The sequence below is a fragment of the Mycobacterium sp. IDUB_39 genome, assembly GCF_055419205.1.
In genome coordinates, this window is the sequence record NZ_JBVAXF010000008.1 from 57672 (window position 1) to 115342 (window position 57671).

A 57671-nucleotide genomic window follows, 5' to 3' on the forward strand; every position below is an offset into this window, starting at 1 on the left:
CATGGCCTCTTTCTGGGGGCCCTGCGGACCCCAGAAAAGTACGAGCGGCCGTTGCCTTGGACTTCCTCGCACATTAACTTACGACTTGACTGAGAATCCCGCATCGATGGTGAATGTGGAGGCGGTGACATAACGGCCGGACTCAGCCACCAAGTACAGAATTGCCCGGCTCACGTCGACCGAATCTATCCACGGGACCGGCAACAGGTGGGTACGGGCGAAACTGCTTGCCACGGAATGCTTTGTTGGTTGGGGGTTGTCGGGATCGAAGAGCCCCCACACGTGAGGATTCTGGATCATCTCGGTATCAACGCAGGTCGGATTCACCGAGTTGACCCTGATGCTGTGCTGGCCAAGCTCGCGCGCGAGAGAGGTCATCAAGCCGGTGATGGCGTGTTTCGAGGCGGAGTAAGAAGACATGTTCTCCTCACCCTTCAACGCTGCGGTCGAACCGATGAACACCACGGAGCCGCCATCGCCCTGTTCGATCATGGTGGGCACCGCGGCTTTGACGGTGTGCCATGCACCGTTGAGGTTTGTGTCGATCGTTTCCTGCCACGCGTCGGGTGTGATCTCCCAGGTCCGGCCGCCGGCGCAGATACCCGCATTGGGGATGACGATGTCGACACGCCCGAACTCAGCGAAGCCGCGGTCGAAAGCGCGTTTCACCTGGTCGAACTCGCGGACATCTGCCTGGGTCAGTACGGCCCTGGCGCCTGCTGCGGCGATCAACTTCGCTGTCTCATCGAGATCGGCCTCGCTGGGACCGGGGTAGCTCGTCGAGGCTGCGCCGGTACAGACGTCCAAGCCAATGATGTCGGCGCCCTCCGCCGCCAATGCCACGGCGTGGGAGCGCCCTTGCCCGCGAGCAACGCCAGTGATGAAGGCTACCCGTCCATTCAGCAATCCCATTTCAACCTCCTTACACCGGAGAGGTGGAGCGCGGCTGCGATGCGGTGATCGCTTCGCAGCAGTGCATTGTCATCGCAGATGCGCTTCATCCACCGCCAGGAATACCGTTTCGCCTGTCGAGGGGCCCATGAAGTTCACCTCATCGTCGAGCAACGCTGAGTACTCCTGCGATGCGAAAGCACTCCGCATCGACTCGACGTCCTCGTAGTAGACCTCGGCGATTCCGTCGTATCCCGTAGTGAAGCCGGGCTCATCGACCGGCCGGCATTGGACGTAGTGGCGCACCCCAGGAATCGCAAGCACTAAAGGACCATGTGTCTCGCGCCAGTGCTGCTCGAACTCCGCTGGAGTCAGGTCTGCTCGACGCTTCAACAACGTGACGGTCTTGATCATCGGAGCTCCTGTTAGCGCGCCTACGATGTACGCCGTGAACGCTACCCTAGTTCTGTCAGCGACATGCAGACGTTCACCTGTTCGCCACGCCGTCGCAGCCGTAACTCCTCTCGATTCCTCTGGGACAGGGGTTTTTTGGTCCCATCCGGTGCCCGACACTCGACCGCTGCCTCATGACGCACTACGATAAGTCGACACCAGGTATCGCTGACCGATCCCCGAAGCGAGGCGTCATCCGTGTCAGATCAGCTCCATCCCGACTCCGTCGATCACAATCGCGCAGCCCTACGGTCAAACACCCTGCTGGCTCGGCGATTCCATGGCCACGTCGCACTGGCCCACATGGGCACCAGCTGGCCTAGCCCGACGTATTGGGACCGATCCCATTGAACGGCCGTCACCTCACCCCTCGGATGGAGTCCCCATGAGCACACCCACGATCAGCACCATCTTGCCCAACAGCGGACCGCACGCTCAGAACTTGGGCATTGCCGCGATGGCCCGCGCCCTGGTCGAGGCCGGTACCAAGGGACTGTGGGTGAACGACCACGTGGTGATACAGGAGGAACCGATCACGGGCTACCCCTACAGCGCCGATGGCCGGATCACCTGGAATCCCGGGGACGACTACTTCGAGGCATTGAACACCTGCGCCTACCTTGCCGGTGCGATCGACGGCGACGTGACAATCGGCACCGCCGTACTCGTCTTGCCTCAGCGTCACGTGTTGCAGACCGCCAAAGAACTCGCCACCATAGACCAGCTCTCAGGCGGCCGGCTTCGGGTCGGGATCGGCGCAGGCTGGAACGCTCCCGAAATGGAGGCCCTCGGCCACCCCTTTGACACCCGAGGCGCACGCCTCGACGAGATGCTCACTGTCCTGCGCGATGCATGGTCGGGCCGCACGTCGGGGTTCGATGGGAAGACTATGACTATCCCCCCCGGTCTCTTGCTCTCCCCGCGGCCAACGGATCCGGCAGGGCCGCCACTCATCGTCGGCGGAATGACTGCGCCCGCCCTACGCCGCGCCGCGGTTGCCGGCGACGGATGGATGGGACTCGCGTTCGTCGACAAGTGGGACCACGGAGAGCTGGAAACACGACTGCGCCGGTACCGCGATACCTTCGCCGCCGCAGGGCGCGACGGGCGGCCTCTCGCAATCCTCAAACTGCATTGCACGGAGGCCGCTGTGGCTGAGCTGGCAGGATGCGTCGACCAAGCCGCCGAGCTGGGATTCGATGAGGTGATCGTCGAACTCCCCTGGGGGCACGGTGTTGACGAGGTCCAACACCTGCTCAGCTCGTTGGTCTCCCGCTAGCAGTAAACCCCCGGACCGCCCGCAGCGCAGGTGGTCCGGGGGTTTACTCGTACCGGCTACAGGTACTTGACGAACCAGTCCGCGCAAGCCTGAGCTGCCAGCTTCGTCTTCTCCGGATCGCGGTACATCTCGTGGTGATCGGTGTTGGCGACCACGTGGAGATCCTTCTTGGGCGTCGGAATGGCCTGGAACGTACGCGTTTCCAAGTCAGACCAGGTGAAGTCATCGGCGTCGGCAAGCACCATCAGGGTGGGGGTGTCGACCAGCTGCCGCACATGGGGTTCGACGGAATACTCCATCAACATCTCCGTGGACGCGACGGTGTTTCGATTCTCGTACGCGGGGGCCTCGGTCTCCTTGAGCATCTGGAACAACGGCGGGCTGCCCGGGAACGGCCAGGTGCACAGCTCCGCGTCGGGCGTCGTCGACGAGTGCTTCATGTACTCGTGCTCGCCGGTCGCGAAGCGCTTGCGCCGACTGGCCAGCACAGCAGCAGCGAGCCGTCGGAATCCCATGGTGCCGTGGGCCCGTCGCATCGTCTCCAGTCCGTCAACCACAGGGACTATCGACGCTACGGCTTTGACACGCGAATCGATGCCCCCGACGATGAGCACGTGCCCGCCGCTGTAGGAGATTCCCCACACACCGATGCGGTCCGCGTCAATCGATTCGAGCGTCTCGACGTAGCTGATGGCATTGCGATAGTCCTCGATCTGCCCCTGTGGATCAAGGTGTTGGCGCGGTTCTCCTGCGCTGCCACCGAATCCCCGATAGTCGAAGATCAACGAGGCGATCCCATGTTCGGCGAAGACTTTGGCGTAACGCGGCTGAACGAGCTCCTTGACATAACACCACCCGCCCGCCATCACGATGACGGGATGCGGCCCAGGACCTTCCGGTAGATACAGCTGGCCTTCCAGCTGAACATCTTCGCTGGTGAAATTCACGGTCTCGAACACGTACAACTCCTCGGTGTTGTGGTTGGTCATGCGGTGAGCCATCCGCCGTCCACTGGCAGGACGGCGCCGGTGATGTACGAGGCCTCATCAGAGGCGAGGAAGGCAATCGCAGCGGCTTGCTCATCCGGTTTGCCGAACCGCGCCATCGGTATCCGAGCGCGAAGTGCACCCGCGGCTGCGGGATCTTCGCGGAGCGTGCGATTCATCCCGGTTTCCGTCACGCCCGGCGCGATACCGTTGACACGAATGTGTTTGTCCGCCAGCTCTAGCGAGAAGGCACGTGTCATCATCAGGACCGCTGTCTTCGACGCGGTGTAAGCGACGTGGCGCGGCAGTGTGCTGAACGATTCGATTGAGCACACGTTGACGATCGCACCGGAGGCATTACGCCGCAGACATTGACGGACGAACAGCGCCGAAAGTCTGTACGGCGCCTCCACGTTCACGGCAAGCGTGGCTTCCCAGTCTTGGAGGCTGTGGTCTTCGACTGCCGCCCGGTGGAGCACGCCTGCGGCGTTGACCAGCACGTCGATTGGGCCCAAGTCCACCAAAGCATCGTCTGCCAGCGGTTGACTCAGGTCGTGGTGGATCGTCTGGACCGCCGGGCCCGAAGCGTCGAAGACCTCGGTGTCAATGGGTTCGCGATCGAGGGCGATTATTCGTGCTCCCTCGCTGAGCAGACGCGCACACGTCGCGGCACCAATTCCTGATCCTGCCCCCGTGACGAGCGCGGTTTTTCCGGTGAATCGACTCATGGCAGTCGGTATCCCCCATCGGCGTAGACGATTTCGCCCGTCATGTACGACGCCGCGGGACTTGCGACAAACGCGATCACCTCAGCGATCTCGGTCGGATCGGCTGGGCGACCGATCGGGATGGACTCGGGCGGGACCGACCCCGACGCCGGCGTCATCTCGGTGCGAATGATGCCCGGGGCGACTCCGTTGATCCGGATCCCGACAGGGGCCAGGTCATGCGCCATGGCGCGGGTGAGGCCGACGAGTCCGCCCTTGGTGATCGCATAACCCGCTTGCGGGGGTTCCTTCCAGGCGACTTCGGATTCGACCGAACACACATTGACGATGACGCCGGGATGTCGGCTTGGCAACCACCGCCGGACGACCTCCCGACTGAGAAGGAATGGGGCAGTGAGGTTGATGCGCAGTTGGCGGGACAATTGGCGCGGCTCCAGCTCCCAGCAGTTGCCGTAGACCAGTGCCGCGGCATTGTTGATCAGAACGTCGATGCGCCCACTACGGCGGATGACTTCGCGCACGACATGCTCACAGACACCGTCTTCGGCGATATCGAGTTCAAGCTGGGTGAAATGCTCGTCATCGATGTCGGTTGGTGTCCGGCTCACACCAACAACGGCGTAACCATGGGCCATCATCTTGATCGCCGTGGCATGTCCGAGTCCGCGGCTAGTGCCGGTGATCAGGGCAACGGGCTGATGTTCAGACACGGGCTGCTCCGTTGTCGGCCAGAGCGGTGTCGGCGAGGATCTCTGCCAGAGAATTGAGGAACCGAGCAGCGTCGGCCCCGTCGAGCGCGCGGTGGTCGGCAACAAGCACGCCCTCGGCGATGGTTCCGCCCCAGGCCGGCTGAACCTGGCCGAGCCCGAGTATCGCGACCTGTGGCGGGGTGAGCATCGGCACTACCGCGTCGCCGCCCAGTGCGCCGACGTTCGAGATCGAGAATGTTCCACCGCTCATGTCGGCAGGTAGCAGCCGCCCGTTGCGGGCGCCATCGACGACGCGGCGCCGCTCCCGGGCGAGTTCGCTCCAGCTGAGGGTGTCGCAATGGCGGATGACGGGCGCGATGACGCCGGAGGGGCTGTCGGCGGCCAGTGCGATCGCGGGCTCGCTGTAGCGGTGGCAGTCTTCATCGATGAACAGGCTGTTGATCTCTGGGTGGCGGACCAAGGCTTCCGCGGTGGCCTTGAGGATCACATCGGTCAACGTTGCGGGCACGCCGGTCGCCCGCAGCGAGGCGACGACCCGTTGAGCGGCGTCCATCGGCAGTTTCCGGTGTACGGAGAACTGTGGAATCGCCGCCGATCGCGTCATGGCCTTCGCCAACGCACGGCGGTGCCGGGACAGGGGCTCGCGCTGTGCCGCCGGGACCGCAGCGGTGCCGGCCACCTGCTGGACCGAAACGTTCTGGAGGCGTGGGCGCTTGCGGCGAGGCGGTCCGTATAGGGCGCCCGATTGCGCGAAGGTGCCGGTAGTGGTCGGGACGGGCGGGGGCGCTGCGGCTGTCTCGTCGGTTGCCGATGAGTCCTCGTCGGCGGCTGAGGGTACTTCTTGTGTCGCTAGGGCCGACTGCTCATGATTCGGGACGGGCGCGGGCGACTCCGGTGCGTCTTGTCCGTCGGCGTGGACCACGGAGCTTGCTGTCACGCGTTGAGACCGCAGCTCCTGCGAATCGAAGTGTTCGCCGACCGCGGCCAGCACTGCCAAGACGTCACCGGGCACCACCGAGTCGCCCACTGAGCGCAGTTGGGCTGCCAGCACACCGTCCTGGGGAGCTTCGACCTCCATGTTCGCCTTGGCGGTCTCCACCTCGACGATCGGGTCGCCCTCACGGAAGCTGGCGCCCTCATCGATGAGCCACTGAGCAATGATGGAGATTTCGTCGTCATCATCACCGAGCGATACCTTGGGCATCGGCATATCCAGCATGGCTCACTCCTCCCAGGAGGTCAGGCGGCGGAGAGCCTCGACAACGCCATCGGCGTCGGGGAAGACCAACTTCTCTAACGCCGGGGTGTACGGGGTCGGCACCGGGCGGCTGCCCAGGGATAAAGGCGGAGCTGCCAACACGTCATAGGCTTCGGTGTTCACCACTGCGGCCAGCGTCGAGGCGACTCCGAACAGCGGGGGGTCATCGGCCAGGCACAGAACTCGGCGGGTTCGGCGCGCTGACTCGGCGATCGCCTCGATGTCGAGCGGGCTCAGGCTGTCCAGACCGAGCACTTCGATGTCGACATTCTCATCGGCCATCCGCGATGCCGCCTCCAATGCCACCTTGACTCCGTAGCCGTAGGTCACGACGGTGGCGTCCCTTCCGCGTCGGTGCGTGGTCGACGTCATCGATCTGGGTACGGAGCCCCGCACGAGAGGTCCTGGCGCGCGGTAGAGGCGCATGTCTTCAAGGACCACCACGGTGTCTTCCTGGATCAACGCCCACCGCATCGCGTCGTAGGCACCCTGTGCGTCGGCTGGCACGAGCACCGTCAGACCCGGAACGGCCGAGAGGTAAGCATGTTGGGTCTGTGAATGCTGGGCGGCGAACGAGCCGAGGGGCCCCTGTCCAACCCGTACGACGAGGGGAACCCTGACCTGATCGCCGCTCATGTAGCGCAGTTTGGCGGCGTTGTTGATCAGTTGGTCCAGGCCGAGCAACAAGAAGCCGGAGAAGTCGACCTCGACGACGGGGCGCAATCCGCCCAACGCGGCGCCGACACCGCACCCCATGGTCCCTGCTTCCGAGATGGGCGTGTTGAGCACTCGGTCGGCCCCGAAGTGGTCGACCAATCCCTTGGTCGCGCCGAAGGGAAAGCCCGCCCGAATGTCCTGCCCGAGCAACACGATGGTGTCGTCGACGAACATCGCGTCTTCCTGCGCGGCGCATAGTGCCTCGGCGAAACTGTGCTGCGCGGTTGAGGGTTGGCCGGTGTCGGTGAGCGACTCTGCCGCTGCGGTCATCGCGCGACACCTCTCGTCAGTTCTTCTGGTCCTGGCATCGCGCTGTCACGCGCGAAATCCAGCGCTTGGTCGGCGCGACGTCGAGCATCGTTGTCGAGTTCGCTTGTGAGGTCGGCGTCGAGGCCACCTGCCCGGGCTATCAGGTCGATTGGATCGCGCTGCTTCCACTCGTTGAGTTCGTCCTTGGTCCGGTACACGCCGTGTGCCGGGTCGCCCCGGGAATGCCCCATGAACCGGTAGGTCAGGGCCTCGAGTACCGCCGGTCTGCCCTCGCGTGCTGCGGCGATCATCCGCGCGGCCGCCTCACGTACCGCTAAGACGTCCTGGCCGTCAACGGATTCGGCTGCCAGACCGAATGATTGTGCGCGTGCGACGAGGCCGGGGCCTGCGGTCGAGTCGGAATACGCAGTGGTGATGGCGAATGCGTTGTTCTCACACACATAGACCACTGGCAGCGCCCACAGCTCGGCGAGGTTCATGCTTTCGTAGAGGACACCCTGGTTGATCGCGCCGTCGCCGAAGAAGGCAACGCACACGTCTCCCCGGCCCCGGCGTCTGTGGGCGAGTGCCACGCCGGTGGCCAGCGGAATGGCGCTGCCGACGATGGCCATCGTGCCGAGAAATCCGTGCTCAATGTCGGTGGCATGCATCGAGCCGCCCTTGCCGCGTGACACTCCGTCGACTCGACCGCACAGTTCTGCCATCAGTCGGTTCGGGTCCACACCTTTGGCCAAGGCATGGGCGTGACCTCGATGATGGCTTAGAACTGTGTCCTCGGGGCGCAGCGCGCCGACGACTCCCACGGCGACGGCCTCTTGCCCGATCGACACATGCACGGTGCCGTGCACATCGCCCTGCTCGTAGCCGCGGTAGGCGGCCTGCTCGAAGCGCCGGATCAGAGACATCTCAGCGAAATACGCGGCAGCGACCTCGACGCTCACGGCGCGTTCGGCCTCCAGTGTCATTGGGCAGCACTTTCGACTCGCGGCGCTTCGCCGCGCTCAGCCCGTAGCGCTGCTGTCGCCTCGTCGTCGACCTGACCATCGTCGGACAGGGCGACGAGATAGATCTCCCGAGCCTGCCGCGGCGACACATACTCCGCGAGGACGTCCGCTGCGACATCAGCCGGAGCGCGCTTGGCTGGGTCGCCCCAGCCACCACCGCCGGCGGTGCATTGAGAGATAACCTCGCCTGCGTTGACCGCGACGTTGTAGGCCTTGCTACCGAACTCCGGTGCGGCGGGGCGTTCGTGGGATTGCCCTGGATTGATCGTGAACGCTGCGGGCGCGCCGGCAAGACCCTCGTCGAGACCCCACGGTGGTATCCGCACTCGGTTGGCCACAATCGAGACGGCGGCATCGTGGTCGAGGACGCGATGGTCTCGGCGAATGCCGAGCCCGCCGCGATGGACTCCCGGGCCCCCGCTGTCGGTGCGAAGTTCATAACATTCCACCCGAACTGGGAAGCGATCCTCGACGACCTCGACCGGTACATTCCACGTGTTGCCAACGATCGACCAGACGGCATTGAGTCCGTCACGGTTACGGTTACCGCCCCAGCCGCCTTCGGGGTATTCATAGATGACATACCGGCGCTTCGTGTGCGGATCCTTGCCGCTGATAATCATGTTGTTGGAGGAGCCGTGATCACACGCCATCACTTGTGGACCGCCGTCGTCCGACTGAGGGATGGTGGCCAGCGCCCGGAACACCGTGTTGTGGATCACGCAGGTGACCTCATTGCCACCGGTACAGGCCGCCGGGAAACGTGGATTGACGATACTTCTCTGCGGGGCAATGATTTTGATCGCACGGTAACACCCGGCATTGGGCTCGATGTCAGGGTCAGTGGCGGCCTGGAAGACCATGTAGACACCAGCGTGGGTGTAGCCCAGCACGCTGTTGAGGGGCCCGTCAACCTGTTCGGACGAGCCGGTGAAGTCGACCTCGGCTTCGTCGCCGCGGATGCGCACGGTTACGTTGATGGCGCGCGGAATATCAGTGATTCCGTCGTTGTCGATGAAGTCCTGCGCCTGGTAGTCACCGTCAGGCAATCGACTGATGGCCTCACGGGTGCGGCGCTCCGACTGGTCGAGAATCATCGTCATCGCCGCCGCCACTTGGCCGGCACCATGGCGTTCGGCTAGTTCGGTGAGCCGCCGAATGGCGGTGCGGTTAGCAGACATCTGGGCCTGCAGGTCCACTCGCAACTGCTCGGGCAGTCGGGTGTTGCCGATGATGAGGTCCAGCAGGTGCAGGTCAAGTACGCCGCCGCGGACGAGCTTGATCGGCGCTATCCGCAGCCCTTCCTGGTAGTTCTCACGCGCTTCGGAGTAAAAGCTTCCAGCAGCGGTGCCGCCGATATCCAGGTGGTGTGCCCGATTGACGGCGTAGCCGAGTAGTTCACCCTCATGAAAGATCGGGGCGACGAGGGTTACGTCGGGCAGATGAGTTCCACCCAGGTATGGGTCGTTGAGAATCACCATGTCGCCAGGATCGAGGCCCTCTTCGCCGAACGCGTCGGTCACTGCACCGGTGGCGAAAGCCATTGACCCCAGGTGGATCGGCAGAAATTCACCGTGACTGACCATCTGTCCCATGGCGTCGAAGACTGCACACGAGTAGTCGTTGCCTTCGTTGAAGATCGGTGAACAAGATGTCCTGGACAACGTGACGCCCATCTCGCGGGAGATCGAGGTCAGGCCGTGACCGATGACTTGCAGCGTGATTGGGTCGATCGCCGTCATCATGCACCTTCCTTCGTGATAATCAGACTGCCGCCCGCATCGCGCACCGCTCCCCATCCCGGCGGGACCAGAGTCGTGGCATCCTCTTGATGCAGCACTGCAGGGCCGTCCACGCGCTCGCCGATCTCGACAGCGCCACGATCGAGAACCGCTGCTTCGACGAAGTCGTCCAACGATTCGAAGTAGACCCGACGAGTGGACGCCTCGCCGCTGGACTCGACCTTGGCCCATTCCCATGACACGTCGGGATTGGTTTGCCGAGCGATACCGGTGACCCTCAGAGTGACCAATTCAACTGGTACATCGTTGAATTGATGACCGTACTGGCGTTCGTGGGTATCGCCGAAGGCGGTGATGAGCGCGCCCAGGGACTCAGCGGTGATCTCCAGTCCGTCATGGCGCACCGCCAGTTCGTGCGCTTGCCCGGCGTAGTGCAAGTTGGCCCAGAGCTCGAAATCCACCGCGTCGCGCTCGTAGTCCTCTTCTAGGAGCAGCTCGCTGACCTCATTGACAAGGTCGAGCGCGGCCGTGTGCACCGCGGAGACCTCGAGTTCGACCAGTGGCCTGTTGATGGAACGCAGCGCGTCGCGGCGGGGCTGCGCAAGGGTGGCGCCAAAGGCCGAAGTACAGCCAGGGAACGGCGGGACGATGACCGTGTTGATGTCGAGGTGGTCAGCGATGTCGAGGGCGTGGACCGGTCCGCCGCCGCCGAAGGGAACCAGCGCGTACGAGCGCGGATCACGACCACGCTGCACGGATATCGTGCGCACCGCATTGACCATCGTGGCGTTGACCAGGCGGACGATGCCGGCCGCTGCTTTCTCGATCGAAATGCTCATGGGGCCGGCGATGTGGCGGTCGATGACCTCACGCGCCGCATCGAGCCTCAGGGTGAGTTGGCCGCCCAGCGGCGTGCCCTCGCTGTAGCGGCCCAGCACGAGGTTGGCGTCGGTGACGGTCGGCTGGGTTCCACCGCGGCCGTAGCACGCTGGACCGGGAGTGCTGCCGGCTGAGGCGGGGCCCACCCGCAGGGCACCACCGGTGTCAAGCCAGGCGATCGACCCGCCGCCCGCTCCGATGGTGTGGAGGTCGAAGGTCGGGTAGGCGATGTCAAGGCCGCCGACGCTCATGTCGAGGCGCTCGTCAGGCACGCCGGCCTGTATTCCCGACACATCGCAACTTGTGCCGCCCATGTCGAGTGTCAGTACGTTGGGCTTCCCGGCTTGGACCGCGAGCCAGCGCGCGGCCGACACTCCGCCGGCTGGCCCGGACATCAGGGTGGGTACCGGTGATCCTGCAGCCGCCGTAGCGGCCAGGGCCCCGCCGGAATTCGTCATTACCGACAGCCGGCCTGGCGCGACGTCGCGCCGCTCGAGTTCTGCGCTGAGCTGGCCGACGAAATTGCGGACGACCGGCGCCACGAACGCCGCGGTCACGGTGGTCGATGTCCGCTCGTATTCGCGGATCACGGGCAGGACGTCACTGGAACAGAACACCGCCTCTGCGCCACCGTCTTCGGTGATGATCTCCAGCGCGCGTCGCTCGTGGGTGGCATTGCGGAACGAGAACAGAAACGAGATCGCGACCGCGGTGACACCCTGCGCGCGCAGGTCGCGCCAGGCGGCGCGCACACCGTCCTCATCGAGCGCCGTCACGATGTCCCCGTCAGCACCGACTCGCTCGCGGATCTCCTTGCGAAGATGCCGGGGAACCAGTGGGGTGGGGATGGTTTCGTTGAGGTCGAAGAGCTTGTCGCGGTGCGTGCGGCGAATCTCCAGGACATCGCGGAAGCCAGCCGTTGTGAGCAACCCCGTTACCGCGCCGCGCCGCGTCAGGATTGCATTGAGCCCCAGCGTGGTTCCCAGTTTGACGTGGCTGACATCCGCGCCGTTGACTCCGGCTGCGTCGAAGGCGGCCATGATCCCGTCTGCGGGCTGGTGATAGTCGGTGGCGGCTTTGAAACACCTTGCCTGACCGGTCTGTTCGTCCAACACGACAACATCAGTGAAGGTGCCGCCGACATCGATTCCGATTCTCTTCACGCTTTTCCTACCTCGAATCTTCCCCACTGTGAGGGGCAACACTACTTAGGGCTATATCGCTCGTCAACACACTAGTTCGGTCATCGATATGCCTCGAGAATCAGGGAGGCTGGGCTCATCGGCAACGTGGTGAGCGCAATGCCGGCGCCGTCCTCGATCGCGGCGGCGATCACCGCCGGCGGCAGGATGATCGGTGCTTCACCAACACCCTTGGCCCCATTCGGGCCTTCCCCGCTCGGGCGGCTCACGACCGGGTGGATGACGATCTCCTCGGGCACGTCGCCGGCCGTAGGCAGTCGGTAGTCGACGAAGTTGGCGTTGGTCGTACGTCCGGCAGCGTCGATCTGCTGCCTCTCGAGAAGTGCCTGGCCGATGCCTTGGACAATGCCACCTTCGATCTGTCCCCGAAGTCCCACCGCGTCAACGACGCAGCCGACATCGTGAGCGGCGACGTACCTCTTGACTTTGACCCGGCCGAGGTCGCGATCGATGATCACCCAGGCCCCTTGACTATGGAACGTGGGTTCGTGGAAGACCGGTATGCGCATGTCCGATGTGGTCGCTTCGTCGTAGTCGACAGCAGCGGCTTGAAACCGCCCCTTCCCTATCACCGCGCCATTCGCGGCCGCTGCCGCTGCGACCTCGCCGAGCGGCCGGCGTGATCCTTCGAGACCTCTGATTGCGACTTGACCGTTGGATAGGTCGACCACGCCCGGATTGACCCCCAGGTGTTCAGCCAGGATGGCTTTCACCTCGCCGACCGCGGCCAGCGCAGCGTTGCCAGCTCCATATAGCGTGCGGCTGCCCTCGGAGCCGAAATCTGGCGGTGCATCGGTGCTTCCACCCATGATTCGCACTCTGCCGACGGGGATTCCCAGGGCTTGCGCCACCAAGTTGCGGAGGCCGCTGACCACGGCGCCGGTCCCGATCTCGGTCGCCCCGGTGTAGACGGTCGCACCTCCGTCTTCCTCAAGACGTACGGTGACCGCGGAGGCACCGGGTGCGGTAAACCACCAGCAGACGGCCTGCCCGAAGCCGTGCGCGTAGCCCGGCGGGAGCGAGATCTTGCTGGCCTCCCTTCGCCAGCGGGCCAGGTCCTGTGCGACTCGATCCACGCACTCCTCGACAGGCGGGTCGATGATCAACTGCCCCGTCGGGCCCAGCGAACCGTGGGTCATGAAGTTTCGTCTCCGCACCTCCATCCGATCCACGCCGAGGCGGCGAGCGATATCGTCCATATGGCGCTCGATTGCGAACGACATCTGCGGACCAGACGGCGACCGAAACGAGCCCGTCGGTTGCAAGTTCGTACTGACAGCGTGGATCGCGCAGTCCACCACGGGGATGTCATAGGGGCCGCACGCCTGCATCGCGCCCATGGAGGTGATGTACGGGGTGTCAATCACGTACGCGCCGGAGTCGTAGTAGCCAACTACCCTGCGGGCGAGGATCTTGGCCTCCGCTGTGACAGCTGAGGCCATCCGCACGAAAGCGCCTTCACGGGGATTCGACGCCGTCAAGTCGTCGCCGCGAGGGCAGACCACTTGCACGGGACGTGCCGCGGCCTTGGCCAATGCCACAGCATGCGGAGCCAGTCCCTGATGCAGCTTTCCCCCGAAGCCCCCACCGAATGTGGGCACTTCTACTACCACGTCGGCCAACGGCAGCTCGAAGAGATCGGCGAGTGTGCTGCGCACCTGGAACGGCGCTTGTGAGGTCATTACCACTCGGAGTCGGCCGTCATCGTCGAATGATGCCAGCACGGCGCGCAATTCGATGTAGCCCTGGTTCACGCGCGAGGTGCGGATCTCTGTCTCGACGATCGTGACGTCATCCCGGGACCAGATCTGTTGGTCATCGCCCCGAAGCACCCGCGACGGTGGCAGTGCGTTAGGTAGTCCGCTGCGGACCTGGGGGCTGGACGGGTCCAGCGCAGCGTCGAGGGTGAGCACCGGCTCGTGGACGTCATAGTTCACCTGGACACGTTGCGCGGCCGCCTCGGCCAGTGCCCGGGTGGTCGCGGCCACGAGAGCCACCGGCTGGCCCACGTAACGGACTTCCGCGCCGGCCAGGATGGGTTCGTCGGGGTCGACATCGCCATACAGCTTCTGAGGGACGTCTGCTGGTCCCAACGCGGCCACGACCCCGGGAGCCCGGCGCGCGGCGCTCACGTCGACGTCGATCACCGTGGCTCGGGCATGTGGGGATCGGACGACGACGCCGTGCAGCATCCCCGGCGGGTAATGGTCCTGGGTGTAGCGCGCTTTCCCGCGTGCCTTGGCCATGGCGTCGCTGCGCATCAGAGTGTTCCCTTTTCGTCGCCGAGAGGCCACCGGTTGATCCTGCTTGCCGCCGCACGCACAGCAGCGAAGATCGGTAGGTACCCCGTGCAGCGGCAGAGGTTGCCGCTGAGCAATTGCGTGATCTCGGCGTGGTCGGGTGCACTGCCTAGTTCGCGGATACCTGTCGTGATCGCCACGACGAAGCCTGGTGTACAGATACCGCATTGCACCGCACCGGCTTTGCCGAGTTCTTCGATCACGATTGCACCGTCAGAGAGCTGGGACAGTCCGGTCGCGGTCTGCACGGTCGATCCTTGAGCCTCGGCGGCGAACACCAGGCAGCTGTCGATCGCCTGGCCGTCGAGCACGATCGAGCAGGCACCGCAGTCACCGGTTCCACAACCCCACTTCGGAGCTGTGACACCGCAGTCCTCACGCAGGGTGTGCAGCAGCAGCTTGTCTGCGGCGACCCCGACAGTCATCGGCTGACCGTCGACGTCGAAGTCGAGCCTCACCTCGTGGTCATGTCCTGTCATCGGCCAACTCCTGCTGCCTGCAACGCTCGCCGGGTAATGCGCGCCACGAGGACGGACACCGTGTGCCTGCGAAATTCCGCAGTTGCTCGCACGTCGTCGATGGGCGAACACCCGGTGGCCGCGGCGCGTCCAGCTTCCGCGAGCTGGGCATCGCTCGGACGGCCGAGTAACAGGTGCGCCGCCGTGTGCGCAAGCACAGGCGTGGGGGCCACCCCTCCAAGCGCGATGCGCGCTCCCGTGCACTCACCGTCGGCAACCTGAACCGCGACCGCAACACCCACCACGGCGAGATCGAGCGAATCTCGGTACGTGAATCGCTCGTAGACACTGGCACCGTTCACAGCCGCGATGTGGAATGCAGTCACGATTTGACCGCGTCCAAGAACGGTCCTTCCCGGCCCGCTGATGAACTGCGCCAGCGGCACCAACGTCGTGACCTCGCCGTCGTACATCTCCACCTGCGCGTCCAGAGCTAGCAGCGGCGGAAGGGTGTCACCGGCAGGCGATGCACGACAGACGTTGCCGCCCAGAGTGGCTCGAGCCCGGGTTTGCGGTGCACCCACGACCCCCGCGCCATCGGACAGCCCTTGCAAGTACGGTGTCCGGGCGCACTGAGCGACCCGCCGCATCGTCGCCGTCGCGCCGATGCGCGCCCGGGTGTCGGTGATGTCGATCTGGCCCAGATCCGCCGCGTGCTTGATGTCGATCGCAGTACTCACCTCAAGTCCGTTGGCGCGCATCGTGATCAGATCAGTCCCTCCCGCCAGGAGGACGGCACCGTCGGCATCCGCCATCGCGACCGCCTCAGCCGCCGACTGGGCTCGCAGGTAGCGCATGACGTTGCCCTACACCGACGCAGGAAGGACGGTGCCGGGCGCGAGCACCAACCTCTCCCGCCGAAACGGCAACGGAGTCTGCGGATCGGGTGTGTCGATCTCTCTCCCCAGCCGGTGGCCGTCCCACACGGAGTCGGCGATCCTACGCGGTATCAAACAGTCACCGGCCCGGTAGACGCCACTGATCCCAGCAGCGCTGAGCGCCTCGGGGTCTGCAGTGAGATCTCGGTACAGCTCGGCGTGAGCCATCCGTTGGGTGACCAGGACCACGCTGTCAGCGGGCAGGACGGCGCGGTCGCCGGTCATGATGTTGCTCACCGATACCGAGTCGCTGTCGACTGAGTTCAGCGTGGTGTAGGAGAGCAGAGCCACCTTCAGGTCGTGCAGGCGATGGTGCACGGCCTCGAATTCACCTGTGTTGCGCAGGAATTCGCCGAGTTCCGGGGTCGGCGAAGCCACCGTCACGCGCTTGCCGAGGGCGGCGAGCTTCTCGGCGAGTCCAAGCGCCATGTAGTAGCCGTCGCAGTCGTAGATGAACACGTCTTGGCCGCTCACCTCACGCCCGTCTCGCATGATGTCCTCGGGGGTGTAGATGCGGCCGCCGGCCTCGGCCGCGCCGGGTATGGCCGCTCTCGACAGCGGGTTGTCACCTGTCCGGCTCCAGCTGGAGCCATTGGTGCACACGATGAGATCCGCTCCGTAGTCACGGACCTGATCTGCGGTCATCCGGGTGTTGAGGATGATCTCCACGTTGGGCAGCTTGGCGAGCTGGATCTCGCGCCAGTCCAGCACCCGCCGCCATTGGCCGAGCCCTGGAAGGTTGGCGATCCAGTCGAGAGAACCGCCCATCCGATCCGCGGCGTCGACGATGTGAACGGCACTCATGCCTCGTTCACCGAGCACGCGCGCGCACTCCAAGCCGGCCGGACCGGCGCCGATCACCAACACGTTGCGGTCGGCGTTGCGAGCGCGCGAGAAGATCTCCGGATGCCAGCCTCGGCGGTACTCCTCGCCGACAGTGGCGTTCTGTGTGCAGATCAGGCGCGAATTGAGGCCCCAGACATTGCCAATACAGATGTTGCACCCGATGCACTCACGGATGTCCTCGAAGCGTCCTTCTTCGATCTTGCGGGGCAGGAACGGGTCAGCGATCGACGGGCGGGCGGCCCCGATGATGTCGAGCTCTCCGTCACGGACCGCCTCCAGCATCCTGTCTGGGCTGACGAACCGCCCAACGCCCATCACCGGCTTGGTCGTGTACGGCTTCACCTGTTTCATCCACTGCGCGTTGAATCCCTCTTCGTGGGTGCGACTTGGTGCGCTGTCGATGAACCAGTTGGTATGAGTGCCGACCTGCAGGTCCCAGAAGTCCACGAGATGGTCGAGGGCCTGAATGACCTGGACACCCTCTTCGGCGGCGGTTATGCCGGCTTCACCACGCTGGCTTTCGAAGCCGAACCGTACGCCCACGGCGCAGTCTTCGCTGACGGCTTCGCGGACCTGCTCGACGGTCTCGCGGAGAAAGCGCATCCGGTTCTCCAGCGAGCCGCCGTACTCGTCGGTGCGCTTGTTGTAGTACGGCGAAAGGAACTGGTGCGCGATGGTGTGGAAGTGTCCAGCGTAGATGTTCACCACATCGAAGCCAGCTTGGCGAGCTCGATTGGCGGCTGCGACGTAGAACGTCTGCAGCTCTCGTATCTCGGCAACCGACATCTCGTAGGCGCCCTTGGTGAAGACCTCGTCTGAGTAGTAACCCGCCGAAACGCCACGGGCGGCGGCCCGTGTCTCCAGGTTCGCCGCTTCGAAAGAGCCGTACCATAATTCGACTCCGGCCAAGGCGTCGTGCTTGTGCACTTCGTCGCACAGCACCGAGAGGTTGCGGACGTCGTCCTCGTCCCAAAGCCGCGCGAAGTTTCGCGGAAAGTCATCACTTTCGGGGCTCACGGAACAGTATTCGGTGTTGACCAGGGCCCACCCACCTTCTGCCTTAGTCGCCCGCAATGCCGCCTGGCTCAGGGGGAAGTCGGTGCCGAAGTGTGTGCAGTGTGGAACCTGGACGAACCGGTTCTTCAGCGTCTTCGGGCCGATCTTGATCGGGTCAAACAGTATGTCGTAACGACTTTCGCGCACGGTGGCTTCCTTCTTTCGCCTGGGCTCAGGCAGTTCGGGACAGAACGTTGTCGACGGCTTCGAGCACCCTGTCCACGTGGGACTGCTCATGGGCGCTCGAGGTGACGGCAGGATGGATCGGCGGCCACAGGACACCCTCGGCAACGCAACCGAGGAGGATGTCCGCTGTGCGCCCGAGATCACCTCGCAGAACGTCCCGTCGGTTGCGGACCTCGGTCACCCCCAGATGGATCTGCAGAATCGAGCCCACTCCGGTGACCACCGCCTCCAGTTCGTGGCGGAGGAAAAGTGCACGCAACCCGGTGCGCAGCGCCTCGCCAGCCGCGTCGGCACGCGCGATCGCGTCGGTTGTCTCCAGAACGGTCAGGCACGCCGCGCCGGCGGCGATGGACATGGGGTTCTCCGTGAACGTGCCGGACTGAAATATCTTGCGGTCACCTGCATCTGAACCCAGCGTCGCCTGCATGAGGTCAGCCCGTCCCCCGAACGCCGCCAGCGGCAGACCGCCACCCAATGCCTTGCCGATCGTCACCAGATCCGGCGTCACACCGAGATACGCAGGAGCACCAGGCAGGCCCAGCCGCAGCGCGCACAACACTTCGTCGAAGATCAGAACAATTCCATGTGCGCGCGTCACGTCACGAACTGCGGAGGCGAACGCCCGGCTGGCGGGCACAGCACCCCCGCTGGAGAAGCTGACCGGCTCCATGATGACAGCGGCGAGCTCGTCGGCATGCTCGGCGATGATGGCCGCCGCGTTCTCCGGGTCGTTGTACGGCAGCACAATTGTCTCGTCCAACAATCGCAGGCTCAGGCCCGCATAGTCGAGTACCGGCTCTGGCCGTGATGGGCTACCGGTGGTCGACACGGCGTGCGTCGACACGAGGAACGCATCGTCCGACCCGTGGTAGTTACCCTCGAACTTGGCGATTTTGGTGCGGCCTGTGGCGGCGCGGGCCACCCGCACCGCCGAACGCGTCGCCTCCGAACCGGTGTTGACGAAGCGCAACTGCTCCAGGTGGGGCATATGGCCCTGCAGCCGCTCTGCGTATTCGATGGAAGCAAAGTTCGGCATCATCGGGTTGAACATCCGCTCGGCCTGAGCGCGTACCGCGGCGACCACGGCGGGATGGCTATGGCCAAGCAGAAGTGGCCCCGCGCCCATCAGAAGGTCCACGTAGCTGCGGCCGTCGGCGTCAGTCACCATCGCGCCGGAGGCTTGGTCGACAAAGATCGGGTAAGGCGCGAAGAACTTGGCCTGTCCGCTGACGCCCTGCGGGAAGATCCGCTGCGCCCGCTCCCAATACTGTCGGCTGATGGGGGTGGCACTTTCGTACCGCGACGTGGTATCGCCGCTGCGCGTCTGCGCAGCTGATCGCGAATCAAGGGACATGTCGACCTCCTGGGGCGGCAGCTAGTATCGTGCGTATCGCTGAAAGAAACGGATGTTCGTTTTTCACCGCGGCGGCGATGGTGCTGTGACCTCGCTGGCGCGTTCGAGACGTGGGGTGAGAAGAGGAGTGGATGACTTATGACGCAACACGCGGGTGATCCCGATCCGCGCTACCACCTCGAAGCCGCCGCGCGGACGATGGAACTGCTGCAGGCTGTCGGCGAGAAGGGGCCGATCTCCCTCGCGGCGTTGACCGCTGAGCTCGGATGGACCAAGCCGATGGTGTACCGGCTCGTCCGCACGCTGCATTCCGTGGGAGCGTTGCGCTCGGACGACGACGGTTACAGCCTGGGCCCGATGATGATCTCTCTCGGTTATGCCGCGTTGCAGTCCGTCCGACTTATCGACGCGGCCCGATCCACCCTGGGACGCATCCACCGCCAGACCAACGAATCGGTGATCCTCACCGTCTTGGATCACACCGACATCGTGTACGTCGACTTCATCGAGGGCGATCATCTCCTGGTCTCCCGTGCGCGGTTGGGGACACGCCTGCCTGCCTCCACTACTTCCAGCGGCCACGCCCTGCTGTCGCGTCACACCGATGAGGAACTCGAAGAGCTGTTCAGCGGATACGCCTTTCCCGCAAGGGTTTCCAATGCCGTGTCCTCGCTGGCAGCGCTGCGGCGTCGGATCAGTCCGGTGCACCGCAACGGATTCGCATTGATTGACCAGGAGCTGACCGCCGGCCATCGCTCGGTGGCGGCACCGGTGATCGATCATGCGGGTCGTGTCGAGGCGGCCGTGAGCATTTCGGTCCCGTCGGCGCGTGTTTCGGTAACCGCTCTGCGCCAGATGGCCGTCGAGGTGCTGGTCCCAACGGTCAGCGCACTCAGCGGCGAACGCGGGGCAGTGCCTGCGCGCTGATGTGTCGGACACATTAATCCCTGGCCGGCTGTCGAAGCACTCCGTCATCCGAGGCTGCGCCCCAGTGCGGCGTAGACGTCGGGCTTGCGTGCCCGGTAGTACAGCGCAACGCCGACACCGAGAAGTAGGAGTCCGTAGACGACGGCGCAGAACAGGATCGATGAGGCGGGATCACCACTGGTCAACAACGTCAGATTCTTGGTGATGAGAATGAGGGTGAGGATCAGGCAAGCCGCTGCGATCGTCGGTGCGATGACACGCACCCACACCGACTCGGTGCCGGGGTTGCGGGCGAAGAACACCACAACAGCGATGCTCATCAGCGTGTACAAGACGATGAGCGCGAGCGTTCCGGCGCCCAGCATGAACGAGTACTGCTGCAGGAAGCTCAGGCTCGAGAGCGCAAAGGGAATCGCGACCACGATCGCGATGGCGGAGATGCCCATCGATGCGACAAAGGGCGACCCGTGTCGCGGGTGCACCCGTCCAAAGATGGCCGGGGCCGCATTGTCTGTCGCCAGGGAGAACAGGTACCGGGTGGCGGTGTTGTGGATGGCCAGCACCGCGGCCAACGAACTGGTGACCAGCAGAACGTTCGCGACGTCGGAGACGAAAATGCCCAGGTAGTTCTGGATCGCATCGATGGTCATGGCGCTGGTGTCGTTCGTGGCGACGTCGACGGCGTTGCTCGGACCGTATGCGGTGATCAGCATGTAGGAGGACACCGCGTACAGGGCACCCAGTAGTGCGATCGAGCCGAAGGTGGCGCGCGCGATGGTCTTGTTCGGGTCGCGCACCTCCTCCCGATAGATGGCAGTCGACTCGAATCCCGTGAAGGTCAGGATTGCGAACATGAGTGCCAGGGGTACCGAGCCCGACAGAATGCTGTCGGGTGCGAAGGGTGCGGCGCTGAAGCCCTCAGGGCCGCCTTGGGCGATGACGAACAGATCGAAGATGGCGACGACGATGACTTCGGCGCCGAGCAGGATGCCAAGAACCTTGGCAGAAAGGTCAATTCGGAAGTGTCCCAACACTGCCGCGAACAACCATATGAACAGCGCCCAGAATGCCCACGGCATGCTGGGACCGTTGAACTTGCCGTGAATCAACTGGTCAGCGGCGGCACCGCCGAGAAGGTAGGTCCCCACCAGAAGTCCGAGATATCCCAGTACCGCGACATAGGAGGCTCCGAGTCCGACGGGCTTGCCCAGACTTGCACTGATATAGGCATAGAAGCCGCCGGGCCGGGGAAGGCGTCGCACCATCGCGACGAAGCCGACCGCGAAGACCGTCAACATGATCCCTGCGATGATGAAGATCGATGGGGCTCCAATGCCGTTGCCCACCCCGATGACGACCGGGATCGTCCCGCTCATCGTGATCAGTGGCGCTGCAAATGACAGGACCGTGAGGATGAGACCGAGGGTTCCCATTTGTCCCTGTAGCTGACGGGGCGGACCGCCCGTTCCGCCCTGATCGTCGACCATCTCGCTGTTCGGTGTCAGTTCAGAACTCATGCATGGCTCCAAATATGGCTGAGAAGGGGATGTCTGGGGGCACAGAGAGTCGGCCGGAGCTACCAGGTGGCTGTGACCGAGGTCTCGCTGTCGCACCATGGAACGCCCGTATGATTCGCCTGTCAATCTGTCGTGTCGTTTACCGATACGCACGGCATGCACTGACCTCCCGCCGTACCCACTCCCCGACGGCCTGCGGCTGTATCAACAGGTGATGGAACTTCGACGTGCGTGGGGCAGCCCTATCAAGCTCCGTCGCTCACGCTCGGCCAGACCTCCCCAGACTCCAAAGAGTTCGCCGGTGCGCAACGAGAACTCGCGACACTCGCTGACCACCGGACATTGCGCACACACCGCTTTGGCCGTCGCCTCCCTTGCCGCGACAGCTGCTCCGCGCTCTCCTTCAGCGGCGAAGAACAAGGCAGGGTCTTCACCGCGGCACCGGCCGCTCCACTGCCATGACCATGCCGCCTCGCGTGGAGTCCGGGGCGTGAAACTCTCCATTGCCCACTGCCCGCCTTTCTGCCGCGGACCGGCAGGCTTCGCCCTCGGCGCATGCGGTTGTACGACAACTGATCTGACGGTGGCCTGGGAGGCACGACGGTGTGCCCGCACTCTTGCCAGAAGTGCCACATCCTGCAGTGGAAGGCGGCGGGCAGGCGGCTCATCCTCCAAGAGGTGCTCCACTCGTTCCTGAAGCTGGATAGGTTCGAGACCAAGAACAGTGAAGGCCACGTCTGCGGGCACTCCCCCGAAGGGGGCCCAGCGCAGCACCATCTCCAGGATGTCGCGGTCGAACCGATCCATACATCTACCACCTCTGCGATCGGGTGAGTGTCGTGCCAAACCGAGACGAACCAGGATCACCTCGGCCGGAGGACAACGTCACGCCAGGCGCGCACCGCCATTGCGCCCTCCACCGTCGACAGGAGCGGTGATGGGGGGTTTCATCGCGGTCCAGCCCTTCTGGCGTAGCTCCCACTGCGCGACTTATCCGCCGTCGACGACCAGCGGAGACAGACGACGTGCTCGCAATACGAGCAGATGTGCGCAGTACGACCATGCTACGACTGGCGTCGTGATTCGTCTAGTGCTCCAGAACACTCGGCAGCCCTTGGGTTGACCCGCATCACAGCCGGTTCACGGCGTGACCCCACCGGGATCTCATATCCGCCAAAATCACGCAGCGTCAGATGCCGCGACGGGTCGCAACCCCTCCTTTTCCTGTGTTAGGAGGCAGGTGGACGGCCGCACAAATATGTGCCACTATACGAGCGGATGCCCACATCGCGCACAGGATGGTGGGCTGGCCGCCTTGCTCACCTGGTCAGGACGTGCGGGGAGCTTTCTACAATAAGGGCTTTCGCCCGCCGCACCGATGGAAGAGTGAGTCTGAAAATGAGCCAGAACAACACCCGCCCGAGCCTGTTTGAGCCGTTCACCCTTCGCGGCGGCCGCACACTCGCCAATCGCGTCGTGATGGCCCCCATGACGCGCTCACGGGCCAGCGAGCCCGGTGACATTCCGTCGACTGCCGCCGACCTCTACTACAGCCAGCGCGCTACGGCGGGCCTGATCGTCACCGAGGCCACCAATATCTCCCTTGCGGGCAAGGGCTACTCCCAGACACCCGGTATCTACGACGACCGTCAGCAACAGCGCTGGTCTGAGGTCATCTCCGAAGTACACGACACGGTGGCTGGCAGCACCATCTTCATGCAGCTATGGCATGTCGGAAGACTCTCTGCGCGTGAGGTCTCCGGATTTCAGCCGGTCGCTCCGTCGCCCGTGCAGGCCCCCACGTCAGTTTGGGTGCGGCGCCCCGACGGCTGGACAGGAATGGTTCAGTGCGACGCGCCGCGAGCTCTCTCCGCGGACGAAATTGGCAGCGTTGTAGCCGATTTCACGACAGCGGCCCGCAGAGCGGTCGACGCGGGCGCCGATGGCATCGAGTTGCATGGCGCCAACGGCTATCTGATCGATCAGTTCATGCGCTCCACCACCAACCAGCGGACCGACCAGTACGGCGGATCGGTCCACAACCGGCTGCGCTTCCTACGCGAGGTGGTCGCCGCCGTTGCGGCTGAGATCGGCCCAGAGCGCCTCGGAATTCGGTTGTCGCCTGTAATCGGAATCACCGACGCCGAGGATCCCGAAATGCTGGGCACCAGCCTCGAAGCCGCCCAATGGCTCAACGAACAACAGCTTGCCTACCTGCATCTCGCCGAGTCCGACGTGTCCTGGCTGGATTCCGAGGGCCTATCTGACCAATTCCGCCAGGATCTGCGCAAGGCCTTCACCGGGCCGATCATCGTCGCAGCCGGCTACGACCGCCCGCGCGCCGAATCGATCATCGCTCAGGGCCTGGCCGACCTCGTCGCATTCGGGCGGCCTTTCATCGCCAACCCCGATCTGGTCAAACGCATGCAGGCCAACGCCGAGATCAGCGATTCCGAGCACGACACCTGGTATGGCGGTGATGAAATCGGCTATACCGACTACCCCACGCTGGCGGCCTCTTCCGCGCCATAGCGGGTAGCTGCAGAATGCAGGATGTCCTGGGCGTGACGGACACCGCCTGGCGGAGTGGCACCCCCGTTGCGGTGGCCACCGTCGTGGCGACGTTTCGTTCGGCGCCACGCTCACCAGGCGCGGCGATGTTGGTAGACCCCGACGGCACTGTGACCGGTTCGGTGTCAGGCGGTTGTGTCGAGGCGGCGGTTTACACCACCGCGCAGGAGGTACTCGCCGACGCCAAACCTCAGCTGGTCCGCTACGGCGTATCCGACGACGACGCATTGGCCGTCGGATTATCCTGTGGCGGAATGATTGACGTGTTCGTCGAGCTGATCACAGCGCGCACATTCTCCGCTTTGGACGTACTAGTTGCCGAGGTGGCCAGCGGGCGTCCTGTCGCAGTGGCCACCGTTATCGAGCACCCTGACCGGGACCGCGTCGGGCGGCACTGGCTGATCCGCGCCGATGGCACCACACCCGAGGACGGCAGCATTCCCGAAGCGGTGTTGACCGACTCCCGGCGTGCACTGGCCTCGGCCACCAACACCTGCCTGTCCTACACCGCGGCCGGGGAATGTGGCGGTACCGCCATGCGGGTGTTCACCGAAAGCTACGCTCCGCGGCCGCGGATGGTCATCTTCGGGGCGATCGACTTCGCGGCGTCGATGGCGCACCTCGGCGCCGATCTCGGGTACCGCGTGACGGTCTGTGACGCGCGACCGTTGTTCGCGACCAGGCAACGGATCCCCGATGCCGAGGACATCGTCGTCGACTGGCCGCACCGATATTTGGCGGCCGAACTCGCCTCCGGCGCCATCGACGAGCGCACCGCCCTTGTGGTTCTCACCCATGATGCCAAGTTCGATGTCCCATTGCTCGAAATCGCCTTGCGGATACCAACTCTGGGCTACGTGGGGGCGATGGGATCACGACGAACTCATCGGCAACGGGTAGCGGCGCTGCGAGAACGCGGCGTCAGCGACGAGCACCTAGGGCGTCTACGGAGCCCTATCGGCCTCGACCTCGGGGCCGGCACGCCGATGGAGACTGCGGTGAGTATCGCCGCTGAAATCATCGCGCACCGCTCCGGGCGCTCGGGAGCTAGCCTGAGCGCCACCAGCACGACCATTCACCCCTGACCGGCGCAACAACTGCGACCGGCCCTGCCTACCGATCTCTAGATCGGCGCGTCGATGAGCTTGCCACCCACATTCTGGCCACCGTCGATCGTAAGGAAATCCCCAGTGTGGAACGACGATTCATCGGACGCAAGGTACAGCACAGCAGGGGAGATATTGTGTCCCGTCGCGCGGATGGCTATCGACTGCGTCGGCAGTTCCTGACTCACGGGGTCCCAGGCGGGCCATACTTCCCGGATGTCATCCTGCATCGGCGAGAATATTAGCCCCGGACCGATGGCATTGACGCGAATCTTGTACTGGCCGTACGCCGCTGCCGCCGCTTTGGTCATCGCGACGATTGCGGCCTTGGTGGCCTGATAGCCGAAGATTCCAGGAGTAGCCGGGCCGATCACCGCCGATGAGATGTTGATGATCGAACCGCCGCCAGCGCGTCTGAGTGCCGGCACTGCGGCGCGGATCCCGAAGAACACGCCGGTCTGATTGACCGCGATCACGTCACGCCATTCCTCATCGGTGGCGTTCTCCGCATCGTTCCACGACATGATCCCCGCATTGTTGACGAGGACGTCGAGCTTGCCGTGATCCTGCTCGATCGAGGAGACCGCCTGCGCCCAGTCCTGCGAGCTTCGAACATCGAGGCGCGTGTACGTCACGGCCAAACCGCGTGCTGCCAGCGAAGCCGCTGTCTGTGCACCCACTTCGTCGCGGATATCGCTGACGATCACCGTTGCACCCTCGCGCGCCAGCCACTCGGCATGCGCTGCACCTTGGCCGGCGCTGCGCGCACCTCCCGTGATCAGCACGACCTTGCCGTCAACTCGACCCGCCATTGTCCTGCCCTTCGAGGTCACTGCTCGTGTGCTTCCAACGAAGGTGCGACACCACCTGCAATCCGGTGTCGCACCTTCGGGATTGTTCTACTCGCCGTTAGACGAGCCTCAGGCTCGGTCAGTCGTCGAAGTGTCTCCCGCTTGGCCGCCGATGCGGCTGTACACACCGGGTCGTGTACGGCGCCATCGGAGGGCTAGCACGATACCGAGCACACCGAGGCTGATGGTGCCCAACTGAAGTGCGATTCCCACAACCATGGAACCGCCGATGAGCATGTCGAAGTTGGTCCCGACGATGAAGAGGAACGTGAGGATGCCAGCAAGGCCGAGGATCGGAGCAACGGTGGTGCTCAGTACCTTCTCGGTATTCTCGTTGCGACGGAAGTACATGACCACAGCCAAACACGTCAGCGCCATCAGGATCAGCAACGCGTAGGCCCCAAGTCCGAACATCCATGAGTAGAAGGTGACGACGTCAGTGCCGACGAGCACGAACGGCACCGTCACCACGATCGCCACAATCGAGGTGATCAGCGACGCTCTCGCAGGTGACGCATGCTTCGGGTGGGCCTGCCCGACGTACTTGGGCAATACCCCGTCCACTCCGAGCGAGAAGGCATAGCGCGCAATCGGGTTATGCGACGACAACACTGAAGCGAACACGCTGGTTACCAAGAGGATGCGGGCGGCATCCTGCATGACCGTGCCTGAATAGGCTCCCAGTTGGTCGGCGAACATCACCGAGGGGTCCGCCTGCGCGACGGTCACAGCCTCAGATGGGCCAACAGCGTTGATGAGCGCCCAACTCGACAGCACGTAGAACAACGCGATGAAGAGGACTGCGAGATAGGTCGCGCGCGGCACGGTGGTGTTGGGGTCCTTGACCTCTGCGCGGTAGAGACTGGTCGCTTCGAATCCGAGGAAACACGCGCTGGCGAACAAGATGCCCATGCCCACCGACCCTGAGCTGAACGCATCCCAGGTGAACGGTTCGAGTGAGCGCCCCTCGGGACCGCCACCGATCAGTACTGGAATGTTCAGGCACATCACGATCGCGACCTCGAGCACCATCAGCACGGCGAGCACTCGACCAGAGATCTCAACGTTGAAGTTCGCCAGCGCCGTGATCAATACCCAGGCGACGAAGGTGTACACCCACCACGGAACTGACGGCAGGCCGGCCACCCCGTGTAACAGTGCATCCGTGAACTGGCCCAACATCGCATAGGCGCCCAGCATCAGCGTCATATATCCGAACATTGCGATGAATGCCGCGCCAAGACCGAGCGGTCGACCCAGCCCCACCGTGATATAGGCGTAGAACGCTCCGCCGAGGCGTGAATGCCTCGTCATCGTCGTGAACCCGACCGCGAACAGCAGCAGCACAACGCCGATCGTGGCGAAAGTCAACGGTGCACCAACACCGTTCCCACTGGCGATCACAATCGGTACGACACCGGCAACCGCACCCAGTGGTGCGGCCAGAGCCAGCACCGTCAGAATCAGCTTGGTCGTGCCCATGTTGCCGCGTAGTTCGGCACCCCCTGCGGGCACCGGTTCCGCAGCCGAGCGGGAACTCGCTGCCGTCGTCTCTGTCACGTTGCGCCTATTCGCCGAATGGGTGTGGCTCCGATTAAGCCATCACACTGCCGCCGGTCTTCACGCTAGTCGATCACCATGCAAGCAGATGCTCGTATAGTGATGCGGGACACTTTGCTTGTCAAGCCGAAACGGACCGCCATGTTTCGATGCCCCGAAACCTTCCGGCGCCAAGCGGGCCGTGCCATACTGACCGCTTTACGGACATTTGCTCGCATTGTGAATACTGTCGAGAATGTCAGCGCGCCCGCGCCAGAAATGCACGATCAGTCGATATCTGCTGTGACACCTGCGTTTTCATGTGCGTTAACCGTGTACGCGGCAGATACTCGACGGCGAGTCCACCGATGACTTCACAGCCTCGTTCGACCAATGTGGTCGGTTGGCATGAGTTCGCGGACGTTCTGCAACTCGGGTTCGAGCCCATCGATGCCGGTCCGATTTCCGAGTCGTGGCGCCAGCAGCCCGGAACACCGTTGTACGGCAAGGATTTCGATGCGGACGAGACCCGCACGGCGCTCGCGGAGGCGACGCCCGAGCGCACCTCCGAATGGACCGCGCGCACGCCGTGAGTCGGTTCCCGGCACCGCGTGGCCTGCCCACGCCGTCATCGCCGCTCTTTCGCTGCTCAGGGGACGGTCGTAGGCTGGCGGTGATGCTGGACAGATCTGAGATCCGGTTCCTTACCCTCGGCGCCCGCCGCGTGGCGTACGAGGTACGCGGGGATGGTCCACCAGTCGTCGCTCCGGCGTGGTGGGTGAGCCACCTCGAACTCGACTCGCAGAGCGCGGGCTTCCGGCGGTTCTGGCAGGGCGTCGCCGATGGGCACACATTGATCCGCTACGACCGGCTCGGCGTTGGAATGTCCGACCGCGCGGTGCAGGAGTCCGATCTGACCATCGACGGCGAGGTCGCGACGCTGCGCGCCCTCCTCGACGAGCTTGAACTCGAGCGCGTGTCACTCATCGGCGGCTCCTGCGGGAGCTGCACCGCGGTCGCGTTTGCTGCCACGTTTCCGGAGCGCGTGGACCGCCTGGTGCTCTACGGGTCCTACTCCCACGGTGCGGCGATTGCGGCGCCCAACGTGACGGACGCGATTCTCGCAGCGGTGCGCGCGCATTGGGGACTCGGATCACGCCTGCTCAGCGACCTCTTCCTGGGTGGTGCCGAGCCTGCGGAACACGAGCGCTTCGCACGATTCCAGCGCGAGGCGGCGACCGCCGAGACCGCTGCCGCGTTGTTGGAGTTCGTCTATCGCCTTGATGTCCGCGGGCACCTTCCCCTAGTCCGTCAGCCGGCTCTGGTCGTACATCGTCGTGACGACCGCGCCGTGCCCTACCGGCTGGGGCGTGAGGTCGCGGCCGCGATTCCGGGCGCGACGTTCATCCCGCTGCAGGGGAGCGCGCACTTCCCCTGGCACGGTGATGCCGACTCTGTCGTGCGCGCTTGCCGCGAAGGGCTTGCACCGGAGCTGGCGTCGCACGGGGCGATCGAACCGGAGAAGGTTCTGCTGTCCAATCGTGAGCGCGAGATTCTCGCCTGCGTCGCAAGGGGTCTCAGCGATCGTGAGATTGCAGAGCACCTGGTGTTGAGTTCGCACACCGTTCACCGCCACGTCGCGAACATCCGCCGCAAGCTCGGGCGCACCTCGCGGACGGCCGCTGTCGCCGAGGCCGCGCGTCTCGGACTTCTGTGAGGTAGCCCGAAGGGGCCATCAGCCAAAGATGGCCGTTTCGGGCGATGCGCGCACCATGCGCCCGTTCGTACGTTCGCGGTATGACCGAGATCGCAAACACACCATCGCCCCCCGCTCTCCAGGACGGTCCTCAATCCGCGGCGTGGCTGCGGATCATGGCCATCTTGTACGACCCGTTTCTCTGGTTCGGCGAGGTCGCAGGTATGCGCCGCCGACGCAGCGCCCTCGTGGGCGAGGCTTATGGACGGGTCGTCGAGATCGGAGCCGGGACCGGGCTGAACATCGCGCACTATCCCGACGGGATCGCCGAGTTGGTGCTGTGTGAGCCCGAGCCGGGGATGCGCCACAGGCTCGCACATCGCCTGAAGGGGCATACCGGTGTCGCGCGGATCGTCGATGCTCCCGCGGAGCGACTACCGATGGCCGACGCATCCGTGGACACCGTCGTCTCGACGCTTGTCCTGTGCACCGTCGACGACCCCGAACGCGCGCTTCGCGAGATCGCACGCGTCCTCCGCCTGGATGGGCAGTTGCTGTTCATCGAGCACGTGCGCGCGAGTTCGCGGTTGCTTGCGGCGTGCCAGGACAGGTTGTTCAGACCCTGGCGCGGCTTCGGAGGCGGATGCTGTTGCAACCGCCCGACCGACGACCTGATGCGCGCGTGCGGGTTTGCCATCGACGCCGACGACGACGTGTGGCGCGGGATGCCCGCGATCGTCCATCCGCTCATTGTTGGGCGGGCCACCCGCGCAGGGAAGCGTTGCGGCGCGCTTTGAGCGCTTCAGTCACCAACGGGATCTGCCAGGGGAATTGCACGATCGCAGCCACTTTCATGGCGAATGTGGACTCATCACTGCCGAACCAGTTGAGCGCGAGTTGCACCTTCGCAGGAATGACCGCGATGAAGAAGGCCGCTGCCAGGGTGGCACCTAGCCGTCTGCTCGGTGATGCTGCCAACATGCCTGCGATCGCGAGTGCGATGGCTCCTGACGCCTGCGTGTACCTGCGTGCGGTACCGGGCAGAGCAGGAGGAATGATTCGGTCGAAGAAGGTCGGCGCGACGAAGTGCATGACACCGGCTGCCGCCAACATCCCCGCCAGCCGCCACGCCGGCCACTGCGTCGCTTGTTCCGGACGGGTAGCGGTGGTGCGAACTCTTTGCTTGCTCATGGGAGAAGGGGCTCCTAACGTCGGTGGCGGACTCGTCGCGCTATCAGTAGGACGGGGCGCGGGCGATAAACGTGACAGAGCGCCGACACAGCTGGAGTGCGTCTCCCTTGAGCATGACCCGGCGAGGCTACAGTGTTCACAGCTGTCACTCTGTTAACATCGCGCCGTGCCGGACTCGCCGTGGACTGCCAGCGGGCGGCAATCTCGCCCGGTTTCCCGGCGTGACGCACTGCGCTACGCCACCGCTGTGTCGGCGTTGGCCGGGTTCGGTGCCGCCGCGGCCGGTGCCACCATGCCCACAGCCGCGGCCGCCGCTCCCACCCTGATCGACTTCGCCATGCGCCAGATTCCAGCCCAGGACATCCGAGCTGCGGGACACTCCGGGGTGATCAACTACGTCTCGACGTCGCGGCCCGGCTCGTCCTTCGGCGCCAAGCCGATCACACTGCCCTACGCCCAATCACTGACTTCCGCCGGCTTGGTGATCGTCAGCAACTTCCAGTACGGAAAGCCCGGCGGGACAGCACCTTCGGACTTCACCCGCGGGTTCCCCGGCGGCGTCGCCGACGCCAAGACCGCCTGGGCCCTGCATACCGCTGCAGGTGGCGGCCAGAGCGCACCGATCTTCTTCAGCGTCGACGACGATATCGACCGCAACACCTGGAACAACGTGGCACTGCCTTGGTTTCGCGGAATCAACTCGGTGATCGGCGAAATGCGCACCGGGATCTACGCGGGCGTCAACCCGTGCCAGTGGGCCATCGAAGACGGCGTGATCGGCAGGTCGGGCTCGCCCGGCAAGGCGTGGATCTGGCAGACCCGGTCCTGGTCCAAGGGCCAGATCCATCCGGCCGCAGTGCTCTACCAGCGGGTCATCGACACCGCCTCGAATCCGGGGCCGGTCGTCGGCGGTATCCGCGTCGATGTCAATGACGTGCTGGCCCAGGATTGCGGCCAGTGGAACATGCACCCCTAGAGTCGGGAGTCAGCGGCAGGGCTCGAGCGCCGAGCACGCCCGTCACCGTCTACCGCGTGATGAACTCCAGTGCATCCGGAGCTTCGGTGAGGCGCCGGAGTCCAGATGCCTCGACCACGAAGTTGTCCTCGATCTTCAGCACGGTCTCGACGCCATCGACGGTGACGGTCACCTCGGGTTCAAGCGCGATGACCTCGCCCTCGATGAGGGTGACGTCGTCGTCCATCAATCCCGGGGTGAACAGGGTCGGTAGTTCGCAGATCCGCAAACCGACACCGTGACCAATGGCGTACGGGGTTCCGCGTAGCCCCTGGCCCTGTAGATAGTTGTTGAGTTCCGCCAGGAGTACCGATGCGCGCACACCGGGCTTGGCGAGGGATTGCACGTGCTGATAGGCGTGGATGAGATGTTCATAGGCAGTGCGGATCTCGGGTCTCGGCTCGCCGAGGAATCCGGTACGCGCGGCGTCCGAGGCGTACCCGCCCACGCCGTAACACCCGATGTCGAAGAAGAACGGATCACCCTCGCGGAAGCGCCGGCCCGCGGCGAACCAGTCACCGCTGCCGTTGCGGAGGTTGCACACCGAGTGCGTCACGAATTCGACGCCGGCCGACTGCTGGAACGCCATCGCCGCAGCGAGTACGTCGTGGTCCGTCCCGCCTACGTGCGCGGCGGCCAGAGCGGCGTCCATCGCCCCGGCGTTCACCCGCGAGGCGGCCTCGAGCAGGCGCACCTCGATCGGGTGCTTGGCCCGGCGCAGACGGTGCAACACCGTCGAGACCGGACGAAACTCCACTCCTGGCAACGCATCCTGCAGGCCGAGCAGGAGTCCCGGGTCGATGCCATCAACTCCTATGATCCGGTGCCCGCTGCGTGAGAGCACCTGAGCGACGATGCGCACCCAGGTCAGGGGATTCGCGGAGGCCGCGGCCCAGGACGGGACGGGGTGTGCCCGCGTGATCCACGGTTGTGGGGCGTACGGGTCGGTGATGACCTCGTCGATGTAGGGCAGGAACACCTCCGCTGCACCGTTGCGGTCGACGGAGACGGCGAACCACTCCGACTCGTTGGTGAGGTGAGCACGGAAATCGGTCGCGTACCGGATGTGGTCGGGCCCCGTCAGCAGGAGCCCGTCCAGGCCCTCGTCGCTCATCATGGCCGAGACACGCTCGAAGCGGGCCCGGTGCAGTTCCACCGCGTCGTACTCAGGCCAGCGATACATGTGGTTGGTCATATCTCTTGCTCCTATTCGTCAGCGATAGATGAGAGTTGGCGATCGACAGGGGCTGCGCCCCGACCGATCGGGGAACAGCGAAAGGCGACCACGCCGAGCAGGCCGATTCCGAGCGAGGCGATCAGCGGTGCGAAGTTGACCACCCAAAGCTCAGCCGCCTCGCGCGGCCAGAGCACGTTGACGATCTCCAGTGTCAGCCAGACCAAGGCGATCCAGGCGACTGCCAGCCCGAACCGGCCGAGGAACAGGGGCTCATCGGGCTGCCAGTTGCCGCGTATCCGCGCGATGGCGAGCCCGAGCACCGGGAAGGTGAACGCGGCGTAGAAGCCGACGGTGGTGAACGCGACCAACAGGGTGTTGATCTGCCCGTTCTGCAACGGCAGGAACATCAGGATCGAGACGACACCGGTCACCACAATCGCATTGACGGGCAGTCTGCCTCGGCCCGACAGTCGTTTGAGCCACGTGGCGAAGGGCAGCTCATTCTCCCGGGCATTGGCCCAGATGAGCCGGGACGCTGCCGCCTGTATGCCGACGAGGCTGGCGAGGAATGCGACGGCAAAGAGCACCAGAATGCCCTGGACCGCGGCGGGAGGCAGATGGGCGGCAAGCACCGCGATGATCGGGTCGCCGTCGGATGTGGCGAGCAGTGCGTCGAGGTCCGGGATGGCCAGGATGATGGCGAAGCTGGTCAGCAGGATCACCAGCCCAACGCCGAGTAGCGAGAACACAATGGCAAGGGGCACAGCGCGCTTGGGGTTCTTGACCTCCTCGGCGATGCTGCTGGCGCTTTCGAACCCCAGGAACGACCAGCCAGCGAGCGCCACCGTGAGCACAAACGGCGTCAGCATGAACGGGGTGCCGGGCTCGGCGGCGAGCCCCTCGAAGAGTATCGCCGGCGTCTGCTCCTGCTTCGCGATCAGTAGATAGACGGCCACGCCGATCGATCCGATCACCTCTGCGGCAATGCACGCGGTGGCAACGACTTTGACGGCGGTTCGGCCGGCCGCGTTGATCGCCGTCGTGATGATCAGCAGGACCACCGCGATGCCCGTGAGGACCGAGGGCGAGGCTGTGTCGAAGCCCAACAGCATCGCGACGAACACGGCGCCACTGTAGGAAACCGAGCTCAGCGCGATCAGGAGTGCCCAGGTGTACGCCCAGCCGGCGAACCAGCCGTACTTCAGCCCCACGAGTCGGCGAGACCACTGGTAGACACCTCCGGCCAGCGGCCACCGCGAGGCGAGCACGCCCAACGCGACGGCGACCGTGAGCTGGCCCAGGAGTGTCACCACCCACCCCCACCAGAAGCCCGGTCCGATGGATTGGAGTCCGAGCCCGAATATCCCGTACATCGCGACGATGGGCGAGACGAACACAAACGCGAGCGAGAACGCCGACCAGAGCGTGAACTCCCGCTTCATCCCGCCGTCTGGGGCGGCATCGACAACGACTGCGCTGCCTGATATTTCGCGGGTCATGCTTCTCCTTGTCGAACGGTGGCGGCCTCAGCCGTTGCCACGGCATATCGATGGCCCCCCAGCCATGTGGCCGTCACCCTGGCTGAGATCAGTTCGGCGGCAGTCGGGTGGTCGGACAGCCCCGAGACGACCGTGAGATCAGCCAGGAAGCCCGGGGTGATACGCCCCCGATCGTGGTCGGCGAACTGCGTGTACGCCGCTCCCTCGGTGGCGGCGCGCACGGCCAGGGCGAGGTCCAACCGTTCCCCGGGTAGCCAGCCACCTGTGTCGTCACCGCACTCGTTACGCGAGATCGCCACGCCGATCGCCTCAAGCGGACTCGGTGTGGTGATCGGATAGTCACTCGATGACGCGATCCGCACACCGGAATCGGCGAGCGTGCGGAACGGGTACTGGGCGTCGGCTCGTGGCCCCTCCAACCGATCGTTGGTCAGGTAGCGCACCACCGAATCCAGCTTGGCCCAGTACGGCTGGATCGCGACCGTGATGTCGTGGCCCCGCATCGCGGCAATCTCGGGCCCGTCGACGAGTTGGGCATGTGCGATGACCGGACGCCGGTCTCGGGGCCCGTTCACGTTCTCGGCGTTCACGATCGCCTCGACCGCGGCTTCGACAGCGGCATCGCCGATTGCGTGGATGTGGAGTTGGAAGCCGAGCCGATCGAACGCGGCCGCGGCCTCGCGCAGCTCGCCGGCCGGCCAGGCGGGAAGCCCACAACACGATGTTCCGTGGTACGGCTCCTTGACGTGCGCGGTGCCGCCCTCGATGATCCCGTCGGCGAAGAACTTGACGGTGTCCGCTCGCAGCAGCTCGATGCCAGCGGTCTCGATCTCGAGGCGAGCCGCGACGAAGCGGTCGATTTCGGCACGCCAATCGTCGGGGTCTGCGCGGAAGGCCAGGTTGAGCCGCACCGGGAGACCCACTCGTGCGGCCTGCAGATAACTTGGCACGTCATCGAGTTCGACCCAGGCGTCCTGCACGGACGTCACACCCGACGCCCGAAGCGTCTGGAGTCCGCGCATCAGGGCCTCGGCGGTGTGGTCGGTGGTTCGTCGGGGAAGGGCGCGCAGCACCGGGAGGAACGCACCCCATTCCCGGAGCGTGCCGGTGGGTCGGCCCTCGGCATCGCGCTCGATCACTCCGTCGCGCGGTTCCGGGGTCGCTGTCGTGATCCCGGCGGCGTTGAGGGCGGCTGTGTTGCACCACATGGTGTGGATGTCGCTGGAACGCAGCGCGACGGGCCGATCGGCAACCACGCCGTCGAGGTCGCGTGCGAAGTAGCTGGCCTGGCGGTCGATGCTCAGGTCGAAACCTTCACCGACGATCCAGGGCAACTCGGGGTGCAGTGCGGCGAAGGACGCGACCGCTGCCACCGCCTCCTGCACGTCGCGCGCCTGGCGCAGCTGGACACCGGTGAGTTCGACGCCACCGATCAACGGATGCGCGTGAGCGTCGACGAAGCCCGGGAAGACGGCAGCGCCATCGAGATCAACGACCGTCGCACCCTCCGCGGGCGGCACGGCTGCGAACTGGACCGCAGCGATGTGGCCGTCCTCGATGGCGATGCTCCCGTTGACCAATCGCTCGCCGTTCCAGATGCGTCCGCCGACGAGCACTTGCCGTCCCACCTGCACATCACCCACCTCCTGCGCCTCCTCAGCCACGTCTGCCTAACGTGATTAGGAAAAGCTAGCAGAGTTAGGCAAAGCTAGTAGGATTAGGACGGATCCTTCCTTTCTGGCCGTGGTGCTAGCGTGAGGAATTTCGCTGGACGGACGCGGAAGGACGACGATGGCAGCGCCGAAGAAGATTCGGGCGCACCTGACCGAAGATCGCATTGTCGACACGGCGCTGGACATCATGCGTGACGACCCCCGGGGCACCTTCACCCTCGCCAAGCTCGCCCAACGGCTCGGTGTGCAGACCCCGTCGATCTACAGTCACGTCCCGAACAAGCAACACATCATCGAGCGGGTGCGCTCGCGCGTTGTCTCGATGATCGACTGCAGCGCGTTTGCCACCAAGGAATGGGATGTTGCACTTGCGGAATGGGCGCGCTCATACGCTGCGGCGTTCGTCCAACACCCCGAGACCATCCCGCTGCTCGCAACCAGCCCAGTCCAGGCCCCGGAACTGATCTCTCAGTACGAGGTGGTGGCGAAGGCGCTGCTCGCCGCCGGCTGGCCCCGATCCGAGATCATCCCGACGTTCACCGTGGTGGAGAGCTTCGTACTCGGTTCGGTGCTGGACCTGATCGCACCCGTGGAGATGGTGCAGCCCACCGAGGGGAACTACCCGGTGCTGGAGTCGTTGCTTGGCCGCGACTCCTTCGACGAGGCGCGGGCGCGCAGGACCTTCGAGTTCGGCCTCGAGACGCTCATGACCGGTTTCCGAGCGCACCTGGACGTGGTGCGGTCCGAGGGCGGCAACCCTGCACTCGTCGACTAGCGGCGTGGCGTCGTCGTGATGTGGACGTGGTCGAAGTGGCCGTAACCGGAGGCTTGCGGACCGGCCGGCGTGTAGTACGTGCCACGCCAGATCACATCCTGTAGCCCCAGTCGACCCGCATTGCTCATCGCGAACGAGAGGATCTGGTCTCCGAGCGCGATGCCCTCGGGGCTTTCGGGGTTGGGAATCATGATGTCGATCGCCAGCCCGCTCGGATGCCACGGCTTCGAGTCCGGCCGGACCCCATCGATATCGGCGATTTGGGGGAACTGCGCGCTGACGGCCCGGGCGGCCACGATCGTGTTGGCCTGTAACCCGGCCTCGGACGCGACGCCAACGGGCAACGCCTCCGGGATGTCCACGCGGGCGGCTGCGAGGGCCGGGTCTCCCGGACCCGGCGCATTCGGCGGCGCAAGCGGGCCCGCGTTGTCGACCACCGCTTGCTGTTGCGGCGTCAATCCCGCGTACTGCGCCTCTGCCGCGGCGATCTGACGCAGCAGTTCACTCCACTTGGCCTGCAGGTCTGCACGCACCGCGGCGGCCCGCTCGGCCGCGGCGCGGGCGTCGGCGGCCGAGCTCTCTGAGGCTCCGGCAGCGGTGGCCGCACGCTCACGTGTGGTTTGAAAGGCCTTCATCTGTGCGGCCGTCTCGGCGGCTACCACCCGCTGCAGCGACAGGTGGTCGATCAGTTGCTGCGGCGAGGATGCGGTCAGCACCGCCGCCATCTGGCCGTTGCCGCCACTCATATAGGTCATCGCCGCCAGCCGGTCGGCGGCGGCCTGATAGGGCTGGAGTTGGGCGTTCGCGACCTCGAGGGCGCCCAGGTCGGCGCGATGGCGGTTTTCGGCCTCCGTCTGGGCAGCCAGCCTGGCGTCGACATCGCGTTGGGCGGTTGTGACGGCCTCGCGACTCTGCACCGCCTGACGGGACAACTCGTTGAGTTTGGACAACGCGTCAGCCGCAGGGTCCGCCTTCACGTCGCTCATCGACATGGCCAGCACCAGCACCGCAGCCGTTAGAGCGCACACCGTTCGCCGCAGTGAATGGCGCACCCGGGTCATTCGGCTTGTCACGATCCTTCGCTGCAAGGACCGATCCTGGCCCGGCTGTCGACGTCCCGGCAAGGCTACGAAGAGATACCGGCGATGTCCACCCGTCGATTGATATGAATGCCGACCGGCGAGCTGGGCGGTGTCGACTTTGCCAAACAGCGAGGCCTGCGGTCTCAGCGCACTCAGCAACGTCTGAGCCCGCCGATTACGCTGGGGCAACCGGTGGGGCCAGCGTCGGCCCTGCTCCCCTGAATCAGAATTTGCTCGAAGGAGACTTATGCGTCGACGGCTGCCGAACCTGGCGATGGCGAGAATTGCCGTCGTCTGTGTGGCACTGCTCGTCAGCGGATGTGAGGCACAGGTCTGGGGTATGCCGCCGGCCGCCGAAGACATCCCACAGGCGACAGTCGGCGCCCCGCCGGCCTCGCTCCCGGTCTTGCCCGAGGCCCCACCCGCCCCGCCGACGGCCCCACACGAGGGACTCGACGGGCTCGACGCCCGCGTCCGTCAAGCCACCGCCGACGCGGCCGCGTCTGGCGCGGACATCGAGACCGTTGTGATGGACCGTGACACCGGCCAGATCGTCTCCGGTGGGGGCAACGCCCCTTTCCCGATCGCGTCCGTGGTGAAGCTGTTCATCGCCGACGACCTGCTGCTGCAGGAGTCGCAGGGCAAGACGACGCTGTCGGCTGCTGACCGCAAGTCACTCGACATGATGTTGCGCTCCTCCGATGACAGCGCCGCCCAGAACTTCTGGGATCGCAGCGGCGGGAACGCCGTCATCGCCCGCATCAAGGCGCGGTACGGGTTGGCGGGCACGACAGCGCCCCACAACGGGCACTGGGACGTAACCACAAGCACCGCAAGCGATCTGGTCCGCTACTACGACATGCTGCTGGATGGCACCGGTGGTCTGCCACCCGAACAGGCCAACGTCATCATCAGCAACCTCGCGCAATCCACACCGACGGGCAACGACGGGTATCCGCAGCGGTTCGGCATCCCCGAGGGGCTCTACGCCGAGCCGGTTGCGGTCAAGCAGGGCTGGTTCTGCTGCTGGAGCGGTCCCAATCAATTGCACGTGTCCACAGGCACATTCGGACCCGGACACCGCTACGTGATGGCGATCAGCTCCCTGGATCCCACCAGTGAGGCCGCTGCCCGCGACAACATCACTCAGGCCGTGAAGACGATGTTCCCGGGCGGCAAGGTCTAGACCTGGCGTGCGTTCGGCTGCAGGGTGGCATCGGAGCGGGCGCAGTCGATGGGCTCGGCGTTCATGTTCTGATGGGATGGGCGGCGAACCATTCGAGCAGTAGATTGGCCACCGCGCTGGAATCCTCGTCGGGGATCCAATGAGACACTCCGTGCAGCATCTCGAAGCGGTACTCGCCGCTGACACCGCGGCCGCACGCATGCGCACCTTCAGCACTGAGGAAAGTGTCACCGTCGCTGAAGACATGCATCGTCGGAACCGCAATCTTGGTGCGAAGGAGGCGAAGGAAGTTATTCAGCGGCATCGCCCGGTACCAGTTGACGGCGGCCGTGAACGCACCCGGTGCCGCCATCGCCCGAGCGTCGCGCTCGGCGCCCTCGGGTGTCTGCCCGTGCGCTCGAAGGAATTTCGATAGTCCGGTCGCAGTGCCTTGGCTGCCCACAAACATCCGCTCAGGGATGCGAGGCAGCTGGAACACGTACACATACCAGGACGCGAAAGCCTGTCGGCTCGATATAAGCGCCTTAAAGCCGCCGATGGGATGCGGCGTCGACAACGCTGTCGCAGTGGCCAAGCGATCGGGCATCTGCGACGCGGCGAACCACGTCACAAGGGCACCGAAGTCGTGACCGACAAGGTGTACACGCTGCGCGCCGCTGGAGTCGATCAGCGTGCGGACGTCCCCAACCAGTTCGGACATTCGGTAATCCCGGCGGCGTGTCGGTCGTGCGCCGCGGGAGTAACCCCGCTGGTTTGGTGCGAGACACCGGTAGCCCCGAGCGGTGAGTATCGGGATCACGGCGTCCCAGCAGGTGTTCATCTGGGGGAAGCCGTGCAACAAGATCACGACAGGTCCGTCAGTGGGGCCGGCATCGATTACGTCGAAAACTAGCTCCCCGCGCCTGTACTGATCCACACGCACTCCCTTACCAGAGATTTGCACTGTCGACGACTGATCGGACAACTCTGAGTCGCTCTGTTGACCGCTCAAGCTCAGGACGCAGACGAACAGGAGACGTCTGATCCCCACCGTGCTTTTAGCAAGTCATGTCCAGCACTCACAGAGGCCCCTTACCGGCAGGCCGATCGACTCGCCTAGACGCCATCTACGCCGCGCTCGTTGATGGGCTCAATGCCGAACTGTCCGAATGGATCACCGCCTGGGCGCCGGGGCTCCCACAGCAAGAATGCACGGCACTGGCGGCGGTGGGCGTTAAGAGCATCATCGGAGGACGCTTCGGAACCAGCCGCCCAGGGCGACAACCCATCGGTCATCCTGCAGCTAGAAGACCCTCCGTGGTCAACCGCGGCGGTCGCGTCGGGTGGCGGCAGTCGATGTGTACGGGGCTAGGAGGACGTCGTCGATGAGTTGGCGGTAGGTCTCGTCGACCGCGCTGGGGTCGTCGGTGGTGAAGTACTCGATGACCAGTCCCTGGATCGCGGCCAGCGCCAGGCGAGACCGGGCAAGGGCGAGCTCGGGCGGCATGCCGATGGCTTCCAGGCGGGCCTGCGAATTGCGGACCAGATGGGCCAGGGTCGCGGCGGTGTACTCGGCGTACGGGCTGTCCTGGCCGCACGCGGCACCAAAGACCTGCTCGAGAATCCTTACGCTAGCGCGCTTCTGGCCGCGGGTGACCACCTGCCAGTCGTCGAGGCACCATTGTCGGAACTCCTCGACGGTGGACAGCAGGACGGTCTCGACGACGACCTGTCGGCGTAGCACCGACAGGATGAGGTTCTCCTTGCTCCCGAAGTAGTAGATCAGCATCCGGGCGCTGGTTCCCATCTCAGTGGCCAGTGACCGCAGTGATGTGTCGACCACGCCCGTGCGCGCCAGGACCTCGGTGGCCTCGTCGAGGAGGTCATCGCGTTTCGCGTGGTCGATCGGGCGAGGCACGCCAGTTACTGTAACAATGCTTCGCCTTCAGAGCGGCGTGCCCGTGGCACCCTCATTGCGCTCGACAGGACCGGCTTTCAGGCTCCGATCCTGATGTGCCCCGGGCTCCACAGCCCGCTACGGGTGGCGGTGCCCAGGGTGATGTCCGCCGGGTCGGCGTCGACGACGGTCTCCAGTCTGCGCAGCGAGCCCCAGTCCTGGCCCCAGTCATCGGAGAGGTAGGTCGGCATGACCTGAGCCCGCAGGAGCAGGTCGGTTATGCCCAATAGACCGCCGTTGCGGCCGTCCTGCCAGGTGTCGGTGTCATTGTGTTTGGGTCGGTAGTCCGGGGAGATCCGATAGCGCGGTACCTCGGTGACGCCGTTGACATGCTGCATGGGGCGCTGGCATGGGAAGACGAAACCGACCGCCCAGTCCAGCAGGACGGGCTGTTGGGTGCCGACGTACTGCTGGACTGATCGCAGCACCGGTGCTCGAGGCGGGGTGATCGCGACCCAATCACCGGGGTTCAACGAGTGATCCTCAGCGATCACCCGCACCGCGATGGCATCGCTGGGGAAATCAGAGCGGGCGAAGCGCAGGTTCCGCCACGACGGCGCGGGCCCGATGTCGTCGGGGACGAGACGCCCTGCAGGCGTTGGCGTCCCGTCGGGGCCCAGGTGCGCGTATTCGAGTTCGACGCGCTGACCGTCGGTGTGACCGTGGGCGACACTGTTGCCGCTGATCGTCCCCGCCGCGGTCACCACGATGAGGGGATGGGCCTTGTCGGCGGGCGGCAACGAGTACCACGTGGACGTCAGTTGGCTCTGCAGCTGCGGGCCCGCCGTGTAGCTTCCGACGACCGGAACGCGCGCGGGGTCCAGGCCGTAGGGCAGAGGGACGGTGGATCCGTTGATTCCCGGCGTGGTGAGCGCGGTGGGCGCGTCCCAGTCGTAGTCGGTGCCCGGCATCGGCTGACCCGCCCAGATCGACTCGGCCACCGTGTGAATCGGCACACCGTTCGAGGTGAAACCGGTCGATTGGTCTCCATCCACTAGGCCCAGTGGCCCGGCATTGCCCGTCAAGGGTGCGAGGAATCCGGCGTTCGGATCGGGTTCGACGAGAACATAGTCAGCCAGCCCGCACCCACCGGTCAGGGACCGGGCATTGGCGAGACCGTTGGAATAGCTGGGGAATTGGCGCACCACGCCAACGGCCATGGATCCGACGAACACCACCACCATGAGAGCGGCGGCCGCCACGATGGGGGCATGGGTCACGGCCCCGGCGAACTTGCTCTCACCGCGCTCGGGTGCAAAGTGCCAGCAGGCGGCCCACACGGCGGTGAGGGCGAACAGGACGAAGAAGATGGTGCTGATGGTGATGCCGCCGATCGAGGGCATCGAATTACCGAATGGCACACCAAAATTCGACACGTACCACCAGCCGTTGATGGACGAGAAGCACAGTCCGAGAACCAAGCAGACGACGGCGACGAACGCCATGCGGTTACGCGGCGACCGCATGACCTGACGCGACACCAGCACCGTGGCCAGGGCTGCCATGGCGGCGCCGATCCCGGCGAACAGTCCGAAATGGTGGATCCACTTGGTGGGGGTGAACATCAGGGCAAAGATGGTCGCGAAGAAGATGCCGATGAGTCGCCACACCGGCCCACGTGCGATCCCGGGGATCCGCTTGCGCCGCAACATGATGAAGACGGTCGTGAGAACGCACAACATCGTGATGAGGAAGCCGAACCGGCGTGCGATCGAGGCGTCGGTCGTCGGCAGGATGAGGTAGTAGTACCGAAGGTTTTCTGTGTACCAGGCCTGACTGGGGCCGATAGCGGTCCGTATCCGGGTGGCCTCGATGACCGAGGCCAGCGTCTGATCGGCGAACACGATCGTCAACACGACGAACCCCGCGGCAGCCAGCGGCGCGAGCAGCGGCAACAGACCGGTGCTGGCCCGTCTGCGGGCCACGATGCGCAGGATGGGCCGACCGCCGGCGAGCAGTGCCGCGACCGCGATCAGTCCGGTGGGCTGAATTCCGAGGGTGAACGCCGCGGCCACGATGGCCAGGGCGGCGGGGGTCAGCCGACGCGAGATGATGGCCCGTTCGATGAGCACGTAGGTGATCAACGCGCCGGTGACAATCTGCCCCTCGGGGCGCAGTCCATTGTTGAACGGCATCCAGGCGCCCAGTAGGACCAGCGCCGCCGCCCAGGTCGCTGTTTTGCTCGTCGCGACCGCGGGACCCAACCGCGGCAGGACTTCTCGGGAGATCAGCAACCAGCACACCAACCCGCAGATCAGGTCCGGCAGACGCATCCAGATGCCGACGTCGCTGACGTTGTGCATCCAGGCCAGCACGCCGTAGTACCAGCCGAACGGATCCTCCGGACTACCGAACCAACGGTGATAGTTCGCCATGTAGCCCGCGTGCCCCGCCGTGCGGGCGTACTGGCTCTGGTAGCCGTCATCAGAGGAACCCGCGCCGATCACATGCCACACCACGAAGGCCGCGATGACCACGGTGTCGACGACGCTGAACGTCCGCCACCTGGTCGGGATCAGCCGCTGCATCCGGCGACCATCGCCCCGATCGATGCGCCACAACGCGAGCAGCGCGAGGATCGTCGCGACGATCCCGCCGAACATCGCCGCCCGCTTGATCGGTGTCGGGGTGCTGGTGAACCGGGTGTCGATGGTGGCGGTGAGCGACAATCCCGGCGGTGCGGGTCCGGACAGATCGGTGAACACTCCGACGATCGTCGGCCGCAGGTTGGGGTCGGCGAAGCCGGTGCGCAGGTCCTGCCCGGTCGCGGCATCGGCGAGGCCGACGAACGTGGCGAACGTGCCCGCCTCCGAGGATGTGATCTCGATGCGCTGACATCGCTCCGACAGCACGCGGTCGCGGGCCACGCTGGCCACCACCACGTTTCGATCGATCACGTCGACACGCTCAGCGGAGGCTGATACGAACAAGCCGTTGAGCGCGGCCTGCTTACCGTCCCGCGGGGCCGTGCCCAACACGACGCCCCCGGACGGGGGCAACAGGGAGATCACGTCGCACGGCACGGTCGCCGTCATCGCGACCGGGGACTGCGAGATCAGCGGCGCCGTGACACTGTTCAGTTGCCCGCCCTGCGGCCAGCTCAACGTCGCGGTTGTCTGCACTACCGGCAGTAGCGGCGTCATCGCCGACAGCAGGAAACCGATGATCCCCGCAATTGCCGCGACCCAGCGGGTCAGGGCGGCAGTGGACCGGGCATTGCCCGACGGGTGGTTCACCTCGAAATGTGTTGGGCCGCCGCAATCACAGGGCTTCGATAGCCAGTCCAGACCTGAGCACCCACCGAAATCCTCACCCTCGAGTTGTAGATGAAACAACTGCTACAGTCAACTCGACAGTCCGCCCGAGGCAGTGGCGGGGTGACTGGTCGAGCCGGTCAGCCCCATCCCTTGGTTGCCGTCAGGACTTCCAAGGCGACAGGTTCCGTGAACTGCCCACTCGGCTCGATCGCGAGCAATGCGTCGGCGACTTCCTGTTCGAATGCCGGCCGCCTCTCGCCCAGCAGTCGGCGAAGTGGCAGTGAGGTCGAGTAGAGATAGCCGATGGTCTGTTCGATCGTCCACGCACGGGTGAATTCAAAGGTCTGCCGATGCACGTGCCGAAACGGTGAGCGAGCCAGCAGTTCCTCGTGGGGCTCGCCGACATCGGACAAGTTCGGGCTGCCGGGCCGCCAGTCAGGCGGCAGGAAGCGGTCTTGGAAGACCTCGATCGCGTGCTGCCATGCCGTGGCAGGCCTGACGAGGCAACTGTCGTTGGCGATCACGAGACCGCCTCCGGCATCGACCATGCCATCGAGCGCCGTCAGGACGCGTTCGCGGTCCATCCAGTGGAACGATCGGCCCATGGTCACCAGCCTGAAGCGTCCGAGCTCGCCCGGCAGGTCTGCCGAACTTCCTTGCGCCCAGTCCACATTGGTGACGTGAGCCGCCCGCGCCTGCCTATTCGCTTCGGCGAGCATCTCGGGTTCGGGGTCCATGCCGACAGCTTCAGTGACGTGCTCGGCGAGCGGGAGGGTGAGTTGGCCGGTGCCGCAGCCCAGGTCGAGGAGTCGCCCGGTGCCGTCCAGGTGGAATCGCTGAACGAGATCGGCGACGAACGCCTCCGGATAGCCGGGCCGGTATCGCGCGTAGTGCCAGGCAGTTCCTGTGAACAGGCCGTCGCAGGGTCTGCCGAGAGAATCGGTCACGCTCTTCTCCTACCGGGGCTCCCGAGTCCGCTTATGACACAGCCGGTCCCGTGCCGGACTAGAACATGTTCTAGTTTGGAGGTGTGGATATCAGCTACGAGGACAGCAAGCGCGAGGTTCGCACCGAAGGTGGCGTGATCAGATACCATGAGGCCGGATCCGGCGCGCCTCTGATTCTGCTGCATGGATCTGGGATCGGCGTTACAGGTTGGCGCAACTATCGCCACAATATCGCCGCGTTCGCTCAGCACTTCCACACCTATATCCTCGAATTCCCCGGGTTCGGAGTAAGTGATCCCGTGGACGGCCACCCCGTCATCACAGCCTCGGCGTCGATCGTCCGGTTCATGAACTCCCTTGGCATCCCCGAGGCGTCGTTCGTCGCCAACTCGATGGGCGCCGTCGCTGCGGTCAACGTGGCCCTCAAGCGGCCTGAGCTGGTGACGAAACTGGTCACCATCGGCGGTATCGGTCCCAACATCTTCGGCCCAAACGCTAGCGAGGGAGTGCGATTGCTGCAGGAATTCGCGGATGCTCCGTCGAAGGACAAACTGGTCCAGTGGTTGCGGGCAATGGTCTCCGACCCTGCGTTGGTGACCGATGAACTAATCGAGGAACGATGGTTGGCTGCCACCGATCCGGACACCCACCGAACCCTGAAGGCCATGTATGGGTCCGTGGCATTCGCTGATCAGCAACGATTCTTGGCTCAAAGCGACGCGCCACCGTACTGGTCGTCCCTCCACAAGCTCACGTGTCCGACTCTTCTCACCTGGGGCCGCGACGATCGCGTGAGTCCCCTCGACATGGCCCTGATCCCGATGCGCCTTATACCGAACGCCGAAGTGCACATTTTTCCCTGCGGGCACTGGACCATGACCGAAGCCAAGGACCACTTCGAAGCGGTCGCCATCGACTTCCTCCGACGGCGCGACCGAGATTAGCCGCCGCGTTCAGGTCAGCATCACCGCCGCCGTGCTCTCCTATGGCCGCGCGGGTAGTTGCACGGTGACGCGAAGACCGCCCGCCGTGCGCGGGGTCAGGGTAAGGGCTCCGTCATGTGCCTCGGCGATGCTGTTCACGATGGCCAGGCCCAAACCAACACCTTCGTGGTGCGTGCGGATGCGTTCTACGCCGCGTTGAAATGGCTCGGCGAGCGTGGAAACTGATTGTGGGGTGAGCTTTTCGCCGGTGTTCTCGACGGTGAGCACCACGCTCTTGGAGTGCAGACTGGTCGTCACCCACACGGTGCCTTGTTCGCGCCGGTTGTGGACGATCGCGTTGTGAACGAGGTTGGTCGTCATCTGCAGAAGGAGCGCGGGCGAGCCGATCGCAGGGGTCACCTCGCCGGAGGTCTCGAAGGTGACACCATGCTTCTCCGCCAGGGGCAGGAGTGTCTCCGTGGCTTCTTCGGCGAGGAGTGACAGGTCGACGAGTTCTCGGGGAAAGGACCGCTGGTCGGCGCGGCTGAGCAGCAGCAGTGCTTCAGTGAGGTCGATCGCTCGGCGGTTGACGGCGTGGAGACGCTCGACCAGTTCGCCGGTGTTGTGGTTGCGATCGTGGCGGGCCACGTCGAGAAGAGTCTGGGTGATCGCCAGCGGCGTGCGTAGTTCGTGGGAGGCGTTGGCTGCGAATCTCTGCTGTTCAGCCACGTGAGCTTCGAGCCGTTCCAGCATGGTGTCGAAGGTGTCGGCGAGTTCGCGGAATTCATCTCTGCGGCCCGGTAACCGGATCCGGTGCGAGAGTGATCCGTTGGTGGCTACCCGGGTGGCTTCGGTGATGCGCGCGAGGGGTTTGAGCATCCGGCCGGCGAGAAGCCACCCTCCGACGAGACCCAACACCAGCAGGAACGCCAGCACTGCGGCCGCCGCGGGAGCGAAGGCATGCAGAAGGTTGGACCGGATGGGAAACACACCATCAGTCATCGTGTTGTCCGTGCTTCCGGGGATGATCTTCATACGGTCGGGGATGTAGCGCAGGAGGAACAGCCACACGGCGGCGAGCAGCAAGGCGCCGGCGAACATGAGGAACCCCGCGTAGCTGAGGGCGAGTTTGAGGCGAACACTCACCCCAGGGGCTCTATCCACGGACGCCTCCTTCATGTTTGGCGCCGGGTGCTGTGTCGATGCGATAGCCGACACCGGCCACGGTGGAGATGATCCCGGGTTCGCCGAGCCGTCTGCGCAGCGCCGAGACGGTGATGCGAACGGCGTTGGTGAACGGGTCGGCGTTCTCATCCCACGCACGTTCCAGTAGCGCTTCGGCGCTGACGACACCACCCTCGGCAGCGATGAGAACTTCGAGCACCGCGAACTGCTTCCGGGTGAGCGCGACGTAGCGGCCGTCGCGGTAGACCTCGCGCCGGAAGGGATCCAGCCGCAACCCTGCGATCTCTCGCACGGGTGGTCTGGGGTTGGCGCGTCTGCGGTCGAGCGCTCTGAGGCGCAGCACGAGCTCTCGGAGTTCGAAGGGTTTGGTGAGGTAGTCGTCGGCGCCGAGTTCGAACCCGGAGGCCTTGTCGTCGAGCCGATCGGCAGCGGTGAGCATCAGGATGGGTATGCCGCTTCCGGACGCGACGATGCGTTCGGCGATCTGGTCACCGGAAGGCCCAGGAATGTCGCGGTCCAGGACGGCGATGTCGTAGGCGTTGATGCTCAGCAACTCCAGCGCGGTGTCACCGTCACCGGCGATGTCCGCGGCGATCGCTTCCAGACGCAACCCATCGCGGATAGCGGTCGCCATGTAGGGCTCATCCTCGACGACCAACACGCGCATGCCCTCACGGTACGAGCCATCGCATATCGCCGGCGTATCGAAAACCGCATACGCGCTGACAACACCACAAGACCTTGACTAGCGACCATGACACACAGCAATTCAGCACACACCGCATGCCGCAGCACACGGCGCCCCCTGGTCACCCTTGCCATGGCCGCCCTGATCGGGGCAGGCGGATTGACCATCGCCGCCCAGGCCGGTGCCGACCCAGGCGGCGGCGGTCGTACTCCCGAGCAGCAGGAAGCTGCGCTCAAGTTCGCCCAATGCGTCCGCGACAACGGCGTGCCCGACTTCCCCGACCCCGCGACCGCGCAGGACCCCCTCATTGACACCGCGAAAATGCGGGGCGGTGTTAGCGCCCGCGGCATCCCCGAACTCCAGCCCGCCGTGGACGCGTGCCACGACTTCCTCACCGCCGCGCTACCGGGGCCAGTGGGAACTGGCGAGCCGGGCTGAACCCATGACCTACCACCAAACGGCACGACCAGCAGCCCGCCACAGGCCAGCCGCCATCCTCGCTGCCGCAGTATTGCTCAGCGCGGTGCTTCTCGGTGTCCTCGCCCACCAGTCGATCGCCTCGCCTGCGCGACCGCCATGGACAGGAGGTGCCCCGGAGGACCAGCTGGCGGTATCGGAAGTCACCGTCGATGACGGCGCCGTCCCTGACGGTGTGACGGTCTTCGATGACGAGGTTCCGGCTGTGGTCCACCTCGACGCCGATCTGCTCGCTGCCCTGCGCCACGCTGCAACCGATGCCATGAGCGACGGAGTCGAGTTCGTCGTCAACAGCGGCTGGCGTTCCCCGAAGTACCAGGATCAGCTGCTTCGCGAGGCGGTCGTGGAGTACGGGTCAGAAGCGGAAGCGGCCCGATGGGTGGCCACCCCCAGCACGTCTGCTCACGTGTCAGGGGACGCGGTCGATATCGGGCCGTCGGATGCCACCGCATGGCTGTCCACGAATGGTGCCGGGTACGGGCTGTGCCAGATCTACGGCAACGAACCTTGACACTACCAACTGTTTCCCGACGCCGTCGATCACGGATGTCCGCCCTTATATGCCGATCCCACCCAGGACCCAAGGATGCAGCAGTGACCAGCACGCTCGGCCAGGTTCAGCCCAGATCCGTCGACGCTCTCACCACGCGGGTCTACTGGCATCCGCTGTGGCGGATCGCGTTCCGTTTCTGCGTCGTCTATTTCGGCCTGTACTGCGTGCTCAACACGTATATCCCGTTCGAACTGCTGGGCGTCCTCGGCCGCTGGATCCGCAGCGGGCCGTGGGTTGTGTCCCTGACCGACCCCGTCACCGGTTCGGTGGGCAGAACGTTGTTCGGGGTCGACGCGGTGCTGCACGAGGACTCCGGAGCCGGAGATCAGGCGGCCATGTGGGTGCTGGTGTTCTGCATCCTGGTTGCCGCGGTGGTGACCACCGCAGTATGGACTGCCGTCGACCGTCGCACCTCCCACCCCCGTCTGCTGGCGTGGTTCACGCTGTTCCTTCGGCTGTGTCTGGGCGGGCAGATGCTGTCGTTCGGATTCTCCAAGCTGATCCCCATCCAGATGCCCGGCCCCACGCTGACACAGCTGTTGCAGCCGTACGGCAGCTTCAGTCCCATGTCGGTGCTTTGGCTACAGGTCGGCAGCTCCTATCCATATGAGATGGCGCTCGGCGCTGCAGAAGTCCTCGCCGGGCTGCTGCTGTTCGTGCCTCGGACCGCGGTGCTTGGCGCCGCATTGAGCCTGGCGAGCATGACTCAGGTCCTCCTGACGAATATGACGTTCGATGTACCGGAAAAGCTGCTCTCAGCGCACCTGCTGCTGATCAGCCTGGTCCTGCTCGCCCCGTACCTGCGGCGGCTGGTCAATGTGTTTGTGTTGCAACGCGCGTGCGAACCGCTGACGCAACCCTCACTGTTCACCGACGACCGGAAGAACCGCATCGCGGCTTGGGTTCTTTTGACCATCGGCATCTGGGTCGCATTCGGTGCCGGCTTTGACCGCTGGGTGGTCTGGCAAGATCAGTACGGCGCAGGCAGCCCGAAGTCCGAACTGTACGGAATCTGGGACGTGCGGGACTTCACCCTCGACGGGCAGTCGGTGCCGCCGCTGACCACCGACGAGAACCGCTGGCAGCGACTGATTTTCGACGACCCCGGAACAGCAACCTACCAACAGATGAACGGTGAACTGGTGCCTGTGCGCGCCGACTTCCTCGCTGACGGCCAGCTGGAACTCACCACGATGACAGACACAACCGGCGGGAAGGACAGTCCCCGGCCACCCTTCGCGACGCTGTCTGCTGAGCGACCCACCCCAGACCGGCTGTTACTACGTGGGCACCTGCGTGCTCGTCCGGTTGTGATCAACCTGGAACGCGTGGATCCGAACAGCTTCACTTTGCGCAGCCGCGGATTCCACTGGGTGCAGGACTACGCGTACTTCGGCTGATACTCGCCGTGGGCGCTTCCATTGATGCTCAGGCGGCCCGCGCGCCCGTGCGACGATGGAACGGAGACGCGAGGAGGGTCGGAGTTGTCGGTGACGGTGTCGACGGTGCGGGCGTCGCAACCCGAGCGGTTGGTCGCTGCCGCCTCTGACCTCGGCGGCAGGATCTCCACGCTGGACGTGGTGATCGCTTCCCAACGTCAGGCGCTGGCCCACATGCGTGCGTCGTGGCAGGGACAGGCGGCCAGCGCCGCCATCGCCAAGGCCGAGCAGAACCTCAACCGACAGGAGGAACTGCGGGCCCGCCTCTCGGCGCTGCGGCAAGCGCTGCAGTCCGGCGGCACCCAGATGGCTTTCACCCGCAGCGGGCTGCTGTCCCTCGTCGAGATGCTGCGCGCCGTGGGCTGGCAGGTCTCCGACGATGGCACCGCCACACCGCCCCCCTTTCCGCCAATTCTGCGACTACTGGCACCGGGGTGGACGGCCATCATCCAGAAGCTGCTCGCAGTTTTCGCCGAGATCGACGCCCAGACCGCGGCAGCCATCACAGCGGCCTTGGGCGGGCCGGTACCTGCGACCCCGCCGGGCACGCTCGGCGACCCGCGCCAGCTCCCACCTCCTGGGACCAGCGCCGAGGACGTCAAGAAGTGGTGGGACTCGCTCAGCCAGGACGAGCGCAATCAGCTCATCGCTGAGCACCCACCAGAGTTGGGCAATCTCAACGGAATCCCGGCCGAGGCGCGCGATCAGGTGAATCAGGCTGTCCTGCAAGATGATCTGACCCGGGTCCGCGATGCGGCCGAGCAGCACGGGGTGTCCACCGACGAGGTGCTGGCCAACCCGGGTGCCTATGGGCTGAGCGCTGCCGATGCCACCCGCTACAGCAACGCCGTCCAGACCCAGAAGGGTCTGGACAAGATGGCCTCCGAAGGCAAGAAGGACCGCCCGGTGATGCTGTGGGCCTACGATCCGCTGGCGTTCAATGGTCAGGGCAAGGCTGCCGTGGCGATCGGTAACCCGGACACGGCGCAGAACACCGCGGTCGTGGTGCCCGGTACCGGCAGTAGCGTCGAAGACGGCTGGTTGGAAGGCGAGAATGCCACCAACCTGTACGACCAGATGCGTAAGGGTGCTCCAGGTGAGTCGACGTCGGTGATCGCCTGGATGGGATATGACGCACCCGACAGCCCCACCGACACCCGCATCGCCACCCCCGGGCTGGCACGTGCGGGTGGCGACCTGCTGGCCGCCGACGTCAACGGACTGAGCGCAACTCATCAGGGAGGACCCTCCAACGTCACCGTCGTCGGACACTCCTACGGTGCCACCACGGTGGCCGACGCGTTCGCCGGCAGTGGCATGCAGGCCGACAACGCGGTACTGATCGGCAGCCCCGGAACAGATTTGGCCAAGAGCGCCGCGGATTTTCACCTGCCCGAGGGTGGTCAGGTGTATGTCGGTGCGGCGTCCAGTGATCCGGTGTCCTGGCTGGGGCAGGCCGGCCCGATCCCCGACATCATCAACCGGGAACTGGGCTATCCGCTGGGCCTGGAGGCCGGGCTGGGCAGCGACCCGGCCGGGGACGGTTTCGGGTCGGTGCGCTTTGACTCCGAGGTTCCCGGGCGGGGCGGGCTGCCGGACTTCGGCGACCACTCCCGCTACTACGACGTGGGAAGTGAATCGCTGCGGGCCATGACCGACATCGCCAACGGTGACGGCTCCACACTGGCCGACAACGGGCTGACCGCCGAGGGGCGCAGGCAGCCGCACATCGGGCTTCCGGACAAACTGGATCTTCCGGGACTCCCACCGATCGACCTGCCCGACTGGGACACTCCAATCCCCGGCACCCCTGCCCTCAACGACCCGGAAGGCGACCGTGGCTCTGTCACCAAAGACCACCAGTACTGACCGCCCGCGCCGCTTCACCGTGCTGGCCGCGGCCGCTGTGGCCGGCGCACTACTGCTAGGAGGATGCGGAATGTTTTCCGACAGTTCGGCCAACCTGGACGGGCCGCAGATGAGTGACGAGCAGACCCGCGCCCAGGTCGTGGATCCGGCCAAGCGGCTGGTCCAGTCGGTCGGTTTGCAGCTGCGGGGCGCCGGCTTTCGGTTCTCGGCGTGCACCGACCAGGGGGTCGCCCCATTCCGGGGGCTCGTCGAGATGGGATTCACCTTCCCCGCCGGGGCCGACAAGAACGCCTACATCGACAAGATCATCGCGGCGATGACCGCCGACGGATGGAGCGACGGAGCCCCGCCCGGGAAGAAGCCCTATGGCCGCGCGATGCATATGGGTGAGGTGATGGCCCTCGTCTCGCCCAACCCCGACCACCCTGACCGCGGCATCGTAGAAATCTATGGAGAGTGCCGCAACGCCGCCGACCACAGCGGCGACGATCAGGACATCCGCGCCGAACTCACCAGCTGAACGCTAGCCGCCCGGGAACTCGACCTTGTTGATCGAGGCGGCCGCGGCCTGATCCTGCGCTTCATATCGGCTCGCGGCGATATCCAGGTTGCTGCCATAGGTGTTGGCCGCTTCGGCGACCGCCGAGGTGGCGGCTGCGACCGTGGTCTGCGCGTTATGGCAGGCGCTCGCGGTCGCCAGCTGCGGCACCGCGGCAGCGGCGTCGCCCAGCGGGCCATCGGCACCCAGGCCCGCCAACCCCGCACCTGCCTGACCGAAAGCAGTGGCGGCACTTGTCAACGCCGCAGGGTCAACTCTCAAGCTCTCGCCGCCACTCACGTCAAATGCCCTTCGCTAGAAACGGATAGTGTTCGCGATCCACAACGGCTTCGTGACCGTCACCGAGATCGCCCACGGCATGGGTGGCGCCAATCCCGATGACCACCACCGCGGCAGGGACTTTCGCGATCGCCAAAATGGGCCGGGAGGTGTCCGGATAGCACGTACACATCCCCCATTTTACGCCGGGCGGGATCGCCACCTCCGCAGCAGAAGTATCCGTCGGCAGCGCGGCCAGTTCTTCACCAACGCGCCAGAACGGGATGTCACGTACTGCGGAGGTGGCGTGTCCCCGCCCCAGATGTCCAGCCAGTTGCGAGGTTTGTCGCTGTTGTCGTCCATCATTGTTGCGATGCTGTCGCCGATGCGGTTCTCAGCTGGCATATCGATCCCGAGATCCCCGACGGCGAGGCGCGCGACATCTGAGGGCCGTCGATGCACCCCGCCAGCTCGCTGCCGGTCTAGATCGGCGGTTACCACCGGCCGAAGGCGGCGTCCAGCGCGAGCACGTTCGTGCGCGTCCGACGAGTACCGTCAGGGGTGTGGCAATCGCTCCAGGAACCTGGCCCCGCCCCCTGCTGCGTGCGGTTCGTACATTCAACAAGTACTTCCTCAACTCGCTTATGCGCCCGCGCGCCGGCCGAGAGAATTCGTATGCCGCAGCCATCCGGCATACCGGCAGAAAGTCCGGCAAACAGTACTCGACACCGGTCGGAGCGCAGCGCATACCGGACGGGTACATCATTCCGCTGGCATACGGGACCCAAGTGGACTGGCTGCAGAACGTTTTTGCCGCCGGCAGGGCTACGTTATCGGCCAATGGCGAAACACATGACGTGACCAAACCCGAACTGATCGACGCCGCGACGGCCTTGCCGATGATCTCGTCGAAGCAACGACGGACCTATGAGCGCGTAGGGATCTCGCAATACCTGAAAGTGAAGCTCGCCGAATCGCACTGAAGAGCCGACCTCGTCCAGCAGGCGCTGCGCCGGGCTCAGCACCACGATTACGACGGGTGCGGATGCGAGATGCCCAGAGTAGGCCCCAAGTCGGGCGAGTTCGTCCCGCGTGTCTGAGTCATAAACCACTACGAAGCGCCACGGTTGACGGTTGCGGGCCGAACCAGTCCAGCGGGCCTGTTCCAGAACCTGGCTGACAGTCGCTTCCGCGACCGGCTCATCGCTGTACGAGCGCACACCCCTCCGACTCTGTGAGCCAACACCTTTCACCTGTCAGCCCTGACGGATGGCCAGGTGGTCAGAACCGGCAGCTCACCGCTACCCGTGGAGCAGTTGTGCAGGCTTGCGATCTCTTTCGGTGGTCATTGTTGTTGGGGCATAGACAACACGTGACGGTTCAACCTGCTCAAGGTCCCGGACGTGTGCGTGAAGCGGATTGGCCCTTGCACATGCGCAGGATCAAGGCGATCGCGTCCTCCGAGCGGGCTGCCGGAGTCAGAACTCTTTGTAAGAGCAGGCCACGAAGCGCGGCAGCGGCGACGGTGGCCATGGTCAGCGCATCCTCCGGCTCGTGCCCTTCGCGTTCCGCGAGCGAGGCCAGCATCTTGGTCAAGTCGTCGAGCGAGTCGATGAACTCACGAAAGTTGTCCGTGTTGTACGCGGCCAGCCCTACGACGTGAAAGAACCCGCGGACACGCGGCAGCTGCTCCGGGCGGGTGTAGGCCCGCCAGATCGCCACGACGAGGTCGTCAAAGGTGCCCTGCTGGGCGGACTTGAAAAGCGCCTCGTTGTCACGAGATCGCTGCACCGTGAGCATGGCCGCCAAGACACCCGAGAGTGACCCGAAGTGGTACCGCAGCAGGGCGTGGCTGGTCTCGACCCGGGCGGCGACCTCACGCAGCGACACCTCTGGTGAGGGAAGGTCCTCCTCGTAGGCGTCGAGAAGCCGAGCCAGAAGGCGGTCGCGTGCGTCGCCTCTGCGTTCCGCGCTTGACAAGATCACTCCCACAGTTTATCCATTGGACAACAATTATCCAATGGAAAACCGTAGAGGGCGCCGTGCCGCGAGGCCGGCCGAGTTGTGAAGGACCTTCGATGAGCTCCATGTGGCAAGGCTGTCTCGCCGACACCGACTACTTCGAGATGCGTTCCAGCGGTGGGCATGACTACGGCGTCTGGGTCACCACGCCACCTGGATACGACCCCGCCACGACGCAAGCGCCTGTCGTGTATGTCCTCGACGGCAACTTCGCCGTGGGCATGACGGCTCCGCTCATCGTCACCCAGATGGACCCCATGCAACGGATCCAGCCCTACATCCAAGTCAGCGTCGGCTACGCGGGCGAGGAAGCACAGGACTGGGATCGGCTGCGCAACAGAGACTTCGTGCCACCCGGCGAGCCCATCGCCAAGGAACTCATCGATGCCGTGGAGATGGGACTGGAAGCGGGCATGAGGACACGCGAGGAAGCCGACGCCTACCTCGCCGAACTACGCGACACCCACGCCGATGTGTTCCTGAGTTTCCTCACCGCGGAACTGCACCCGCGGATCGAACGCGACTACGGCACAGCCGCGAGCGGTCACGGCCTTTTCGGCTACTCCTACGGCGGGCTCTTCACTCTCTACGCCTGGCTCACCGGCGCCACGCTCTTCGCGAGCATCGGAGCGGGCAGCCCCGGCGTCATCGCTGAAGACAGCCAGGTCTTCGCCCAGCTCCAAGAGATGGGCGACAGCCAGCGTGCCGCCAAGCTTCACGTGACCTTCAACGACCGAGAGCTTCTCGGAGACCTGGCCGTCTACCAAAGCCTCGCGAAGAACACGGCCATTGTGCTTCACCGCCTCACCTCACGCAGCGAAACGGTCACCAGCGAGATTCTGCACGAAACGCACGTGACTGGCCTGCAGGCCTCGTTCCTCAGCTACCTCAGGACCTGCCGTCCCCTGTAAGCGCGAACGTGCCCTCCGCTTGGCGCAGACCCGAGCTAAAACAGCTGAGCTGCTTTCGTCAACGAGAATGATCAGCGGGGCCAGGTCAAAGGGTCGAGGAGCAGGTAGAAGCGGAGGCGTTCGGCGTCTAGGTCAATGCCGTACTGATCGGAGAACTCGCGGTCTGCTCGGCGGGCTGCGCGCTCATCGGGCCATGTCTCGCGGGCGTTCGTGAGAAGGAGCGCGATGTCGGCATAGGGGTCTGCCCGTCCAAGCCGGCCAAGGTCGATCAGCCCGCAGACTCGTCGGGTGTCGGGATCGACGAGAATGTTCGGCAGACATAGATCACCGTGGCAGACGACCAACTCATTGCGCTCCTGTTGCGTACGGCGCGGCAACTCGTCTTCGAGTTGTCTCAGAATTTGCGCTGGCGGGGTCTCGTGCAGTTCAGGCGGCAAGAACTCAGTCTGAACTCGGTTCTCGGCCACGGTTGTTCGCGCGAGAGCCATCATCGTCGCCAAACTTCTTTCGAAGGGAGAACTCGCCGCGTCGATGTCGTGCAACTCGCGTGCCAAGTTGGTGATTGACAACCAGGTCTCGCGGAGCGCGTCGGCGCCAAGTTGGTCAGCCGGAACACCACCGACGGCGCGCGTCACTAGACAGGCGCCGGCGTCGGTGCTTCGCCAGTCCAGCACGGCCCCAACGGGAATGCCGGCATCACCGAGCCACACTATTCGGTCACGTTCGGACACCAGATCGGCAGAACGCTCAGGTGTCACCAGTTTCGCGTAGCGCGCACCGTCACGGTCGCGTAGCACCGTCGCGCCGGACTCACCGGTCGTGACGGGCACCCACTCCGCATCGTCAGGCAACAGCCCCGCCGACTGCCAAGCGTTCACCGACACATCTCCATCATGGCTTACCGGATTCGACGAGACTCGCGGTGCCCCAAGAAGGCCGCGTCCGCAGCCATACTGTCTACCGTGCTCGATCATGCCGAGGTGGTGCGGTTGTACGGTCCGTGGAAGGTGCGAACTCCTCGCCAGGCGGCCAACTTCCTTCGCGGTTACCCGGTCAGGTGGTGGATCGCCGGCGGCTGGGCGATCGATGCATTCACCGGAACCACACGCGCGCACGGAGACCTCGACATCGGTATCCCGCGCACGGAGGCAGCAGGTTTCGTAAGGTTCGTCGGCGCCACCCTGGATGTGTGGGCAGCCGCAGGAAGCCTGACACCGCTCCCCCGCGACGGGTCGAGCGTTCCAGCTGACTGCGGCAACCTCTGGTTGCGGGCAAGCGGTGCCGATCCGTGGGAATACGACGTCCTGCTCGAAGACGTTCGCGAGGAGACCTGAGCCTACAAGCGCGCCACACACATCTCGCGGCCCCTCAGTCACTGTCTGTGGTCACGCGATGACATCACCTACCTACGGCCCGAGGTTCAACTCCTACTCAAAGCGAAGGACCCCCGGACCAAGGACGCCCTCGATCTCGAGCGGTGCCTCCCGCGCCTCGACGAATCAAGCCGCGCTTGGCTCGCTCAGCGATTGCGCGAGGAGAGCCCCCGACACCCCTGGGTCGACAAACTGACCGCCGGTACGACCGA

At 64.9% G+C, this 57671-nt stretch carries 53 protein-coding genes and 2 pseudogenes (1 of these 55 only partly in view); 20 read left to right on the forward strand and 35 right to left on the reverse strand.

The features are described 5' to 3' along the window. Positions 1-93, forward strand: partial view of an SDR family oxidoreductase gene (locus ACZY0X_RS26430; protein WP_463774649.1) — the 3' portion only. 315 nt of this gene lie to the left of the window's left edge; only the last 93 of its 408 coding nucleotides appear in the window; its start codon lies beyond the left edge, outside the window; its stop codon occupies positions 91-93. Here the strand turns inward: ACZY0X_RS26430 and ACZY0X_RS26435 are convergent. Next, positions 79-912, reverse strand: coding sequence for a mycofactocin-coupled SDR family oxidoreductase (locus tag ACZY0X_RS26435; RefSeq protein WP_463774650.1), 834 nt, complete (start codon positions 910-912; stop codon positions 79-81). The two genes, ACZY0X_RS26430 and ACZY0X_RS26435, sit on opposite strands and share 15 nt — an antisense overlap. A gap of 69 nt (positions 913-981) precedes the next feature. Further along, the gene (locus ACZY0X_RS26440) at positions 982-1305 is read right to left on the reverse strand and encodes an EthD family reductase (protein ID WP_463774652.1); all 324 of its coding nucleotides are present in this window, start codon (positions 1303-1305) and stop codon (positions 982-984) included. Between the two features lie 424 nt (positions 1306-1729). On the opposite strand from ACZY0X_RS26440, the gene ACZY0X_RS26445 reads away from it, so the two are divergent. Continuing rightward, positions 1730-2623 carry a TIGR03619 family F420-dependent LLM class oxidoreductase gene (locus tag ACZY0X_RS26445; RefSeq protein WP_463774654.1) on the forward strand — a complete coding sequence of 298 codons (894 nt, stop codon included), beginning with the start codon at positions 1730-1732 and terminating at the stop codon, positions 2621-2623. A 56-nt stretch (positions 2624-2679) separates the two neighbouring features. On the opposite strand, the gene ACZY0X_RS26450 is transcribed toward ACZY0X_RS26445, so the two are convergent. The 13 genes from ACZY0X_RS26450 to ACZY0X_RS26510 form a co-directional block, all read right to left on the reverse strand. Next, entirely contained in the window at positions 2680-3612 is a 933-nt protein-coding gene (locus ACZY0X_RS26450; protein ID WP_463774656.1) for an alpha/beta hydrolase, read from the reverse strand. Further along, a complete protein-coding gene (locus ACZY0X_RS26455; RefSeq protein WP_463774658.1) occupies positions 3609-4337 on the reverse strand; it encodes an SDR family NAD(P)-dependent oxidoreductase in 729 nt (242 codons plus the stop codon). The genes ACZY0X_RS26450 and ACZY0X_RS26455 overlap by 4 nt, the downstream gene beginning before the upstream one ends. Beyond that, positions 4334-5047: an SDR family NAD(P)-dependent oxidoreductase gene (locus ACZY0X_RS26460; protein WP_463774659.1), complete on the reverse strand. Its 714-nt coding sequence runs from the start codon at positions 5045-5047 to the stop codon at positions 4334-4336. The genes ACZY0X_RS26455 and ACZY0X_RS26460 overlap by 4 nt, the downstream gene beginning before the upstream one ends. Then, on the reverse strand, positions 5040-6266 hold the full coding sequence (locus ACZY0X_RS26465; RefSeq protein ID WP_463774660.1) for a dihydrolipoamide acetyltransferase family protein: 1227 nt from the start codon (positions 6264-6266) through the stop codon (positions 5040-5042). The genes ACZY0X_RS26460 and ACZY0X_RS26465 overlap by 8 nt, the downstream gene beginning before the upstream one ends. 3 nt (positions 6267-6269) lie before the next feature. After that, positions 6270-7292, reverse strand: a complete 1023-nt coding sequence (locus tag ACZY0X_RS26470; RefSeq protein ID WP_463774661.1) for an alpha-ketoacid dehydrogenase subunit beta — start codon at positions 7290-7292, stop codon at positions 6270-6272. After that, positions 7289-8257, reverse strand: a complete 969-nt coding sequence (locus ACZY0X_RS26475) for a thiamine pyrophosphate-dependent dehydrogenase E1 component subunit alpha (RefSeq protein ID WP_463774662.1) — start codon at positions 8255-8257, stop codon at positions 7289-7291. Before ACZY0X_RS26475 ends, ACZY0X_RS26470 begins: the two co-directional genes overlap by 4 nt. Further along, positions 8254-10038: a hydantoinase B/oxoprolinase family protein gene (locus tag ACZY0X_RS26480; protein ID WP_463774664.1), complete on the reverse strand. Its 1785-nt coding sequence runs from the start codon at positions 10036-10038 to the stop codon at positions 8254-8256. The genes ACZY0X_RS26475 and ACZY0X_RS26480 overlap by 4 nt, the downstream gene beginning before the upstream one ends. Continuing rightward, complete coding sequence (locus ACZY0X_RS26485; RefSeq protein WP_463774665.1) at positions 10038-12080, reverse strand: hydantoinase/oxoprolinase family protein; 2043 nt, start codon at positions 12078-12080, stop codon at positions 10038-10040. The genes ACZY0X_RS26480 and ACZY0X_RS26485 overlap by 1 nt, the downstream gene beginning before the upstream one ends. An 80-nt stretch (positions 12081-12160) precedes the next feature. After that, positions 12161-14380 carry a xanthine dehydrogenase family protein molybdopterin-binding subunit gene (locus ACZY0X_RS26490; RefSeq protein ID WP_463774666.1) on the reverse strand — a complete coding sequence of 740 codons (2220 nt, stop codon included), beginning with the start codon at positions 14378-14380 and terminating at the stop codon, positions 12161-12163. Beyond that, complete coding sequence (locus tag ACZY0X_RS26495) at positions 14380-14898, reverse strand: (2Fe-2S)-binding protein (RefSeq protein WP_463774668.1); 519 nt, start codon at positions 14896-14898, stop codon at positions 14380-14382. The genes ACZY0X_RS26490 and ACZY0X_RS26495 overlap by 1 nt, the downstream gene beginning before the upstream one ends. Continuing rightward, on the reverse strand, positions 14895-15734 hold the full coding sequence (locus ACZY0X_RS26500) for an FAD binding domain-containing protein (RefSeq protein ID WP_463774669.1): 840 nt from the start codon (positions 15732-15734) through the stop codon (positions 14895-14897). Before ACZY0X_RS26500 ends, ACZY0X_RS26495 begins: the two co-directional genes overlap by 4 nt. 9 nt (positions 15735-15743) lie before the next feature. Continuing rightward, positions 15744-17864, reverse strand: coding sequence for an oxidoreductase (locus ACZY0X_RS26505; RefSeq protein ID WP_463774671.1), 2121 nt, complete (start codon positions 17862-17864; stop codon positions 15744-15746). A 25-nt stretch (positions 17865-17889) separates the two neighbouring features. Beyond that, positions 17890-19257 (reverse strand): aspartate aminotransferase family protein, encoded by a 1368-nt coding sequence (locus ACZY0X_RS26510; protein ID WP_463774672.1) that lies wholly within the window; start codon positions 19255-19257, stop codon positions 17890-17892. Between the two features lie 138 nt (positions 19258-19395). Here ACZY0X_RS26510 and ACZY0X_RS26515 point away from each other — a divergent pair, with 138 nt between their 5' ends. Next, entirely contained in the window at positions 19396-20184 is a 789-nt protein-coding gene (locus tag ACZY0X_RS26515) for an IclR family transcriptional regulator (RefSeq protein ID WP_463774674.1), read from the forward strand. Between the two features lie 44 nt (positions 20185-20228). On the opposite strand, the gene ACZY0X_RS26520 is transcribed toward ACZY0X_RS26515, so the two are convergent. Next, on the reverse strand, positions 20229-21701 hold the full coding sequence (locus ACZY0X_RS26520; protein ID WP_463774675.1) for an APC family permease: 1473 nt from the start codon (positions 21699-21701) through the stop codon (positions 20229-20231). A 204-nt stretch (positions 21702-21905) separates the two neighbouring features. Beyond that, positions 21906-22508 carry a WhiB family transcriptional regulator gene (locus ACZY0X_RS26525; RefSeq protein ID WP_463774677.1) on the reverse strand — a complete coding sequence of 201 codons (603 nt, stop codon included), beginning with the start codon at positions 22506-22508 and terminating at the stop codon, positions 21906-21908. A gap of 591 nt (positions 22509-23099) precedes the next feature. On the opposite strand from ACZY0X_RS26525, the gene ACZY0X_RS26530 reads away from it, so the two are divergent. Further along, entirely contained in the window at positions 23100-24233 is a 1134-nt protein-coding gene (locus ACZY0X_RS26530) for an alkene reductase (RefSeq protein ID WP_463774678.1), read from the forward strand. Positions 24234-24247: 14 nt separating this feature from the next. Beyond that, positions 24248-25357: an XdhC family protein gene (locus ACZY0X_RS26535; RefSeq protein WP_463774680.1), complete on the forward strand. Its 1110-nt coding sequence runs from the start codon at positions 24248-24250 to the stop codon at positions 25355-25357. Between the two features lie 38 nt (positions 25358-25395). Here ACZY0X_RS26535 and ACZY0X_RS26540 read toward each other — a convergent pair whose 3' ends face one another. Together ACZY0X_RS26540 and ACZY0X_RS26545 are read right to left on the reverse strand one after the other, a co-directional pair. Next, a complete protein-coding gene (locus ACZY0X_RS26540) occupies positions 25396-26211 on the reverse strand; it encodes an SDR family NAD(P)-dependent oxidoreductase (protein ID WP_463774682.1) in 816 nt (271 codons plus the stop codon). Between the two features lie 87 nt (positions 26212-26298). Next, on the reverse strand, positions 26299-27789 hold the full coding sequence (locus ACZY0X_RS26545; protein ID WP_463774684.1) for an APC family permease: 1491 nt from the start codon (positions 27787-27789) through the stop codon (positions 26299-26301). 407 nt (positions 27790-28196) lie between these two features. Here ACZY0X_RS26545 and ACZY0X_RS26550 point away from each other — a divergent pair. The 3 genes and pseudogenes from ACZY0X_RS26550 to ACZY0X_RS26560 all read left to right on the forward strand — a co-directional run. Further along, positions 28197-28361: pseudogene (locus tag ACZY0X_RS26550) on the forward strand (NADP oxidoreductase); the annotation flags it as partial. Positions 28362-28444: 83 nt separating this feature from the next. Beyond that, a complete protein-coding gene (locus ACZY0X_RS26555) occupies positions 28445-29485 on the forward strand; it encodes an alpha/beta fold hydrolase (protein ID WP_463774685.1) in 1041 nt (346 codons plus the stop codon). An 80-nt stretch (positions 29486-29565) separates the two neighbouring features. Further along, positions 29566-30261, forward strand: a complete 696-nt coding sequence (locus ACZY0X_RS26560; RefSeq protein WP_463774686.1) for a class I SAM-dependent methyltransferase — start codon at positions 29566-29568, stop codon at positions 30259-30261. Here ACZY0X_RS26560 and ACZY0X_RS26565 read toward each other — a convergent pair. After that, positions 30212-30655 carry a DoxX family protein gene (locus tag ACZY0X_RS26565; protein ID WP_463774688.1) on the reverse strand — a complete coding sequence of 148 codons (444 nt, stop codon included), beginning with the start codon at positions 30653-30655 and terminating at the stop codon, positions 30212-30214. The genes ACZY0X_RS26560 and ACZY0X_RS26565 overlap by 50 nt on opposite strands. A 166-nt stretch (positions 30656-30821) precedes the next feature. Here ACZY0X_RS26565 and ACZY0X_RS26570 point away from each other — a divergent pair, with 166 nt between their 5' ends. Then, positions 30822-31631 (forward strand): DUF1906 domain-containing protein, encoded by an 810-nt coding sequence (locus ACZY0X_RS26570; protein WP_463774689.1) that lies wholly within the window; start codon positions 30822-30824, stop codon positions 31629-31631. Between the two features lie 49 nt (positions 31632-31680). Here ACZY0X_RS26570 and ACZY0X_RS26575 read toward each other — a convergent pair whose 3' ends face one another. The 3 genes from ACZY0X_RS26575 to ACZY0X_RS26585 are packed head-to-tail and all read right to left on the reverse strand — an operon-like array spanning position 31681 to position 36010. Then, positions 31681-32865: a M24 family metallopeptidase gene (locus tag ACZY0X_RS26575; protein WP_463774690.1), complete on the reverse strand. Its 1185-nt coding sequence runs from the start codon at positions 32863-32865 to the stop codon at positions 31681-31683. 11 nt (positions 32866-32876) lie between these two features. Then, the gene (locus ACZY0X_RS26580; protein ID WP_463774692.1) at positions 32877-34346 is read right to left on the reverse strand and encodes an amino acid permease; all 1470 of its coding nucleotides are present in this window, start codon (positions 34344-34346) and stop codon (positions 32877-32879) included. Beyond that, on the reverse strand, positions 34343-36010 hold the full coding sequence (locus ACZY0X_RS26585; RefSeq protein ID WP_463774693.1) for an amidohydrolase: 1668 nt from the start codon (positions 36008-36010) through the stop codon (positions 34343-34345). The genes ACZY0X_RS26580 and ACZY0X_RS26585 overlap by 4 nt, the downstream gene beginning before the upstream one ends. Before the next feature lie 127 nt (positions 36011-36137). Between ACZY0X_RS26585 and ACZY0X_RS26590 the strand changes: the two genes are divergently transcribed. Beyond that, complete coding sequence (locus ACZY0X_RS26590; RefSeq protein ID WP_463774694.1) at positions 36138-36794, forward strand: TetR/AcrR family transcriptional regulator C-terminal domain-containing protein; 657 nt, start codon at positions 36138-36140, stop codon at positions 36792-36794. On the opposite strand, the gene ACZY0X_RS26595 is transcribed toward ACZY0X_RS26590, so the two are convergent. Beyond that, positions 36791-37855 carry a coiled-coil domain-containing protein gene (locus ACZY0X_RS26595; RefSeq protein WP_463774696.1) on the reverse strand — a complete coding sequence of 355 codons (1065 nt, stop codon included), beginning with the start codon at positions 37853-37855 and terminating at the stop codon, positions 36791-36793. The two genes, ACZY0X_RS26590 and ACZY0X_RS26595, sit on opposite strands and share 4 nt — an antisense overlap. 268 nt (positions 37856-38123) lie before the next feature. Between ACZY0X_RS26595 and ACZY0X_RS26600 the strand changes: the two genes are divergently transcribed. Further along, on the forward strand, positions 38124-39062 hold the full coding sequence (locus ACZY0X_RS26600; protein WP_463774697.1) for a serine hydrolase: 939 nt from the start codon (positions 38124-38126) through the stop codon (positions 39060-39062). Between the two features lie 61 nt (positions 39063-39123). On the opposite strand, the gene ACZY0X_RS26605 is transcribed toward ACZY0X_RS26600, so the two are convergent. From ACZY0X_RS26605 to ACZY0X_RS26620, 4 genes are all read right to left on the reverse strand, one after another. Further along, positions 39124-39978 (reverse strand): alpha/beta fold hydrolase, encoded by an 855-nt coding sequence (locus ACZY0X_RS26605; protein WP_463774698.1) that lies wholly within the window; start codon positions 39976-39978, stop codon positions 39124-39126. Between the two features lie 384 nt (positions 39979-40362). Further along, the gene (locus ACZY0X_RS26610) at positions 40363-40959 is read right to left on the reverse strand and encodes a TetR/AcrR family transcriptional regulator (protein ID WP_463774700.1); all 597 of its coding nucleotides are present in this window, start codon (positions 40957-40959) and stop codon (positions 40363-40365) included. 77 nt (positions 40960-41036) lie between these two features. Beyond that, the gene (locus tag ACZY0X_RS26615) at positions 41037-44234 is read right to left on the reverse strand and encodes an arabinosyltransferase domain-containing protein (protein ID WP_463774701.1); all 3198 of its coding nucleotides are present in this window, start codon (positions 44232-44234) and stop codon (positions 41037-41039) included. Positions 44235-44392: 158 nt separating this feature from the next. Then, positions 44393-45202, reverse strand: a complete 810-nt coding sequence (locus tag ACZY0X_RS26620) for a class I SAM-dependent methyltransferase (protein ID WP_463774702.1) — start codon at positions 45200-45202, stop codon at positions 44393-44395. Positions 45203-45285: 83 nt separating this feature from the next. Here ACZY0X_RS26620 and ACZY0X_RS26625 point away from each other — a divergent pair, with 83 nt between their 5' ends. After that, positions 45286-46146, forward strand: coding sequence for an alpha/beta fold hydrolase (locus ACZY0X_RS26625; protein ID WP_463774703.1), 861 nt, complete (start codon positions 45286-45288; stop codon positions 46144-46146). Between the two features lie 39 nt (positions 46147-46185). Here ACZY0X_RS26625 and ACZY0X_RS26630 read toward each other — a convergent pair whose 3' ends face one another. Both ACZY0X_RS26630 and ACZY0X_RS26635 read right to left on the reverse strand, forming a co-directional pair. Then, positions 46186-47289: a sensor histidine kinase gene (locus ACZY0X_RS26630; RefSeq protein WP_463774705.1), complete on the reverse strand. Its 1104-nt coding sequence runs from the start codon at positions 47287-47289 to the stop codon at positions 46186-46188. Next, a complete protein-coding gene (locus ACZY0X_RS26635) occupies positions 47282-47977 on the reverse strand; it encodes a response regulator transcription factor (RefSeq protein ID WP_463774706.1) in 696 nt (231 codons plus the stop codon). The genes ACZY0X_RS26630 and ACZY0X_RS26635 overlap by 8 nt, the downstream gene beginning before the upstream one ends. Before the next feature lie 87 nt (positions 47978-48064). On the opposite strand from ACZY0X_RS26635, the gene ACZY0X_RS26640 reads away from it, so the two are divergent. The 5 genes from ACZY0X_RS26640 to ACZY0X_RS26660 all read left to right on the forward strand — a co-directional run bounded on the left by ACZY0X_RS26640 (position 48065) and on the right by ACZY0X_RS26660 (position 52856). Continuing rightward, the gene (locus ACZY0X_RS26640) at positions 48065-48436 is read left to right on the forward strand and encodes a hypothetical protein (RefSeq protein ID WP_463774707.1); all 372 of its coding nucleotides are present in this window, start codon (positions 48065-48067) and stop codon (positions 48434-48436) included. Positions 48437-48440: 4 nt separating this feature from the next. Next, positions 48441-48986 (forward strand): M15 family metallopeptidase, encoded by a 546-nt coding sequence (locus ACZY0X_RS26645; RefSeq protein ID WP_463774709.1) that lies wholly within the window; start codon positions 48441-48443, stop codon positions 48984-48986. A gap of 83 nt (positions 48987-49069) precedes the next feature. Beyond that, positions 49070-50428 carry a DoxX family protein gene (locus ACZY0X_RS26650; protein WP_463774710.1) on the forward strand — a complete coding sequence of 453 codons (1359 nt, stop codon included), beginning with the start codon at positions 49070-49072 and terminating at the stop codon, positions 50426-50428. An 84-nt stretch (positions 50429-50512) separates the two neighbouring features. Next, positions 50513-52336, forward strand: coding sequence for an alpha/beta hydrolase (locus ACZY0X_RS26655; protein ID WP_463774711.1), 1824 nt, complete (start codon positions 50513-50515; stop codon positions 52334-52336). Positions 52337-52406: 70 nt separating this feature from the next. Beyond that, positions 52407-52856 carry a hypothetical protein gene (locus tag ACZY0X_RS26660; protein WP_463774713.1) on the forward strand — a complete coding sequence of 150 codons (450 nt, stop codon included), beginning with the start codon at positions 52407-52409 and terminating at the stop codon, positions 52854-52856. 3 nt (positions 52857-52859) lie between these two features. Here ACZY0X_RS26660 and ACZY0X_RS26665 read toward each other — a convergent pair whose 3' ends face one another. Both ACZY0X_RS26665 and ACZY0X_RS26670 read right to left on the reverse strand, forming a co-directional pair. Further along, positions 52860-53135: a hypothetical protein gene (locus ACZY0X_RS26665; protein WP_463774714.1), complete on the reverse strand. Its 276-nt coding sequence runs from the start codon at positions 53133-53135 to the stop codon at positions 52860-52862. Positions 53136-53175: 40 nt separating this feature from the next. After that, positions 53176-53376 (reverse strand): hypothetical protein, encoded by a 201-nt coding sequence (locus ACZY0X_RS26670; protein WP_463774716.1) that lies wholly within the window; start codon positions 53374-53376, stop codon positions 53176-53178. A gap of 340 nt (positions 53377-53716) precedes the next feature. Between ACZY0X_RS26670 and ACZY0X_RS26675 the strand changes: the two genes are divergently transcribed. Continuing rightward, complete coding sequence (locus ACZY0X_RS26675) at positions 53717-54136, forward strand: nitroreductase family deazaflavin-dependent oxidoreductase (protein WP_463774718.1); 420 nt, start codon at positions 53717-53719, stop codon at positions 54134-54136. Between the two features lie 102 nt (positions 54137-54238). Here the strand turns inward: ACZY0X_RS26675 and ACZY0X_RS26680 are convergent. Further along, positions 54239-54406 (reverse strand): annotated as a pseudogene (locus ACZY0X_RS26680) (nitroreductase family protein); the annotation flags it as partial. Positions 54407-54542: 136 nt separating this feature from the next. Further along, the gene (locus tag ACZY0X_RS26685; protein ID WP_463774720.1) at positions 54543-55139 is read right to left on the reverse strand and encodes a TetR/AcrR family transcriptional regulator; all 597 of its coding nucleotides are present in this window, start codon (positions 55137-55139) and stop codon (positions 54543-54545) included. 92 nt (positions 55140-55231) lie between these two features. Here ACZY0X_RS26685 and ACZY0X_RS26690 point away from each other — a divergent pair, with 92 nt between their 5' ends. After that, positions 55232-56086 carry an alpha/beta hydrolase gene (locus ACZY0X_RS26690; RefSeq protein ID WP_463774721.1) on the forward strand — a complete coding sequence of 285 codons (855 nt, stop codon included), beginning with the start codon at positions 55232-55234 and terminating at the stop codon, positions 56084-56086. Positions 56087-56157: 71 nt separating this feature from the next. Here the strand turns inward: ACZY0X_RS26690 and ACZY0X_RS26695 are convergent, their stop codons facing one another. After that, positions 56158-56970 carry an APH(3'') family aminoglycoside O-phosphotransferase gene (locus tag ACZY0X_RS26695; protein ID WP_463774723.1) on the reverse strand — a complete coding sequence of 271 codons (813 nt, stop codon included), beginning with the start codon at positions 56968-56970 and terminating at the stop codon, positions 56158-56160. Positions 56971-57048: 78 nt separating this feature from the next. On the opposite strand from ACZY0X_RS26695, the gene ACZY0X_RS26700 reads away from it, so the two are divergent. Beyond that, entirely contained in the window at positions 57049-57420 is a 372-nt protein-coding gene (locus ACZY0X_RS26700) for a nucleotidyltransferase domain-containing protein (RefSeq protein ID WP_463774725.1), read from the forward strand. Positions 57421-57671: the final 251 nt, after the last annotated feature.

Bases quoted from the DNA above. Each gene is read 5' to 3' on its own strand.
- ACZY0X_RS26435 (WP_463774650.1), bottom strand. From the start codon at position 912: ATGGGATTGCTGAATGGACGGGTAGCCTTCATCACTGGCGTTGCTCGC.
- ACZY0X_RS26440 (WP_463774652.1), bottom strand. From the start codon at position 1,305: ATGATCAAGACCGTCACGTTGTTGAAGCGTCGAGCAGACCTGACTCCA.
- ACZY0X_RS26445 (WP_463774654.1), top strand. From the start codon at position 1,730: ATGAGCACACCCACGATCAGCACCATCTTGCCCAACAGCGGACCGCAC.
- ACZY0X_RS26450 (WP_463774656.1), bottom strand. From the start codon at position 3,612: ATGACCAACCACAACACCGAGGAGTTGTACGTGTTCGAGACCGTGAAT.
- ACZY0X_RS26455 (WP_463774658.1), bottom strand. From the start codon at position 4,337: ATGAGTCGATTCACCGGAAAAACCGCGCTCGTCACGGGGGCAGGATCA.
- ACZY0X_RS26465 (WP_463774660.1), bottom strand. From the start codon at position 6,266: ATGCTGGATATGCCGATGCCCAAGGTATCGCTCGGTGATGATGACGAC.
- ACZY0X_RS26470 (WP_463774661.1), bottom strand. From the start codon at position 7,292: ATGACCGCAGCGGCAGAGTCGCTCACCGACACCGGCCAACCCTCAACC.
- ACZY0X_RS26475 (WP_463774662.1), bottom strand. From the start codon at position 8,257: ATGACACTGGAGGCCGAACGCGCCGTGAGCGTCGAGGTCGCTGCCGCG.
- ACZY0X_RS26480 (WP_463774664.1), bottom strand. From the start codon at position 10,038: ATGACGGCGATCGACCCAATCACGCTGCAAGTCATCGGTCACGGCCTG.
- ACZY0X_RS26490 (WP_463774666.1), bottom strand. From the start codon at position 14,380: ATGCGCAGCGACGCCATGGCCAAGGCACGCGGGAAAGCGCGCTACACC.
- ACZY0X_RS26495 (WP_463774668.1), bottom strand. From the start codon at position 14,898: ATGACAGGACATGACCACGAGGTGAGGCTCGACTTCGACGTCGACGGT.
- ACZY0X_RS26500 (WP_463774669.1), bottom strand. From the start codon at position 15,734: ATGCGCTACCTGCGAGCCCAGTCGGCGGCTGAGGCGGTCGCGATGGCG.
- ACZY0X_RS26510 (WP_463774672.1), bottom strand. From the start codon at position 19,257: ATGTCCCTTGATTCGCGATCAGCTGCGCAGACGCGCAGCGGCGATACC.
- ACZY0X_RS26515 (WP_463774674.1), top strand. From the start codon at position 19,396: ATGACGCAACACGCGGGTGATCCCGATCCGCGCTACCACCTCGAAGCC.
- ACZY0X_RS26520 (WP_463774675.1), bottom strand. From the start codon at position 21,701: ATGAGTTCTGAACTGACACCGAACAGCGAGATGGTCGACGATCAGGGC.
- ACZY0X_RS26525 (WP_463774677.1), bottom strand. From the start codon at position 22,508: ATGGATCGGTTCGACCGCGACATCCTGGAGATGGTGCTGCGCTGGGCC.
- ACZY0X_RS26530 (WP_463774678.1), top strand. From the start codon at position 23,100: ATGAGCCAGAACAACACCCGCCCGAGCCTGTTTGAGCCGTTCACCCTT.
- ACZY0X_RS26535 (WP_463774680.1), top strand. From the start codon at position 24,248: ATGCAGGATGTCCTGGGCGTGACGGACACCGCCTGGCGGAGTGGCACC.
- ACZY0X_RS26555 (WP_463774685.1), top strand. From the start codon at position 28,445: ATGCTGGACAGATCTGAGATCCGGTTCCTTACCCTCGGCGCCCGCCGC.
- ACZY0X_RS26560 (WP_463774686.1), top strand. From the start codon at position 29,566: ATGACCGAGATCGCAAACACACCATCGCCCCCCGCTCTCCAGGACGGT.
- ACZY0X_RS26565 (WP_463774688.1), bottom strand. From the start codon at position 30,655: ATGAGCAAGCAAAGAGTTCGCACCACCGCTACCCGTCCGGAACAAGCG.
- ACZY0X_RS26575 (WP_463774690.1), bottom strand. From the start codon at position 32,865: ATGACCAACCACATGTATCGCTGGCCTGAGTACGACGCGGTGGAACTG.
- ACZY0X_RS26580 (WP_463774692.1), bottom strand. From the start codon at position 34,346: ATGACCCGCGAAATATCAGGCAGCGCAGTCGTTGTCGATGCCGCCCCA.
- ACZY0X_RS26590 (WP_463774694.1), top strand. From the start codon at position 36,138: ATGGCAGCGCCGAAGAAGATTCGGGCGCACCTGACCGAAGATCGCATT.
- ACZY0X_RS26595 (WP_463774696.1), bottom strand. From the start codon at position 37,855: ATGACCCGGGTGCGCCATTCACTGCGGCGAACGGTGTGCGCTCTAACG.
- ACZY0X_RS26600 (WP_463774697.1), top strand. From the start codon at position 38,124: ATGCGTCGACGGCTGCCGAACCTGGCGATGGCGAGAATTGCCGTCGTC.
- ACZY0X_RS26635 (WP_463774706.1), bottom strand. From the start codon at position 47,977: ATGCGCGTGTTGGTCGTCGAGGATGAGCCCTACATGGCGACCGCTATC.
- ACZY0X_RS26640 (WP_463774707.1), top strand. From the start codon at position 48,065: ATGACACACAGCAATTCAGCACACACCGCATGCCGCAGCACACGGCGC.
- ACZY0X_RS26645 (WP_463774709.1), top strand. From the start codon at position 48,441: ATGACCTACCACCAAACGGCACGACCAGCAGCCCGCCACAGGCCAGCC.
- ACZY0X_RS26660 (WP_463774713.1), top strand. From the start codon at position 52,407: ATGTTTTCCGACAGTTCGGCCAACCTGGACGGGCCGCAGATGAGTGAC.
- ACZY0X_RS26690 (WP_463774721.1), top strand. From the start codon at position 55,232: ATGAGCTCCATGTGGCAAGGCTGTCTCGCCGACACCGACTACTTCGAG.